The sequence below is a fragment of the Pontibacter lucknowensis genome, from assembly GCF_900156415.1.
GTDB lineage: Bacteria > Bacteroidota > Bacteroidia > Cytophagales > Hymenobacteraceae > Pontibacter > Pontibacter lucknowensis.
This window is the reverse complement of record NZ_FTNM01000001.1, coordinates 979,853-1,037,523: the sequence shown is the minus strand read 5'-3', so window position 1 is coordinate 1,037,523 and position 57,671 is coordinate 979,853. Positions and strand designations below refer to the sequence as shown.

General features: G+C 49.7%; 55 protein-coding genes and 2 tRNA genes (2 of these 57 running past the window's edge). 37 read left to right on the top strand and 20 right to left on the bottom strand.

The features are described 5' to 3' along the window. Positions 1–60, bottom strand: the beginning of a protein-coding gene (locus BW972_RS04665; protein ID WP_076421295.1) for a RidA family protein. 321 nt of this gene lie to the left of the window's left edge; 60 of the gene's 381 nt are visible here — the first part of the coding sequence; the start codon lies at positions 58–60; the stop codon falls past the left edge of the window. Positions 61–109: 49 nt separating this feature from the next. On the opposite strand from BW972_RS04665, the gene BW972_RS04660 reads away from it, so the two are divergent. Continuing rightward, positions 110–793 (top strand): 3-hydroxyacyl-CoA dehydrogenase family protein, encoded by a 684-nt coding sequence (locus BW972_RS04660; protein WP_076421294.1) that lies wholly within the window; start codon positions 110–112, stop codon positions 791–793. A gap of 71 nt (positions 794–864) precedes the next feature. Here BW972_RS04660 and glmS read toward each other — a convergent pair whose 3' ends face one another. The 3 genes from glmS to BW972_RS04645 all read right to left on the bottom strand — a co-directional run bounded on the left by glmS (position 865) and on the right by BW972_RS04645 (position 4,973). Continuing rightward, positions 865–2,700 carry a glutamine--fructose-6-phosphate transaminase (isomerizing) gene (gene glmS, locus BW972_RS04655; RefSeq protein WP_007658396.1) on the bottom strand — a complete coding sequence of 612 codons (1,836 nt, stop codon included), beginning with the start codon at positions 2,698–2,700 and terminating at the stop codon, positions 865–867. A gap of 94 nt (positions 2,701–2,794) precedes the next feature. Continuing rightward, entirely contained in the window at positions 2,795–4,174 is a 1,380-nt protein-coding gene (locus tag BW972_RS04650) for a DUF4270 family protein (protein WP_007658398.1), read from the bottom strand. After that, entirely contained in the window at positions 4,158–4,973 is an 816-nt protein-coding gene (locus BW972_RS04645; protein WP_076421293.1) for a glycogen/starch synthase, read from the bottom strand. Before BW972_RS04645 ends, BW972_RS04650 begins: the two co-directional genes overlap by 17 nt. Positions 4,974–5,110: 137 nt before the next feature. On the opposite strand from BW972_RS04645, the gene panC reads away from it, so the two are divergent. The 7 genes from panC to BW972_RS04610 all read left to right on the top strand — a co-directional run bounded on the left by panC (position 5,111) and on the right by BW972_RS04610 (position 11,041). Beyond that, positions 5,111–5,965, top strand: a complete 855-nt coding sequence (gene panC / locus BW972_RS04640; RefSeq protein ID WP_076421292.1) for a pantoate--beta-alanine ligase — start codon at positions 5,111–5,113, stop codon at positions 5,963–5,965. Between the two features lie 97 nt (positions 5,966–6,062). Beyond that, positions 6,063–6,410 (top strand): aspartate 1-decarboxylase, encoded by a 348-nt coding sequence (gene panD / locus BW972_RS04635; RefSeq protein WP_007655433.1) that lies wholly within the window; start codon positions 6,063–6,065, stop codon positions 6,408–6,410. 9 nt (positions 6,411–6,419) lie between these two features. Beyond that, positions 6,420–7,463: a lysylphosphatidylglycerol synthase transmembrane domain-containing protein gene (locus BW972_RS04630; RefSeq protein ID WP_076421291.1), complete on the top strand. Its 1,044-nt coding sequence runs from the start codon at positions 6,420–6,422 to the stop codon at positions 7,461–7,463. After that, positions 7,447–7,935 carry a D-glycero-beta-D-manno-heptose 1-phosphate adenylyltransferase gene (rfaE2, locus tag BW972_RS04625; RefSeq protein WP_076421290.1) on the top strand — a complete coding sequence of 163 codons (489 nt, stop codon included), beginning with the start codon at positions 7,447–7,449 and terminating at the stop codon, positions 7,933–7,935. Before BW972_RS04630 ends, rfaE2 begins: the two co-directional genes overlap by 17 nt. Before the next feature lie 15 nt (positions 7,936–7,950). Further along, entirely contained in the window at positions 7,951–8,628 is a 678-nt protein-coding gene (locus BW972_RS04620) for a zinc metallopeptidase (RefSeq protein ID WP_007655427.1), read from the top strand. A 191-nt stretch (positions 8,629–8,819) separates the two neighbouring features. Then, complete coding sequence (locus tag BW972_RS04615) at positions 8,820–9,959, top strand: acyl-CoA dehydrogenase (RefSeq protein ID WP_076421289.1); 1,140 nt, start codon at positions 8,820–8,822, stop codon at positions 9,957–9,959. Between the two features lie 158 nt (positions 9,960–10,117). After that, positions 10,118–11,041, top strand: a complete 924-nt coding sequence (locus tag BW972_RS04610) for an AraC family transcriptional regulator (protein WP_076421288.1) — start codon at positions 10,118–10,120, stop codon at positions 11,039–11,041. Here the strand turns inward: BW972_RS04610 and BW972_RS04605 are convergent. Genes BW972_RS04605 through BW972_RS04595 form a run of 3 tightly spaced genes read right to left on the bottom strand, consistent with a single transcriptional unit; the run spans position 11,024 to position 12,772 of the window. Then, positions 11,024–11,788 (bottom strand): phosphoglycerol geranylgeranyltransferase, encoded by a 765-nt coding sequence (locus BW972_RS04605; RefSeq protein WP_007655840.1) that lies wholly within the window; start codon positions 11,786–11,788, stop codon positions 11,024–11,026. The two genes, BW972_RS04610 and BW972_RS04605, sit on opposite strands and share 18 nt — an antisense overlap. Further along, on the bottom strand, positions 11,766–12,401 hold the full coding sequence (locus BW972_RS04600; protein ID WP_007655838.1) for a hypothetical protein: 636 nt from the start codon (positions 12,399–12,401) through the stop codon (positions 11,766–11,768). The genes BW972_RS04605 and BW972_RS04600 overlap by 23 nt, the downstream gene beginning before the upstream one ends. Beyond that, on the bottom strand, positions 12,398–12,772 hold the full coding sequence (locus BW972_RS04595; RefSeq protein ID WP_007653047.1) for a phage holin family protein: 375 nt from the start codon (positions 12,770–12,772) through the stop codon (positions 12,398–12,400). The genes BW972_RS04600 and BW972_RS04595 overlap by 4 nt, the downstream gene beginning before the upstream one ends. A gap of 152 nt (positions 12,773–12,924) precedes the next feature. On the opposite strand from BW972_RS04595, the gene BW972_RS04590 reads away from it, so the two are divergent. Continuing rightward, positions 12,925–14,022, top strand: coding sequence for a tetratricopeptide repeat protein (locus tag BW972_RS04590; RefSeq protein WP_040573485.1), 1,098 nt, complete (start codon positions 12,925–12,927; stop codon positions 14,020–14,022). Here BW972_RS04590 and BW972_RS04585 read toward each other — a convergent pair. Together BW972_RS04585 and BW972_RS04580 are read right to left on the bottom strand one after the other, a co-directional pair. Further along, the gene (locus BW972_RS04585; protein WP_007653042.1) at positions 14,019–14,525 is read right to left on the bottom strand and encodes a TlpA family protein disulfide reductase; all 507 of its coding nucleotides are present in this window, start codon (positions 14,523–14,525) and stop codon (positions 14,019–14,021) included. The genes BW972_RS04590 and BW972_RS04585 overlap by 4 nt on opposite strands. 279 nt (positions 14,526–14,804) lie before the next feature. Then, positions 14,805–14,880 (bottom strand) — tRNA-Phe (locus tag BW972_RS04580). Between the two features lie 168 nt (positions 14,881–15,048). On the opposite strand from BW972_RS04580, the gene BW972_RS04575 reads away from it, so the two are divergent. The 4 genes from BW972_RS04575 to BW972_RS04560 all read left to right on the top strand — a co-directional run bounded on the left by BW972_RS04575 (position 15,049) and on the right by BW972_RS04560 (position 20,015). Beyond that, complete coding sequence (locus tag BW972_RS04575; protein WP_007653040.1) at positions 15,049–16,422, top strand: 4Fe-4S dicluster domain-containing protein; 1,374 nt, start codon at positions 15,049–15,051, stop codon at positions 16,420–16,422. Between the two features lie 156 nt (positions 16,423–16,578). Further along, the gene (locus tag BW972_RS04570) at positions 16,579–17,397 is read left to right on the top strand and encodes a (Fe-S)-binding protein (RefSeq protein WP_040573484.1); all 819 of its coding nucleotides are present in this window, start codon (positions 16,579–16,581) and stop codon (positions 17,395–17,397) included. A gap of 160 nt (positions 17,398–17,557) precedes the next feature. Then, entirely contained in the window at positions 17,558–18,040 is a 483-nt protein-coding gene (locus BW972_RS04565; protein WP_076421287.1) for a hypothetical protein, read from the top strand. 25 nt (positions 18,041–18,065) lie between these two features. Next, the gene (locus tag BW972_RS04560) at positions 18,066–20,015 is read left to right on the top strand and encodes a CHU_0125 family OmpA-like outer membrane integrity protein (RefSeq protein ID WP_076421286.1); all 1,950 of its coding nucleotides are present in this window, start codon (positions 18,066–18,068) and stop codon (positions 20,013–20,015) included. 92 nt (positions 20,016–20,107) lie between these two features. Here BW972_RS04560 and BW972_RS04555 read toward each other — a convergent pair whose 3' ends face one another. Next, the gene (locus tag BW972_RS04555; protein WP_076421285.1) at positions 20,108–20,650 is read right to left on the bottom strand and encodes an outer membrane beta-barrel protein; all 543 of its coding nucleotides are present in this window, start codon (positions 20,648–20,650) and stop codon (positions 20,108–20,110) included. A gap of 69 nt (positions 20,651–20,719) precedes the next feature. After that, on the bottom strand, positions 20,720–21,265 hold the full coding sequence (locus BW972_RS04550; protein WP_076421284.1) for a hypothetical protein: 546 nt from the start codon (positions 21,263–21,265) through the stop codon (positions 20,720–20,722). A gap of 222 nt (positions 21,266–21,487) precedes the next feature. Here BW972_RS04550 and BW972_RS04545 point away from each other — a divergent pair, with 222 nt between their 5' ends. From BW972_RS04545 to BW972_RS04530, 4 genes are all read left to right on the top strand, one after another. Next, positions 21,488–22,657 carry an AIR synthase related protein gene (locus tag BW972_RS04545; RefSeq protein WP_076421283.1) on the top strand — a complete coding sequence of 390 codons (1,170 nt, stop codon included), beginning with the start codon at positions 21,488–21,490 and terminating at the stop codon, positions 22,655–22,657. 175 nt (positions 22,658–22,832) lie between these two features. Then, positions 22,833–23,519, top strand: coding sequence for an outer membrane beta-barrel protein (locus BW972_RS04540; RefSeq protein WP_007653030.1), 687 nt, complete (start codon positions 22,833–22,835; stop codon positions 23,517–23,519). 10 nt (positions 23,520–23,529) lie between these two features. Further along, complete coding sequence (locus BW972_RS04535) at positions 23,530–24,225, top strand: hypothetical protein (protein WP_076421282.1); 696 nt, start codon at positions 23,530–23,532, stop codon at positions 24,223–24,225. Between the two features lie 156 nt (positions 24,226–24,381). Next, positions 24,382–25,116: a proline and serine-rich protein 1 family protein gene (locus BW972_RS04530; RefSeq protein WP_007653025.1), complete on the top strand. Its 735-nt coding sequence runs from the start codon at positions 24,382–24,384 to the stop codon at positions 25,114–25,116. 241 nt (positions 25,117–25,357) lie between these two features. Here BW972_RS04530 and BW972_RS04525 read toward each other — a convergent pair whose 3' ends face one another. Then, positions 25,358–26,350, bottom strand: a complete 993-nt coding sequence (locus BW972_RS04525) for an AraC family transcriptional regulator (RefSeq protein ID WP_007653023.1) — start codon at positions 26,348–26,350, stop codon at positions 25,358–25,360. A 194-nt stretch (positions 26,351–26,544) separates the two neighbouring features. Here BW972_RS04525 and BW972_RS04520 point away from each other — a divergent pair, with 194 nt between their 5' ends. The 3 genes from BW972_RS04520 to BW972_RS04510 all read left to right on the top strand — a co-directional run bounded on the left by BW972_RS04520 (position 26,545) and on the right by BW972_RS04510 (position 32,548). After that, positions 26,545–29,580, top strand: a complete 3,036-nt coding sequence (locus BW972_RS04520) for a SusC/RagA family TonB-linked outer membrane protein (RefSeq protein WP_076421281.1) — start codon at positions 26,545–26,547, stop codon at positions 29,578–29,580. Positions 29,581–29,607: 27 nt separating this feature from the next. Continuing rightward, a complete protein-coding gene (locus tag BW972_RS04515; protein WP_076421280.1) occupies positions 29,608–31,125 on the top strand; it encodes a SusD/RagB family nutrient-binding outer membrane lipoprotein in 1,518 nt (505 codons plus the stop codon). A 76-nt stretch (positions 31,126–31,201) separates the two neighbouring features. Next, positions 31,202–32,548 carry a PepSY-associated TM helix domain-containing protein gene (locus tag BW972_RS04510; RefSeq protein ID WP_076421279.1) on the top strand — a complete coding sequence of 449 codons (1,347 nt, stop codon included), beginning with the start codon at positions 31,202–31,204 and terminating at the stop codon, positions 32,546–32,548. A 172-nt stretch (positions 32,549–32,720) separates the two neighbouring features. Here BW972_RS04510 and BW972_RS04505 read toward each other — a convergent pair whose 3' ends face one another. Further along, positions 32,721–33,218, bottom strand: a complete 498-nt coding sequence (locus BW972_RS04505; RefSeq protein ID WP_076421278.1) for a DUF4293 domain-containing protein — start codon at positions 33,216–33,218, stop codon at positions 32,721–32,723. 64 nt (positions 33,219–33,282) lie between these two features. Here BW972_RS04505 and BW972_RS04500 point away from each other — a divergent pair, with 64 nt between their 5' ends. The 7 genes from BW972_RS04500 (at position 33,283) to BW972_RS04470 (ending at position 40,648) form a co-directional block, all read left to right on the top strand. Next, positions 33,283–34,482 (top strand): acetyl-CoA C-acyltransferase, encoded by a 1,200-nt coding sequence (locus BW972_RS04500; protein ID WP_007653018.1) that lies wholly within the window; start codon positions 33,283–33,285, stop codon positions 34,480–34,482. Between the two features lie 175 nt (positions 34,483–34,657). After that, positions 34,658–35,197: a GAF domain-containing protein gene (locus BW972_RS04495; protein WP_007653017.1), complete on the top strand. Its 540-nt coding sequence runs from the start codon at positions 34,658–34,660 to the stop codon at positions 35,195–35,197. Between the two features lie 73 nt (positions 35,198–35,270). Beyond that, positions 35,271–36,038, top strand: coding sequence for a tRNA pseudouridine(38-40) synthase TruA (gene truA / locus BW972_RS04490; RefSeq protein WP_007653016.1), 768 nt, complete (start codon positions 35,271–35,273; stop codon positions 36,036–36,038). Between the two features lies 1 nt (position 36,039). Then, positions 36,040–37,347, top strand: a complete 1,308-nt coding sequence (locus tag BW972_RS04485; protein WP_040573481.1) for a cystathionine gamma-synthase family protein — start codon at positions 36,040–36,042, stop codon at positions 37,345–37,347. Between the two features lie 317 nt (positions 37,348–37,664). Next, complete coding sequence (locus BW972_RS04480; RefSeq protein ID WP_007653013.1) at positions 37,665–39,434, top strand: ABC transporter ATP-binding protein; 1,770 nt, start codon at positions 37,665–37,667, stop codon at positions 39,432–39,434. Continuing rightward, complete coding sequence (locus tag BW972_RS04475; RefSeq protein ID WP_076421277.1) at positions 39,431–39,952, top strand: GyrI-like domain-containing protein; 522 nt, start codon at positions 39,431–39,433, stop codon at positions 39,950–39,952. The genes BW972_RS04480 and BW972_RS04475 overlap by 4 nt, the downstream gene beginning before the upstream one ends. Before the next feature lie 84 nt (positions 39,953–40,036). Then, positions 40,037–40,648, top strand: coding sequence for a TetR/AcrR family transcriptional regulator (locus BW972_RS04470; protein ID WP_007653009.1), 612 nt, complete (start codon positions 40,037–40,039; stop codon positions 40,646–40,648). Positions 40,649–40,800: 152 nt separating this feature from the next. Here the strand turns inward: BW972_RS04470 and BW972_RS04465 are convergent, their stop codons facing one another. Further along, positions 40,801–41,220, bottom strand: coding sequence for a hypothetical protein (locus BW972_RS04465; protein WP_007653007.1), 420 nt, complete (start codon positions 41,218–41,220; stop codon positions 40,801–40,803). 137 nt (positions 41,221–41,357) lie between these two features. Then, the gene (locus BW972_RS04460) at positions 41,358–43,142 is read right to left on the bottom strand and encodes an ABC transporter ATP-binding protein (protein WP_076421276.1); all 1,785 of its coding nucleotides are present in this window, start codon (positions 43,140–43,142) and stop codon (positions 41,358–41,360) included. 150 nt (positions 43,143–43,292) lie between these two features. Here BW972_RS04460 and BW972_RS04455 point away from each other — a divergent pair, with 150 nt between their 5' ends. The 8 genes from BW972_RS04455 to coaE all read left to right on the top strand — a co-directional run bounded on the left by BW972_RS04455 (position 43,293) and on the right by coaE (position 49,640). Further along, on the top strand, positions 43,293–44,393 hold the full coding sequence (locus tag BW972_RS04455; RefSeq protein WP_076421275.1) for a Glu/Leu/Phe/Val family dehydrogenase: 1,101 nt from the start codon (positions 43,293–43,295) through the stop codon (positions 44,391–44,393). A 200-nt stretch (positions 44,394–44,593) separates the two neighbouring features. Beyond that, positions 44,594–45,766 (top strand): transcription antitermination factor NusB, encoded by a 1,173-nt coding sequence (nusB, locus tag BW972_RS04450; protein ID WP_076421274.1) that lies wholly within the window; start codon positions 44,594–44,596, stop codon positions 45,764–45,766. An 80-nt stretch (positions 45,767–45,846) separates the two neighbouring features. Beyond that, positions 45,847–46,149, top strand: coding sequence for a YtxH domain-containing protein (locus BW972_RS04445; protein ID WP_007655029.1), 303 nt, complete (start codon positions 45,847–45,849; stop codon positions 46,147–46,149). A 2-nt stretch (positions 46,150–46,151) separates the two neighbouring features. Beyond that, the gene (locus tag BW972_RS04440; RefSeq protein ID WP_007655027.1) at positions 46,152–47,150 is read left to right on the top strand and encodes an isocitrate/isopropylmalate dehydrogenase family protein; all 999 of its coding nucleotides are present in this window, start codon (positions 46,152–46,154) and stop codon (positions 47,148–47,150) included. A gap of 25 nt (positions 47,151–47,175) precedes the next feature. After that, on the top strand, positions 47,176–47,715 hold the full coding sequence (locus BW972_RS04435; protein ID WP_007655025.1) for a DUF1573 domain-containing protein: 540 nt from the start codon (positions 47,176–47,178) through the stop codon (positions 47,713–47,715). Between the two features lie 33 nt (positions 47,716–47,748). Beyond that, a complete protein-coding gene (gene yajC, locus BW972_RS04430; protein ID WP_007655023.1) occupies positions 47,749–48,051 on the top strand; it encodes a preprotein translocase subunit YajC in 303 nt (100 codons plus the stop codon). A gap of 12 nt (positions 48,052–48,063) precedes the next feature. After that, the gene (locus BW972_RS04425; RefSeq protein WP_076421273.1) at positions 48,064–49,041 is read left to right on the top strand and encodes a YbbR-like domain-containing protein; all 978 of its coding nucleotides are present in this window, start codon (positions 48,064–48,066) and stop codon (positions 49,039–49,041) included. Positions 49,042–49,046: 5 nt separating this feature from the next. Beyond that, complete coding sequence (gene coaE / locus BW972_RS04420) at positions 49,047–49,640, top strand: dephospho-CoA kinase (protein WP_076421272.1); 594 nt, start codon at positions 49,047–49,049, stop codon at positions 49,638–49,640. Between the two features lie 217 nt (positions 49,641–49,857). Here the strand turns inward: coaE and BW972_RS04415 are convergent. Continuing rightward, positions 49,858–49,932 (bottom strand) — tRNA-Val (locus BW972_RS04415). A 203-nt stretch (positions 49,933–50,135) separates the two neighbouring features. On the opposite strand from BW972_RS04415, the gene BW972_RS04410 reads away from it, so the two are divergent. After that, complete coding sequence (locus tag BW972_RS04410; protein WP_076421271.1) at positions 50,136–52,634, top strand: AsmA-like C-terminal region-containing protein; 2,499 nt, start codon at positions 50,136–50,138, stop codon at positions 52,632–52,634. 394 nt (positions 52,635–53,028) lie between these two features. Here the strand turns inward: BW972_RS04410 and BW972_RS04405 are convergent, their stop codons facing one another. Both BW972_RS04405 and BW972_RS04400 read right to left on the bottom strand, forming a co-directional pair. Next, entirely contained in the window at positions 53,029–54,186 is a 1,158-nt protein-coding gene (locus BW972_RS04405) for a mechanosensitive ion channel family protein (RefSeq protein ID WP_159439844.1), read from the bottom strand. An 11-nt stretch (positions 54,187–54,197) separates the two neighbouring features. Continuing rightward, the gene (locus BW972_RS04400) at positions 54,198–55,424 is read right to left on the bottom strand and encodes a Glu/Leu/Phe/Val dehydrogenase dimerization domain-containing protein (protein ID WP_076421269.1); all 1,227 of its coding nucleotides are present in this window, start codon (positions 55,422–55,424) and stop codon (positions 54,198–54,200) included. A 492-nt stretch (positions 55,425–55,916) separates the two neighbouring features. On the opposite strand from BW972_RS04400, the gene BW972_RS04395 reads away from it, so the two are divergent. Beyond that, complete coding sequence (locus tag BW972_RS04395; protein WP_234986295.1) at positions 55,917–56,171, top strand: ArsR/SmtB family transcription factor; 255 nt, start codon at positions 55,917–55,919, stop codon at positions 56,169–56,171. A gap of 168 nt (positions 56,172–56,339) precedes the next feature. Here the strand turns inward: BW972_RS04395 and BW972_RS04390 are convergent, their stop codons facing one another. Both BW972_RS04390 and hemA read right to left on the bottom strand, forming a co-directional pair. Continuing rightward, positions 56,340–56,666, bottom strand: coding sequence for a hypothetical protein (locus BW972_RS04390; protein WP_076421267.1), 327 nt, complete (start codon positions 56,664–56,666; stop codon positions 56,340–56,342). A gap of 279 nt (positions 56,667–56,945) precedes the next feature. Further along, positions 56,946–57,671 carry the 3' portion of a glutamyl-tRNA reductase gene (gene hemA, locus BW972_RS04385; protein ID WP_076421266.1) on the bottom strand. 549 nt of this gene lie beyond the right edge of the window, so 726 of the gene's 1,275 nt are visible here — the last part of the coding sequence; its start codon lies off the right edge, out of view; it ends in the stop codon at positions 56,946–56,948.

The following is a 57,671-nucleotide window of genomic DNA, read 5'->3' as shown; positions in this document are numbered from 1 at the left end:
CTGGCTGTAAGGGCCGATAGCGGCTGGCGCATTGGCCGACTTGATAATGGTATGGTTCATAGTCCGATTAGTTTTAATGTGTATCTTTACCCATCAAAAGTACAGAAATATGCACATACTTGTTTTGTCTGGCGATGAAATGGCCGCTGAGTTTAAACAGAAATTTCCGGAAGGAGGCAACGGCAATACCTATACCTTTCTGCATAGCCGCCACCTGACCGATGATCAGCTCAAGCCTGGCGATGTTGTTTTTGACTTCCTGCTGCACCAAGAGCCGGAGCGCCTGAGCGATTATGGCCCAGGTCAAATCGTGTTCTGTCAGGCCGTGACGAAGCAGCTAGCTTCGCTGGTGCGTGAATCAGGTTTAGAAAGGATCTGCACCTTATTCGGTTTCAATGGACTGCCAACCCTCCTTAACCGCCCGGTGCTGGAGGTAAGCCTATATGAGCAGGAGGACACTGAGAAACTGAAACAGGTATGCGAACAGCTCGGCACGGAGTATCAGTTAGTAGAAGACCGTGCAGGCATGGCTACACCGCGCATCCTGTGCATGATCATTAACGAAGCCTGCTATACCTTGCAGGAAGGCACTGCCTCTATTCAGGATATCGATTTGGGTATGAAACTGGGTACCAACTATCCGCACGGACCATTTGAATGGGCGAATGCGATAGGTATAGACAATGTATACCAGGTGTTGGAGGCGATGTACGAAGACACCAGAGAAGAGCGCTACAAGATTTGCCCGCTGCTCAAGACAAAGTATCTGAGAGGGGAGAAGTTTAGCCTCTAAGATAGTTCATAATAAAGCAAAAGGGCCAGCAACTGATTAGTCGCTGGCCCTTTTTTATAACTATTAATCGATTACTCCACTGTCACAGACTTCGCCAGATTACGAGGCTGGTCTACGTTACAGCCGCGCATTACCGCAATGTGGTAAGACAGCAACTGCAGCGGAATTACCGACAGCAACGGCACCAGGTGCTCGCTTGTTTCCGGAATTTCAATCACGTGATCCGCCATGGCAGGTATAGTCGTGTCGCCTTCCGTTACAACAGCGATGATCTTGCCTTTACGGGCCTTCACCTCCTGTATGTTCGACACGATCTTCTCGTAAGAGCTGTCCTTAGTAGCAATTACCACCACCGGCATCTGCTCGTCGATCAAGGCGATCGGGCCGTGCTTCATCTCAGCGGCAGGGTAGCCTTCGGCGTGGATGTAAGAGATCTCTTTCAGCTTCAGGGCGCCTTCCAGTGCAACCGGGAAGTTATAGCCACGACCCAGGTATAGGAAGTTCGTAGCGTCCTTGTACTGCTCCGAAATCTTGATGATCTGGTCGTTTAGCTCCAGGGCTTTCTCTACTTTGGCCGGAATGCTCTCCAGCTCCACCATTAACTGGTGCAGTTTGGTTGTTTCCAGCGTGCCACGCTTGCTGCCAATAATCATGGCAATTAGCGAAAGCACCGTTACTTGAGCGGTAAAGGCCTTTGTGGAGGCAACACCGATCTCAGGACCAGCGTGGGTATAAGCACCCGCATCCGTGGCACGGGCGATAGAAGAACCTACCACGTTGCAGATACCAAAAATCGTAGCACCTTTTGACTTGGCCAGCTCCAGTGCGGCCAGTGTGTCAGCTGTTTCACCAGACTGCGAAATCGCCACCACAATATCACGCTCACTGATGATTGGGTTGCGGTAACGGAATTCTGAAGCGTACTCCACTTCCACAGGTATGCGTGCCAGGTCTTCGATCAGGTACTCGGCCACCAGACCGGCATGCCACGACGTACCGCAAGCTACGATCAGGATACGGTCCGCATTCACAAATTTGTTCTCAAACTCACGGATGCCACCCATCATCAGGTGATTACTCTCCGCGATCATACGGCCGCGCATGCTGTCGAGGATAGAGCGAGGTTGCTCAAATATCTCTTTCAGCATGAAGTGTGGGTAGCCGCCTTTCTCGATCGACTCCAGCGCCATTTCTAGGCGTTGAACGTAAGGCGTTTGCACCACGTCCTCTTTGGTACGGATCTCCAACTCACCGTTTTTGATCACTACCAGTTCGTAGTCGTTCACATACACCACGTCGTTGGTATACTCAATGATTGGGGTAGCGTCAGAAGCAAGGAAGTATTCGCCTTCGCCTATACCTACTACCAGCGGACTACCCTTACGGGCAGCGATGAGTTGGTTCTGGTCTTCCTTAGAGAGCACCACAATAGCATAAGCTCCTACCACTTCGTGCAGGGCCAGGCGAACCGCCTCAGCCAGTGAGCAGTTGCTGTTCTGCTTGATGTCTTCAATCAGGTTGATGAATACCTCTGAGTCAGTCTCTGACTGGAAGGTATGGCCTTTTTGGATCAGGAGCTGCTTCAGGGAGGCGTAGTTCTCGATGATGCCGTTGTGGATGATGGCAATGTTCTTGGAGCTAGAGTAGTGAGGGTGTGCATTGACATCGTTTGGTTCACCGTGGGTAGCCCAGCGGGTATGGCCCATGCCGATGTTGCCATGCACATCTTTATCTGCAATAAACTCTTCAAGGTCGCTTACCTTGCCTTTTCTTTTGAAGACGTTCAGGCCTCCGTTCATCAGGGCTATTCCTGCGCTGTCATAGCCTCTGTATTCAAGTCGTTTCAAGCCCTTAAGGACAATAGGGCAAGCATCTCTATGCCCTACGTACGCTACAATTCCGCACATATAGTATTAAGTTTCAGTAAAAAAAATAAAGGTACCTGCAAAGGTACCTTTTTCTTTATAATGTATAAAGTATCTGCTTAATATTTGCGCGATACTATTGTAGCTTCGAATAGTATATCAGTAGCCTTACTGGGTTTGCTTCATTATTTGTCACAATGGCACGGTAAGGACGCGTTTCCGGACGAATAGATACGGTTCCGTCTGACTGCGAAGCAGCCGATACAGCGCCCAGCATCAGTCCATTGTTTTGCTTCAGGCCCATCATCACACCCTGCAGGTAACTGGTCACATTCAGGGTATAATAGTCGACGCCATTTTTGCGGCTACTAGCCACCAAAGCTGGCACTCGGGTATCCAGTGGATTGACACCATCCTGCTGCACCGCACGTACAGTACCTGTTATATCTCGCAAAAACTGGTTGGCATTGTTGGTTTCATACAAAGCCAATTGAGGAGGTCTCGGCAGGTTGTTCTCCGAAGAAGCCGCTTTAACAGGTATGATCAGCTCGGCCCGGTTAATGATCAGGGTGCCTGGGATATCCTTGAATTTTTCCAGGTGAGGGATTGTGATCTTGCTTAGCAGTTGCGTGCCCGCCTGTATATAAGAATCCCCGCCTGTTTCGCTGGCAGGTACAAAGTCACCATTCGACTGCAACTCGGCAACGGCAGTGCCTGTTCGGTCAGATGATATCTGTGTAAAGTAATTGCCTGCGCCCAGCAAAAAGTTATGCTGTCTGGCAGTGCCTTCGGCTGTGGTATAGTGCAGTGTCAGGCTCGTGTTAGTGCTACCCAGTGTCAGACCAACTATACTTGCATTCTCGCCCTCAGGCACTGTTAATGCAAGACCTCTGAAAAAGTTAGAGAAACCGGCCTGGTCTGCTAAACCCGCCTGGCCTGACTGGGCCATAAACTCGTTTGCCAGCTCGCTACTCAGTTTTATCTTCAGCAGTCTCGTCTTCTTTGTCGTCACGTTCTCCGCCCTTTCTGTATCTATGCGCGGCAGAAAAGCTTTCGAACCAACAGGGTTAGAGTCGTAAGCAAAAGGAGTTGTGGTAAAGTAAGAGGTTCTCTCGTCAAAAGCACCTGTCACACGATGCACATTCACCTGCATCGTCTTCAGGGTGTCCGCATACTTAAACGAATAGTCAAGTGTAAGCACCAGCGAGTCTGCTCTGGCACCTGCGCCGAAGTTTAAGCCGGTACCATTGATTGACACCTCCGTGATTGTGCTGGCACGTACCTTACCCAGCACCGGATCTACATACTGGCCTAGCAAAGGCGGCTGTGAACGGAACGAAAGGATCGAGTCGCCCTGAAACACAGTTCCGGTCCGGATGGTAAGGGTGTCAGTGAACTCGGTACCTATCAGGTTTTCGTCCTGTAGTTCGAGTCCGATGTCTTTTGGGTCTTCGCAGGCTGTAAGAGCGGCAAATGAAAAGAAGAATAAGAGTAATCTCCTAACGGCTGAGTTCATTATATAGGTTGAAGTATGAATCACACAGGTTGTCGTCGGCACTGATGGTATTGATGTTCTTGTTTGTCTCAACAAATTCATTGAACAGGGCGCTGATGTTTTCGCCGAAGTTCTCATTTGTCTTGATCACAGAGTCAGCGTACTCCATGCCAACCTTGATAAAGCTGTCCAGGTCCGCTTCCTGCAAAGAGGCCAGCATGCTGTCATCGATATCAAGCATTTTTACTTTCTCGAGCAGGTCGCCGTTAAACTTGTGCTTGTACTCGTGGTTGTAAACCGTAAAGATAGACTTCGAATCCTTAAATATCGGGTCTTTCTTGTAAGTAGTTTTCAGGTACATTGGAATCAGGCCGGTCATCCAGTCGTTGCAATGCACGATATCGGGCTGCCAGCCCAGTTTCTTCACTGTTTCGAGTACACCCTTGCAGAAGAAGATGGCACGCTCGTCGTTGTCCTGGTGGAAGTTATTGTTCTTATCCACAAAAACGGACTTGCGCTGGAAATAGTCTTCGTTATCGATAAAATATACCTGCAGCTTGGCATTTGGGATAGAGGCTACCTTAATAACAAGCGGCTTCTCGTCATCACCCACGGCGATGTTGATGCCTGACAGGCGAACTACCTCATGCAAACGGTTTTTACGCTCGTTTATTATACCGAACTTCGGCACGAAGATGCGGATCTCCATACCTCTCTCCTGCATACTCTGCGGCAGCGTGTTTAAAAATTCTGCTACTTTAGTGGTTTGAAGGAAAGGAAGGATCTCGGTGGCGGCGTACAGGATTCGCAATTTAGACATGAGTATGTAATTAAAAATTTAATAAGCAACAGTAATGGGACGTGCAAAATTAGTATTTTTTATTCTAATTTTCAATTTAATGTTCTATAACCTACTTTTGCCGGCTTTCAGCAATTGCATCATTTATACCTATTAATATGGAAGTTATAGAGCAGGTGTCAGCCCTCAGGGCCATTGTGACGGCGCTGCGTTGCGGCGGCAAGCGCATTGGTTTTGTGCCTACCATGGGCGCCCTGCACGAAGGGCACCTGCAGCTCTTGCGCGCCTCGGCCCGCGAGAATGACGTGACGATCTGTAGTGTGTTTGTGAATCCGACTCAATTCAATAACGCCTCTGATTATAAGCTATACCCCCGCACACTCGAGCAGGACATCAGCCTGCTGCAAAGCGTTGGCTGCGACTACCTGTTTGCTCCGAGTGCGGAGGAGATATATCCACAACAGTCTGTGCTGCAGTTTAGTTTCGGTGAGCTCGAAGCGGTGATGGAGGGCGCGCATCGCCCGGGACACTTCAACGGAGTGGCAACTGTGGTGAGCAAACTTTTCCATATCGTGCAGCCGCACAAGGCTTATTTTGGGCAAAAGGATTTGCAGCAGGTGGCTATAGTGCGTCAGCTGGTGCGGGCCCTGAGCTTTGACCTGGAGCTGGTGTGCTATCCGACCGTGCGCGAAGCCGATGGGTTGGCTATGTCCTCACGCAACAAGCGCCTGAGCGATGCGCAACGGCAGCAGGCACCGCAGCTTTACAAAGCACTGCAATTGGCCGCAGCCGATCTGAAGCAGAAGCCGGTAGCAGCCATCAGGAGCGAGGTAGCACAAAAGCTGCAGCAGGTAGAAGAGCTCGAGCTGGAGTACTTCGAAATAGTGGACAGTCTTACCCTGCAGCCGCTTCAGGACATAAGCGGACAAGAAGAAGTGGCGCTTTGCATAGCTGCTTTTGTGGGCGAGGTGCGCCTGATCGATAACATGCTCGTGAATCTAAAGGAAGGCTGATTTGTTTGGTTATGTAAAGGCTTAAGAAGATGCTGAAACGCTGGTAGTTTATCTGCAGCTAATTGCATAACTTTGCGGCCTATTACAAAAATAAACCATGTATATTGAGGTTTTAAAATCCAAAATTCACCGTTGCCGGGTTACGCAGGCTGAGTTGCACTATGTGGGAAGCATCACCATTGATGAAGACCTGATGGATGCCGCCAACGTGGTGGAGAATGAGAAAGTACAGATCGTCAACATCAACAACGGTGAACGCTTCGAGACTTATGTGATCAAGGGTGAGCGTGGTACCGGCACGGTATGTCTGAACGGTCCGGCTGCACGCAAAGTGCAGGTTGGTGACATCGTGATCGTGATCTCTTACTGCTCCATCAAGTTCGAAGACGCCAAGAACCACCAGCCGACGCTCGTTTTCCCGGATCAGCACAACCGACTGGTGTAACGCCATTGCATGAGAAAACTGCTCTCTTTACTGAAGTACAGCCTGCTTCTGGGGCTTTCTGCATTTCTGATGTGGTATGCCCTCAAAGAGCTTGACTTCGAAAAACTATGGACAGAGTTACAGAATATCAGTTATGGCTGGCTGGTGCTGTCAGTACTGATGGGCATCGCAGCTTACCTGAGCCGGGCATACCGCTGGCACATGCAAATACGGCCGACAGGCTATACCCCCTCTTTTAAAAATACCTACAATGCCATGATGGTGGGCTACCTGGCCAACCTTGTGTTGCCCCGCATGGGAGAGGTGGTGCGCTGCAGCATGCTCCGTCGCAGCAATGGCATCCCTGTCAATACAGCCTTTGGCACAGTCATCGCGGAGCGCATCATCGACATGGTCATGCTGCTCCTGTTTCTGGGGCTCACCTTTATGCTGGAGGTAAACCGCCTCCGCGATTTTCTTTTCAGTCTTTTTACAGATAAGTACGCCAGCCTAGAGCAAAGCTTCGGGTCGCTATACCTGCTGGTTGTACTGTTGATGGTAGTTGGCGCTGTGTTTTTGGTGCTGGGGTTGCTATACCTGAACAAGCTGCGTCAGAACACCTTTTTCAAAAGAGCGGTGACCTTCGTGCGCGGGATGCTGCAGGGCGTATTCAGCATTACTAAAATTGAAAACCAGGCCGCCTTCTGGGGGCATACCCTGTTTGTATGGGCCATGTACTATGGCATGAGCCTTGTGGTGTTCTATGCTATACCTGCCACATCCGGCCTGACGCCAGTAGCTGGCCTGTCGGTGCTCGTGATCGGTACTTTAGGTATGGCGGCGCCGGTGCAGGGCGGGGTAGGGGTATACCACCTGCTAGTGCAGACTGTGCTACTGCTCTACGGTATACCCAAAGAAGCAGGTATGGCCTACGCCCTGGTAGCTCATACTTCGCAAACGCTTTTGGTAGTTGCCATGGGAGTGCTTAGTTTTATAGCAGGAATGTTGCATAAGCCTGCCGCAGTGGAAGAGCACACGCAGGCAAACCCACCTATACATGAATTCGAAAGATAAAATCCTATCCTTACCTGACCTGCAGGAGCTTGTGCAGGCATGGCGCAGTGAGGGGCAGCAGATCGTTTTTACCAACGGCTGCTTTGATATCCTGCACCTCGGCCACGTAGACTACCTCGAAAAAGCACGACAACTTGGCGATAAATTGGTGCTAGGCCTTAACACAGATGCGTCAATAAGCCGTATAAAAGGTCCAAGCCGCCCACTTCAGGACGAAATGTCACGTGCGCGCGTCATGGCATCCCTTTTGTTTGTGGATGCCGTAGTATTCTTCGATGAAAATACACCGCTCGAACTGATCAAGGCTTTGCAGCCGGATATACTGGTGAAGGGCGACGATTATACCATCGAAAATATTGTGGGGCAGGATGTCGTTACAGCACGTGGAGGCGAGGTGAAAACCGTGCCGCTCGTGAAAGGCTACTCCACCACTAACATTGTTAGAAAAATAGAAAACCAACAAAATTCATAAAGTTAAAACAGACCAATGGGAATATATGTGATAGTTATTCTCTTCATGGGCCTCAGCATGTGGGTAAGCTGGAGACTGAAGAGTAAGTTTAAGAAGTACTCCGAAATTCCGTTGCAATCTGGCTATACCGGCCGTGAGATTGCCGAGATGATGCTGGCCGATAACGGCATACACGATGTGAAAGTGATTTCGGTGGCTGGCCGCTTGACGGACCACTACAACCCGGCTGACAAGACCGTGAACCTGAGTGAGTACGTGTACGAGGCACGCAGTGCGGCAGCCGCCGCGGTAGCAGCGCACGAATGCGGCCATGCCGTGCAGCACGCCAGAGCGTATAGCTTCCTGAAGTTCCGCTCGGCCATGGTGCCGGCGCTGAGCATCGCCTCACGCTACATGCAGTGGATTATCCTGATCGGTATTTTCATGCTGCAGACTACTCCTGTGCCGTTGGCGATTGGTGTGGCGCTGTTTGGCCTGACCACCATTTTCAGTTTTGTAACACTGCCTGTTGAGTTTGATGCGAGTAAGAGGGCGCTGGCCTGGATCAGCTCCAACAATATTGTAACGCAGCAGGAGCTGGCCATGTCAAAAGACGCGTTGAAGTGGGCTGCTATGACTTATGTAGTCGCAGCACTGGGCTCGTTGGCTACACTGCTCTACTATGTGTCACTGCTTATGGGCCGTCGGGACTAAGCCGATCATGATGCAAATCTAAATCAGTTAAAGCGCCATCCGTTCTTTCAGAGCGGATGGCGTTTCTGTTTTATTGCACTGAATTTATCTACTGCCTAACAAATATTAGTTAGGAGGGTTATACAAATATTACCAAATTTCATAGTTTTGTACTATAATCCATTAATTACAGTCCTTTTATATATAAAAGCATGAATTTTCAATTAACTGAAGAACATTTGGCAGTGCAGGCTGCCGCCCGTGAGTTTGCACAAACAGAGTTACTGCCCGGTGTAATTGAGCGCGATGAGCACCAGAAGTTTCCGGCTGAGCAGATTAAAAAAATGGGAGAGCTTGGCTTCCTGGGTATGATGGTAGATCCGAAGTACAACGGTGGTGGTATGGATACCATCTCTTATGTGTTGGCCATGGAAGAGATCTCTAAAGTAGACGCTTCTGCTTCTGTAGTAATGTCGGTGAACAACTCACTTGTATGCTGGGGCCTTGAGAAATACGGCTCTGAGGAGCAAAAGCAGAAATACCTGACCAAGCTTGCTACTGGCGAGATCATCGGCGCGTTCTGCCTTTCTGAGCCGGAGGCTGGTTCTGATGCTACGTCACAGCGCACCACCGCCGAAGACAAAGGCGACTATTACCTGCTGAATGGCACTAAAAACTGGATCACAAACGGTAGCACAGCCTCCGTATACCTGGTGATTGCCCAGACAGATCCAGAGAAGAAGCACCGCGGTATCAACGCATTTATTGTAGAGCGTGGCATGGAAGGTTTCCAGATTGGCCCGAAAGAGAACAAGCTGGGTATCCGTGGCTCTGATACACACTCTTTGATGTTCACTGACGTAAAAGTACCTAAGGAGAACCGCATCGGTGAAGATGGCTTCGGCTTCAAGTTCGCGATGTCTACACTGGCAGGTGGCCGTATAGGTATAGCTGCACAGGCGTTAGGTATAGCCTCTGGCGCATACGAGCTGGCGGTGAAGTACTCTAAGGAGCGTAAGGCATTTGGTGTGGAGATTGCGAAGCACCAGGCAATCCAGTTCAAGCTGGCTGACATGGCTACGAACATCGAAGCTGCCCGCATGCTTTGTCTGAAGGCCGCTTACCACAAAGACACGCACCAGGATTACGGCATGTCCGGTGCAATGGCGAAGCTTTTCGCTTCTAAAGTGGCCATGGACACAACAGTAGAAGCAGTGCAAGTACACGGCGGTTACGGTTTCGTGAAAGAGTACCATGTAGAGCGTTTGATGCGCGATGCCAAAATCACACAAATCTACGAAGGCACTTCTGAGATTCAGAAAATAGTAATTTCAAGAGAATTGTTAAAGTAATTTGGCACTTAAACCTTTGTTATTGTGTTATTTAGGCTAAGGATAGGGTTTATTGAATTAAAATTAAATATTTAAAATATTTTGAATTTTATAAAGATTAGCCTAGCTTTAGGACAAAATAAAAGGGTTTATAGTATAAAAGTTAGTTGGTAACACACATGGAAGATTACAATAAGATTATTGAGTCGCTTGGGGTGCGGTTCATTAAAGCGAAAAATCTGGTGTTGCAGCAGCCGTTCTCGGTACGCAACTACTACGACGTAGGCAACAACCTGATTCTGCTTCATAAAGGTACAATTTTCTTTGGTGAGGAGGAACAGATGGTAGAAGAGGGCGAACTGCTCTTTATACCGGGTGGACGTAGCACAAAGGTAACCTATGGTTCCGGCGATGGCAGATCCATCACAAACGATGACCTGATCACCAACAGAGAGAAGTTCTTTAAGAGCAACAACGACCTCGACCTGATCGGCGACGCGGAAGAGAGCCACAGCTATGTGAGCTTCGAAGCGAAAGTGTTCGATTCAGTTAACTTCTTTGCATCACTTGACCTGCCTGCCTTCCTGATCTCAGGGAACAACAAGCTGGCTAACCTGGTGATCAAGGTAGTGGAAGAAAGCATGCAGGATTTGCCAGGCAAGGAGCGTCTGATCAGCATCTACACCGAGAACATCGTGGTAGAGATCGTGCGTCACATCCTGCGCAACAAAATGTTTGTGGAGCAGCTGGCTACGAACAGCACCTACTTCAAAGACCCTCGCCTCATTGACCTGTTCAATTACATCAAAGAGAACCTGGGCGGCGACTTGTCTAACAAAGTGCTTTCTAACGTGGCCAACGTATCGGAGGATTATGTAGGCCAGTATTTCAAGATGCTGACAGGCATTAACCCTCAGGATTATATCGAATACCAGCGCATGGAGCGTGCTGTGTTCCTGCTTCGCACTACGAAGAAGAGCATCCGCGAAATCGGTAAGGATGTGGGCTACAAAGATACAGCTTACTTCTGCCGTCGCTTCAAGATGATGTTTGGTATACCTGCCGGTAAGATGCGTCGTCGCGAATCAGCGATGAACATCTAAGGCAAGATTATAAGAAGCAATAGTGTGAGAAACCTCGGCCAGAAAGCCGGGGTTTTTTTCTATGTGGTTACCTACCACAATGACGTCGGCGCCAGCCTCCAGTGCTGCTCTTGCCTTGGCCGCCGTATTGATGCCTCCTCCCACTATGATGGGAACCTCCACCGACTGTCGTACCGCCTTGATCATGTCTGCGCTGATGGGCTGCATAGCGCCGCTGCCTCCGTCGAGGTAGATGTAGCGCAGGCCCAGCAGCTCGCCGGCCATGGCAGTGCAGGCGGCAATCGCGGGCTTGTCATAAGGTATAGGCGTGGTGCCACTCATGTAAGACGCAGTGGTTTGGCGGCCGGTGTCTACGAGCATGTAGCCGGTAGGGTATACCTGCAGTTCACTGGCTTTGAGAATAGGAGCCGAAAGCACATGCTGGCCGATCAGGAAGTCAGGATTGCGGCCAGAGATAAGGGACAGTAGCAAAATGCCGTCAGCTTGCTTGTCAATGTGCAGGCTGTTGCTTGGGAAGAGAATGACAGGTATAGTGCTGTTCTCTTTGATAAGTTTGATGATGGCGGCCTGGTTATCAGTGGTGATGAGGCTGCCGCCGACAAAGAAAAAATCTACCTGGTGGGTTTCACTAAGAGAGAGCAGGTTCAGGCAGGAAGCTTCGTCCAGGTTATCGGGGTCGATCAGGAGGGCGAAGTGCTTTCTGCCTGGCTCATGCTGCTGTCTGTTACAAAGGTTGTTGAATGGCATCCTCTTCTGGAATGGTATAAGCAATCGTTTCTACTTCAGTCACCTCAATGGGTGCTGCTGCAATATCGTTATTTTTAGAAACAGTGCTTAAGTATTCCTCTACCTTTTTAGTAAGGTATACAAGGAGTAAGGCCATGAGCTGCTGACTGATTACCTGCATCAGTTCAGAGTTTACAAAGCTTTTAGATACGCCGGTTTGTTGCTGCGGGGTATGTGGCATGCGTTCTGATGACAAGGTATAGTCGTCCTCTTGCTCATGTACAAAGGAATTGTACCCTGCCATATTCGCATTTCTTGCGGTGTAGCTATCCTCCTGGTCGTGCGCATACTTGTTGAAGCCAAGCGCATCCGTCTCCTTGCTCTTGGACTTTGAACTCTTTAGAGCCTTTTTGTTCTTCAGTTTTTTAATTTTTTTTTTACCGCCGCTGAACATGCTCTTCAGCAGGAGCCCTGCTACCAGCACACCGCCTGCAATGGCGACTTTTTTGCCCATCTGCTGGCCCTGTGTCTTTATCTGATCCACATCACCCATGAGCGCGTTTTTGTATTCTTCTTTTTGACGCTCCAGAAGTTCACGCTCGTTATCGAACAGGGGGTTGTTAGTTTCGCTCATACTTGTTTCTCTCTTTTGTCTGTTTTGTATATCGTATTATCAAAGGCTTTGTCAGCCATGCCTTGAAACACTTTCTTGTCGAGACCAACAAGCAGCACCACCAGCACAATCACATAGAATAGTGCGATAATGCCGAAGCCCCAGAAAGAGCTGTCAAGGAGGTGGTTGAGCAGAAGGCCCAGAAAGATGCTAACAAAAAGGAAGCTCATCAGGCCAAAAAAGGCCAACAAGGCACCATGTACCGCACTTACAAAAGCAGCTTTTAGCTTTTCCTGTATTTCCAGACGTATAATGTCTATGCGGGTATCAATATACCCCATTAAGTTATCAATGAGGTTATTACTTTTCTCTCTTGTGCCGTTGTCATTCATAGTGCCCAGCTTTTTTAGTGCTTTTTCTGTATACGCTATTAGATTAAAAAATTTGCGGAAGATATAACCAGTTAAAGTTGTAGTACGGAATTTGCTGTATCTTGTCCGTGTTTACTTAACTTAAGTATCACTTTTTTGTTACATTAGTCTCTTTGGAGCATAACCTATATAGCACATTAGGCGTGAGTCCTACGGCCTCGGCGCAGGAGATCAAGCTGGCTTACAAGCGGCTGGCATTGAAGTATCATCCTGACCGTAACCCGGGCGACGCACGAGCGGAGGAATTGTTCAAGGTCGTTAACGCGGCTTATCAGACCCTGTCCGATCCCCAAAAGCGCGTGCGCTATGATTTGCGTCTGCAGTACCTGCGCGAACAGCGACAGGCCATACGGCAGCATCAGCCGCACCATAATCCCCGCTACCGGCAAACCCGGCCACCGGCCCCGGTTTCAGAGCGTCACTACCAAAATATACCTCGCCGCGAAGGTCGCCGCTTTGTGCGCAAGGACCTGTACATCACACTCGGTTTTTTCGCTTTCATGTTCGTGTTCAGCGTGCTGCTGAAGTCTACCATGGACTACATCACAGGCGAAGACAGGTATAAGACCGCACTCAGCTACATTGAACACGGCAAGTACAGTAGCGCACATAGCCTGCTCACGGATGCAATCTATTTCCGCCCAAAGCATTCAGACGCCTACCTGACAAGAGCAAGCATCTCGATGAATGTGTATGAGAATTACCGCTCGGCTGTGGAGGATCTGAATCAGGTGATCGCATTGCAGGACAGTCCTTCTGGAGAAGTGTTTATGTTGCGGGGCAAGTGCCTGGCCAAGCTGGAGAAGTACCAGGAGGCCGAAAGGGATTTTGGTATAGCGCTCACGCTTGACAGCACATTACACACCGCGCAGTTAGACAGGGGAGAAGTGCGCTTGTTTTACCTGCAGAAGTTTGAGCCCGCCATAGCCGACTTTACCAGCTTTCTGCGACATACATCCAAAGGTGAGTCCTGGGCAAATGCGTTGACCTTCCGGGGCTTCGGGTATTACAAAACAGGCGAATATGCCGCCTCGGAGGCAGACTACCGCCAGGTGCTGCAGGCTGATAATGCCAATGGGCGGGTGTATTACCTGCTTGGCCGCACTGAGCTCGAGCAGGCACAGCCTGATTCTGCCTGTGCTCACTTTAGAGAAGCTTACCGCCTGGGTTACTCGGCGGCGGTACTGGAACTGCGGGCTAACTGTCGCTAAAAGTATTTGAGCAAGCGCTTCTGCATCCTTTCACTGTCCCAGGCCTGACCACCCAGATAAATCTCTTTTACTTCGCCGCTCGGGTTCAGCACATAAGTAGTAGGGTATACTGTCAGTTGCTGGTTAGCAAGTGGGGTATTGGCTTTGAGGTAAGTGAAGCTATAGGGCTGGCGGCTTCTGAATTTCAGGATTTTCTCCAACTCCTCGTCCGATATCGTTACGACGGCTATCTTGTCAGGGTGTAACTGTTGCAGGCGATCCATGGCGGGCATCTCTTCGATGCAGGGCTTGCACCAGGTAGCCCACACATTCAGCACAACCACTCTTCCTTTATACTTGTCGATGGAGATAGGCTCGCCCTGCAGGCTTGTAAGCTGAAGTGCCTGCCAGTTCACACGCTGCGGTACCGTTTGATTGAGCATGTAAAAGGCAAACACTGCAATAACACCCGCTACGGCAAAACCAACGGCATAAGCAGTCCAGAATATTTTTCGTCGGGTCATATGCTAAAACTGTATGTTTTGGATGAAAAACATATAGATAAGAGCCAATGCAAGCACAGTACCGATACCGGCAGCCATGCCCGCAAAAATGGCGCTCCAGAAAATTCTTTTCATGATGGCAATAAGTGTTGTAACAGCTAAGGTACTAAAATGCGGGAAGAATTACAGCCCGAAAACAATTTAGACAACCAGCGGCTTATTATAAAGTATAGTAGGGCAGCAGAAAGGAGAAGGGTATAAAAACAAAAAACCCTTACCGGTTAGGGTAAGGGTTTAAGCTGGTGGTGATGATTGGAATCGAACCAACGACACATGGATTTTCAGTCCATTGCTCTACCAACTGAGCTACATCACCAGCTCCATTGTGACCCCCTCTTCCGAAAGGGTATGCAAAAGTAGTAACCAAAATCGAAGACGCAAACTTTCAGGCAAAAATATTTTAAAAAAGTGGCCTTGTATACGTTTATTCTCACTATTCTGCTATCTTTATCTACGAATTGGTATGTATAACGAATAATTCACCGTGATTCAACTCGAGAACATTATCTTCCTGATTGTAGCAGGCCTGGGCATTGGCCTGTTTGTGTGGCAGATCCGCAAGATTCGCAAGAACATTCTGATGGGCCGTGACGTCGATCTGACGGATAACCCATCGGAGCGCATCAACAAAACTTTGCTGGTTGCCTTCGGACAGCAGAAGATGTTCAAGCGCATGCTACCGGCCGTGCTGCATCTGTTCGTGTATGTAGGCTTTCTGGTGATCAACATCGAGGTGATCGAGATCCTGATCGATGGGGTATTTGCCACGCACCGCGTACTGGCTTTCCTTGGACCGGTTTACAGCGCCTTGATGTTCATTAATGAAATACTGGCTGCGCTGGTAATCATCGCCTGCGTGATCTTCCTCTGGAGGCGTAACGTGACGAAGGTGCCGCGCCTGGCAAGTGGCGTAGAAATGCGCGCCTGGCCAAAGCTGGATGCGAACTTTATCCTGATTACCGAGATCGTGCTGATGTTTGCCTTGTTTGCCTTCAACATCGCTGGTTTGAAGCTGGTACAGATGGAAGGCGGCGAAGTGGCAGGCAGCTACCCGGTCAGCCAGATGTTCGTAAATATCTTTGGCGACAACCCGACCAGCCTGCACATCATAGAGCGTGTAGGCTGGTGGTTCCACATCATCGGTATTCTGGCCTTTATGAACTACCTGCCGAGTTCGAAGCACTTCCACATCATCATGGCTTTCCCGAACGTGTATTACTCGAAGCTTCTGCCAAAAGGTAAGTTCACGACGAACCCGGCTATTACGCACGAGATCAAAGCCATGCTGGATCCAAGCTACCAGCCGCCGGCGCCGGAAATGGACGCAGAAGGTAATCCGATCGTGCAGCGCTTCGGTGCGAAGGATGTGGAAGACCTGACCTGGAAACAGCTGATGGACTCCTATACCTGTACGGAGTGCGGCCGCTGTACCTCTGTGTGCCCGGCTAATATTACAGGCAAGCTGCTTTCGCCACGCAAGATCGTGATGGATACCCGCGACCGCATGGAGGAGAAAGGCGAGCATCCGGCCATCTTCGCCCCGAACCACTACAAAGAATTGGGGGTTGAACGTGTTGAAACTACAGACGAGAAAACCTTGCTGCGTGGCTACATCACACCAGAGGAACTCTGGGCTTGTACTACCTGCAACGCCTGCGTGGAGTCCTGCCCGGTGAACATCGACCAGCTGTCTACGATCATGGACCTGCGCCGCTACCTGGTGCTGGAGGAGTCGGCTGCGCCCGCTTCTGTTAACGCCATGTTCACCAACATCGAAAACAACGGTGCCCCATGGGCCTTCTCACCGTCCGACCGCTTCAACTGGGCCGAGGACATATATGTACCTTCGAAGAATTAAATTGCTGATTGCTTATTGTTAATTGCTTATATGTTGACTGTTATGATTGATTGTGACGCTTGACTTGGGAAAAGCTCAAGGCCTTTGATAAGGTATAGCAAAACCTGTGGAAGTGTAAAATCAACAATCATCAATCAACAATTCATAACCTACCAGATGGAAGAGAATAAAAGATTAGTTAAAGTGCCAACTATGGCAGAAATGGCAGCGAATGGTGAAGAACCGGAAGTGCTGTTCTGGGTTGGCTGTGCCGGTTCGTTCGACGACCGTTACAAGCGTGTAACCCGTTCCTTTGTGCAGATTTTGGAGCACGTAGGCGTAAAATATGCCGTATTAGGTACAGAAGAAAGCTGTACAGGCGAACCAGCCAAACGTGCCGGTAATGAGTTCCTGTTCCAGATGCAGGCTATTACCAACATCGAGGTGCTCAACGCTTACAATGTGAAGAAGATCGTAACGGCCTGCCCGCACTGCTTCAACACGCTGAAAAACGAATACCCAGACCTAGGCGGTAACTACGAGGTGATCCACCATTCCACGTTCCTGCAGCAGCTCATTAACGAAGGCAAAGTGAAGGTACAGGGTGGCGAGGCTTTCAAAGGCAAGCGCATCACGTTCCATGACTCCTGCTACCTGGGCCGCGCCAACGACATTTACGAAGCACCGCGCGACGTACTGGCCGCACTGGATGCTGACCTGGTAGAGATGAAGCGCAGCCGCGCCAACGGACTTTGCTGTGGTGCCGGCGGTGCCCAGATGTTCAAAGAGCCGGAGCCAGGTAACAAAGACATCAACATTGAACGTACGGAAGAGGCCCTGGCTACACTGGGTAGCGGCAGTGGCGTAATCGCGACAGCCTGCCCGTTCTGCATGGTGATGATGAGCGACGGTGTGAAGAACAAGGAACAGGAAGAAAGCGTAAAAGTTTTTGACATCGCCGAGCTGATCGCTCAAGCTGAAGGTCTTAGTAAGTAATACCTGATTGTTGATTGTTAATTGATGATTGTTTGATCGGGAATGGATTCAGCTATACCTGCTTTTATAAGTGAGGACAGATGCAGCTTTTCAGGTACGACATCATCAATGAGCAAAGCTTCAAAAACAACAATCAACAATTAACAATCAATAAGAAAAAATGTACATTCCTTTTGACCAATTGCCACCGCAGGCTCGGCTCTGGATCTACCAGGCTGACAGGGCTTTGACAGAGGCTGAGCAGGAAGAAATAAAACCAATGCTGGAGCGTTTTGCTACTGACTGGAGCAGTCATGGCAAGGGGCTGCAGGCGTCGGCTAGCTTGTTGCACAACCGCTTTTTGGTGCTGGCCAACAACGAGACCGTTACCTCTGCCAGTGGTTGCTCTATAGACAAGTCGGTGGCTTTTGTGAGGGAACTGGAGCAGCGCTTAGGGGTTTCGTTTTTCGACCGTACCCGATTAGCTTTTTTGAAAGACGGAGAAGTGCAGGTGGTGGGTATGAACGAATTAAAAAATAAAGTGGCCGCTGGCGAAATAGACGGGCAGACCTTATATTTTGATACATTGGTAAATAATTATGGAGAGTTGCAGGATGCCTGGCCTCGACCGGCGCAGCAGAGTTGGCTTTCCAGGTATTTTTAGATCCGCTAATTCAAAACCTACCCCCATGCAGCAGACGCTATCGACCAAGTCAGTGGCCCATTACCTGAAGTTTACAGCAGCTGTTTTGTTGCTGGCAGTGGTGCTTAGCTCCTGTGGGGCGGGCATGTACCTCAGCAAGGCCGACAAGCGCTTCGGAGAAGAGCAGTATGAGCGGGCCATCGAATACTACAAGCAGGCACTTAAGGGGGCAAACAACACCGGCGAGATCAATTACCGCATTGCGGAATCCTATCGCTTGTCTAACCGACTAGCAGAGGCCGAGACTTATTACAAAGCCGCACTCGATAACAACTACCGCAAAGAGGAGGGATTCTTCTACTACGGCATGGCCCTAAAGGCCAATGGCAAGTACGAAGCCGCCTTGGGTCAGATGCAGGATTACGCCCGCATTGGTAGCAAGCAGGAACTTAAGACGCTGGCTTTGCGCGAAGTAGAGACTTTAAGCCAGCTGAGCGGCATCCTGAAAAAGAACACGGGCTTCGAGATCTACAACCTGGAGGCGCTGAATACCGAAGGCTCCGACTTTGCTCCTTTTGTGCGCGGCAACGAACTGATCTTCTCGTCTACACGCGGACCGGGCAAGACCTACCTGGGCAACGGCGAAGGTTTCCTGAACCTGTATGCCACCACGTTGGATGCCGACTCGGCCAACCTGGGAGCTGCCGTGCGCAAACTGGAAGGTATAAACACTGATGACCTGCACGAGGCGCTGGCAACCTTTGCTGACGAAGGCAACACGATGGTATTTGCCCGAGGCAACGAAGGTACTAAGAAAGGCCGCCGCAACGTGGATTTGTTCATCTCTTTTTACCGCTCCAACGCTTGGACAGAGCCAAAGCTGCTGAACATCAGCGATCCGCGGGCCTGGGATTCTTCTCCGGCTTTCTCTCCTGACGGCAGAACACTTTACTTCTCCTCTGACCGCCGCGGTGGCTTGGGTGGCAACGACATCTACAAAACGACTATAGACGACAACGGACGTTTCTCGGCACCCGAAAACCTCGGACCGGATATCAACACGCCAGGTAACGAAAGCTATGTGCATGTGGCACCTGATGGCACTCTATACATTGCATCCGACGGTTTGCCAGGCTTGGGCGGGCTCGATGTCTTTAAGATTGAAGAAGGCAAGCCCGTGAACATGGGGGTGCCGGTTAACTCCAGCGGCGACGATTTCGGTATTTTCTTCCAGGATGCTTTCAAAGGGTATATCTCCTCTAACCGCGAAGGCGGCAAGGGAGGCGACGATATCTACGCGATTGCCCGATCGGCACGCAAGCTGGTGAATTTCTTCGTGGACGGTACGGTGTACCAGCGTCGCGACAAAGACAAGCAGCAAACCGTAGTGCCTAACATACCGGTGGTGCTGCAGGATAACCGTGGACAGAAAATAGCCGAAACTACCGCTGATGAAGAAGGCAAATTCACCTTTGCGCTCGACAGTGCTTCTACTTATTCACTGCTATCCGAAAAAGCTGGTTTCTTTGCTGCGCGCCAGCGAGTGAGCACTGTGGGCAAAATGCCACCACAAAATCAGTTGCCAAACGAAGTAAACGAGGTGCGCCTCACCGCTGACCTGCTCCTGACCGAGATCGTGAAAGAGAAAGCGATTGTGCTCGAGAACATCTTCTACGACTTCGACAAAGCCGACATCAGGCCAGACGCAGCCGAAGAACTCGACAAGCTGGTGCAGATACTGGTGGATAATCCGCAGATTTCCATTGAGCTAAGCTCGCATACCGACTCCCGTGGCGTTGATGTGTATAACCAAGACCTGTCACAGCGACGTGCGCAGTCAGCCGTAAATTACATCATCTCAAAAGGTATAGACAAGTCGCGCATTACGGCCAGAGGCTACGGCGAGAGTCGCCCGGTGGTGCGCAATGCCAAGACCGAGGAAGAGCACCAGCGCAACCGCCGCACCGAGTTCAAGGTGGTTCGCATTCAGGAGTAACAGGTATAGCGCTATACCTTTAAGCATAAAAAAATCGGCGGCTATAGTCTTGCACTGTAGCCGCCGATGCTGTTTTAGACCTGGGGTATACCTTAGCGGAAAGTATACTTAAGGCCGACCCCGATGTTGCTGATCTGACTCCTGTTGTTGTAATGTGGTGCATTCACTCCGGTAGTAAAAAGTGGTGTGCGGTAATCTACCGAAAGGGCCAACGGCAGCTTTTTAAATTGGTACTCTACACCAACCGTTCCAAATGCTACGGGGCTGGTATAGGTTTTTCCATCCATGGGGTATCGTATGCTTGTATGACGCAGTACGCCAACTCCCACGCCTGCATAGGGTCTAAAGCGTTCTGAGAAAGACAACTTTGGTTGCCAAACATAGCTAAGGGAAGCCAGGAAGTCACTTGAGTTAGAAGGTATCATGACATAAGCTTCCAAGGCCGATTGTTCGGTCACAAAGTATTTCGCTGTTATGCCAAGGTCTGTGTAACCTGAGCCTGCTACAGTATAGCGAAGTCCGACAGCTGCCTTATACGGTGCTGAGGCTTGTGGCTTTGCATCGGACATATCCTGCGCCTGAGTAGCCAGGATGGTGCAAGCACCGAATAGAGTAAGCAATGTTTTCCTGATCATAAATAAAGGGTTAATTTTCTGAGCTGTTAAATCTAAAAGTTAAGGATACAGATAGGCATAGGGCTGTACCTAGCGGAAGGTATATTTCAGCCCTATACCTGCATTACTGGATCTGATGAGGTCGACATAGCGAGGCGTTGCACGGCCATAGCGCATAAAGGTCGATCGGTAGTCGAGCGAAATGGCTAAAGGGATTTTCTTTAAAGAATATTCAAATCCGAAAGAAGCAATGCCTACGGGGTTAGTATAAGAGGCAGGCCCGTCAAAGTGGGCAGGCGACGGGTTATTGGTTTTGAGCAAACCAACGCCTACACCTGCATAAGGCCGTACGCGGTCTGAAGTAGCGAGTTTAGGCTGCCAGATATAGCTGAGTGAGGCCAGAAAGTAGCGAGACTCAGGATTCAGATCGGAATAAGCTTCCCAGGCAGACTGTTTTCCAATAAAATATTTGGCCGTGATGCCTAAATCAGCTCCTTGCGGTCCGGTTGCGTAACGCATACCAACTGCAAGTTTGTAAGGCGCCGACACCTGCGGCTTTACCTGCAACGAGTCCTGTGCCTGTGCTGCACCAGCAAGGCACAGGCTGAAGCATAAAATCAACAGTTTCTTCTTCATGAGCTTTAAGTTTGTTTATATAGAGGAGCCAATATATTCTGAGATGGTTGCAAGGTATAGGCGCTGTTTTTTCTCCTGGGTGATAGCCAATACCTATTGCGTGTAGATTAGAAGGGAGCTTCGCACCCCAGTATTTTGCCGCTTCTGCCTTTTTAAAGACTTGTTTTTGCCGTATATACAAAGGCCTTTCTTAAATTTGTAGAGCTAGTAAGACCAAGCACTATGGAAAATAGATACCTCCGCCGTGGCGTGTCCGCCTCAAAGGAAGACGTACACAACGCCATCAAGAACATCGACAAAGGGCTTTTCCCGAAAGCATTCTGCAAGATCATCCCTGATATCCTCACCGGTGACCCGGAGTACTGTGCTATCATGCACGCCGACGGGGCAGGTACGAAGTCGTCGCTGGCCTACATGTACTGGAAAGAGACTGGTGACCTGAGCGTATGGAAAGGTATAGCGCAAGACGCTGTAGTGATGAACACCGACGATCTGCTGTGCGTGGGCGCTACGGATAACATCCTGCTCTCTTCTACCATCGGCCGCAATAAGAATCTTATACCTGGCGAGGTGATCGGCGCCATCATCAACGGTACCGAAGAAGTACTGCAGATGCTTCGCGACAACGGCATCGGCATTTACAGCACTGGTGGTGAGACAGCCGACGTAGGCGACCTGGTGCGCACCATCATTGTGGACAGCACCGTAACCGCCCGCATGCGACGCGACGAAGTGATTTCTAACGATACCATACAAGCTGGTGACGTGATTGTGGGTTTTGCCTCGCATGGACAAGCCACCTACGAAACTGAGTACAACGGCGGTATGGGCAGCAACGGCCTCACCTCTGCACGCCACGATGTGTTCCATTCTTACCTTTCGGCCTCTTACCCGGAGAGCTACGACCCCGAACTACCAAAAGACCTGGTGTACTCCGGCAACTACCGCCTGACCGATGTGGAGCCGGAAACAGGTATGGAAGTGGGCAAACTGGTGCTTTCGCCAACCCGTACCTATGCGCCTATCGTGAAGGCCATTCTGGAGCAGCACCGTCCGCACATACATGGCATGGTGCACTGCAGCGGCGGTGCCCAGACCAAAGTGCTGCACTTCACTGAAAAGGTACATATCATCAAAGACAACCTTTTCCCGGTGCCGCCGCTGTTCCGCATCATACAGGAGCAGAGCCACACCGACTGGAAAGAGATGTACAAGGTCTTCAACATGGGCCACCGCCTTGAGATCTACCTGCCGGAGCAGTATGCCCAAAGCCTGATCGACATCTCGAAGTCCTTCAACGTGGACGCGCAAATCATCGGTCGTGTAGAAGCCAGCGAACGCAACGAACTGACAATTAAGAGTGATAAGGGGGAGTTTTACTACGAAGGGTAAAAGCCCGGATTAGTTTTAAAGGAAAACCACAGGTATAGCGCCTGTGGTTATTTTGTTTTTAGAGGGTTGAAACGTTCGACGTATCTTCTGATATTTTATAATAAAATTTTAGATGGTTATAATTCGTTCAAAATATAGTTATATATTAAGGATGCAATTCTTGTGCTATACCTATATGAAAACATACTTAACCCTACTATTGCCTTTGTCGTGTTGTTTTTCAGCTTTCGCGCAGCAAGAACCTTCGTACATTGAGAAAGGAAAATTCACGATAGGGCTTAACCTGCAGACAGTCTCCTACCACATCTATTACAAAGAAGGCAAAACGCAAGGATCTGTCCGGTCAGGTTATTTCACCCCCATTTCTATAAATAGTGGATACCAACTTTCTGACAGAGCAAGCCTAAGGTTTGGTATCGGATTAGGTGGCGATAGGGATAAGCTGACGGAGCAAATACAGGATGTCGAGTACAAGCATAACTCCAAAACTGTTGCCCTGGTAAGCTCGCTTTCCTTGTACCATACCTTTCTTAACCTTTACAAGAAACTGCCGATCTATGGTACTGTCTCGGTTGTGCCGGCCTATGGCTTCACCAGTCTGCAGACGACTCATAACGGAGCAAATGGCACCGATTCGCATACTGCTAAAGAAGGTGGTCTTAATGTGTTCGCCATGGCGGGAGCGGGCTTTAACTACCAGATCAGCAACAGGCTATACGGGAATATGTCTTACTTCTTTTACAAGAAGAACCTGTCTGGCATGAACTCCTCACATTATGATTGGGACCAAGGGTATGGCTTGAGGAGTATTACCAAGTCATTTGAGATGGGTGTAAACTATAAGCTTGGTATGGAAAGATAATTAACTCCTGATGAAAACACACTTCACTTTATTAGCGGTCTACCTGATCCTTTACTTCCCGGCCGTAGCCAGTGAAGGGGACACAGCCAATGTGCGCGAAAGCAAATTGTACGCAGGCATAGGTTTAACCACCATCACCTACCACATTTATTACAAGAATCCTACAGTACAGTATGGTTCGACCGGCTACTTCACGCCTGTTTTTCTGAATGTGGGTTATAAGGCGAGCAGTACGGTAAGGCTGCAAAGTGGTATAGCTTATGGAGGCAGTAAAAGTGAGATGTATTGGTCGCTTAATCATCGTGACGACGATACCTTGCAGATTCGAGAAAATACACGTACCCGTGTGCTGGCGGTGCCTGTTACCATACAGGTAGATTTATTTAGGCGCCACACCCGCATACCTTTCTATGGTACAGTTTCCACTCTTACGGCTTATGGGCAGACAGATGGGAGTGTAACTGAGATCCTGCATGGTGTGCCAACGACAGAACACATGCAGGACACAGGTGTAAACATTTTCCTAATGGCGGGGCTAGGTGTTAACTACAAGATCAGCAAACGCTTCAGTGGTTACACAGAGCTGTTCCTATTTAAAAGAAACCTGATTGGCGACAACTCCTTTGATTATGACTGGGACGCTTATTCTCCCTGGGGCCGCCGGCTTTTCAAATCATTTGCTTTTGGGGTAAACTATCAGTTGTAGCTGAGGCAGGTTCCTAATAAAAACCACAGGTATAGCACTATTATACCTATACCTGTAATCAAAGCATCCCCCGCAGACAAACCCTACCCCACTTTAGTTCCACAAACTGGCACAATAATTGGCTTGGCTGAAGTATGAGCTAAAACCTATACTGCCATGAAAAAGCTTCTACTTCCGCTTCTGTTTGTGCTGTTGGCGCTGCCGGCTTTCGCACAACCCACTGTCGTGACTTTTACCACCCACCGGGGCGAGCCTTTCCAGATGGCGCTGGATGGACGCCTGATCAACCGCTCGGCCTCTAACTTTGTGCGCATCACGCACCTGCGGCCCGGAAACCATTATGTGGAGTTTCGGATCAGAGGCCGCCATGGCATTTACAGGACAGGTATAAATGTGCTGGCCCGTGCTGGCTTCGAAACGAATTATGCCGTGCGGGTATCCGGTAGAAAGGTGAGTCTGCGCGTGATCAGCGAAATACCTTTGGGTCCGCCGCCAGTGGTAGTAGTGCCGCCGCCGCGCTACCCCGACAGGTATGAGCCCGTGCCCCCACGTTACGAGCCCGCACCACCACGCTACGAAGAGCCTGCCAACGCCTGCCGCAACCTCTTAGATCGATACGACGTGGACCGCCTCATTGACGCCATGAAAGGCCGTGACTTCGAGAGCACCCGCCTCACCATCGCCCGCGAGGCCGTGCGTAACGGCAGCATCCTGTCAGAGGACCTGCGCAATGTGCTGTTAGCTTTTGAGTTTGAGAGCACCCGTCTGGAGTTTGCTAAGTTCGCCTATGATAATGTGTGCGACAAAGAGCGTTTCTACTATATCTACGACATCTTCAAGTTCGATCACCACGTGCGGGAACTGGAGGAGTATACCAGCCGGAGAAGGTGAAGCAAGTTTAGGAGTTAGCGATTTTAAGAGTTAGAGAGTTTAAAGTTTATGCGTGTTGTGAGAGCAGTGTGGGCAATGCCTGCGCTGCTCTTTTTCTGTTAAGGTACAGCTAGGGCAAAACAAGTGACACACTTACTGAATGTATAGCAGAGATTCTTAACTTGAGGACAAACGAAAACGCGAGTTTGCGAGCGAAGCTTTCAGAGGGGTTTTCATAATGGCAGGTATAGCCAAAGCCAGATTAGCTTTTGAGCTGCTGTGGCAGATAACCGAAGTGCTTCTTGAAAGCCGATGTGAAGTGCGCAGCATATTTATACCCCAGCATAGTCGCAATATCCCCAATCTTAAGATCGCCTTGCAAGATCAGCTGCTTCGCCTGCTCCATTCTATAGTCATTCAGGTAACCGAATACAGTAGTGCCAAACACCTGCTTGAAGTGCTTTTTGAGGTAATACTCGTTAGTGCCCACCAAGTGCGCCAGCTCTACCAGCGAGTGTGGGTTCTCCAGGTTCTGTAGCAGGATGTCGCGGGCATGGTACATCTTTTCTACATCCGCGTCCTTCATTTTCAATTGTACCGGAGTAGTGCCCACCTGATCACACTGCTCCAATTGCAGCATCAGGAGTTCTACAACTTTCGCTTCTAAAAACATGCGTTTATAGTGGCCAGCATAAGGGCAGTTGATCAATTCATAAAGCAGTGTTCTTACTCTGGGAGTAATAGAGAGATTGGTCTGGCAGAGTTTTCCGGGGCTGAGGGCTGTGAGGCATTCGCGCAGCTGAAGTGCGGCAGGTGAACTGTCTTTGAGGTAACGCAGCAGGAATACTTTGGAGAGGTTAATAATAATGACCTCTAGCTCCTCTTCCGGTGCTATCTTTTTCTGCACAGACCTGTCACCGAAGTAAAGCAGGTTGTGCTGCTGATGATCAAAGCGGGCAAAGATCCTGTTGTCGTTCAGGGAAGTAACGGCACAGCGGCAGCGCAGCGAAAAGTGCATCTGTACAAAGTCCTGGCAGTTTTGATAGGTGAGTACCTTTATACCTTTCAGCTCGCATTGGGTGTAGCCGAAATAGATATCCTCAAAGTAAAATTCACGAAGCTGGCCGTTCCCTTCGCAACAGCTTCTATTAGAGAAAGCCTGCTCCTTTTCTATCAGAGTATCATCGGCACCACTAAATAGGGCATGATAGTAAGCCGCGTGCTCAGGTCCGGAAGTGCTTAAATCTTGCTCCATAATTTTCCCTTATATGATATAAGAATTCCCCCACTTGTAAGCGAAAGTGCTCGGGAGGTTATACTTTTGCGCAAGTTAAGTTTATTTAGACTATTTCTAAATAGTAAAAAACAAAATATTACGGCTGAACCGGAGGAAAGGAAGAGATCTTTCGCAGAGCCTGTATCAAAACGTTAACCTCAGCACAATAAGACATGTTAAAAAAATTACTGCTATGTATGCTCTTGCTAGTGACCACCATGGGAGCCAATGCCCAGGAGCTTCAGGTACTCGGGCAGGTAGTAGAACAAACCACAGGCACTGCGCTGCCAGGCGTGACAGTACGCGTGAAAGACACAAACCAAGCTACGACGACGAATAGCGATGGCGAGTTTAAACTGAAGGCCGCTGAAGGGCAGGTGCTTGTGTTCTCATACATTGGCTTTGCTTCCCGCGAATTGCCTGTAAATGGAGACGCGGGTTCTATGCAGGTACAGCTGCAGTCTGGTAACACCCAGTTATCAGAAGTGGTAGTAACAGGCGCATTAGGAATAAAGCGACCTGCCCGTGAACTGGGTACGGCCAGTGCGCAAGTCAACACAGCCGAGCTGAACCAGGGCAAAGTGGTGAACCCAATTCTTGGCTTGGCCAGTAAGGTGTCGGGCTTGCGCATCAACATGTTTGACAGCAAGGTGGACCCGGATGTGCAGGTAAACCTACGCGGTATACGCTCCCACACGGGCAATAACGCACCGCTTTATGTTGTAGACGGTGTACCTATACCTGATATCAACCGCCTGAATCCGAATGATATCGAGAGCATCAACGTGCTGAAGGGTGCAAACGCAGCAGCTGTTTACGGTTCTGATGGGGTGAATGGTGTATTGATGATCACCACCAAGAAGGGGCGGGCGGGCAGGCAACGCATAAATTTCTCCAATACCACCACTTTTGAGAAGATCTCCCGCCTGCCGGAGCAGCAGACAGAGTTCGGGCAAGGGCTGAACGGCATATACGACCCGCTGCAGTACCAGTCATGGGGACCTCGTTTTGACGGAGTGGTGCGGCCAGTGGGGCCCGCGCTGCCAGACGGTAGCCAGTGGGAACTGCCCTACAGCGCTAACCCCGACGGCAGAAAGGCTTTTTTCAATACCGGCATTACCACTCAAAACGACCTGTCCTTCTCAGGTGGCGACGACAAATCAACTTACTATTTCTCGCTGCAGGATGTACTGGTTAAAGGCATCATTGAAGGAGACAAGAATAGACGCTCAGGCGCCCGTTTCAACGGCTCCCGTTCCTTTGGCAAGCTGAGCACCAGCTACAACGTAAACTATGTGTTCAACAAAAGCGACGTGACACAGAGTGAGCCGTGGTCTACGGTATACCGTCTGCCGGCCAGCCTTCCTTTTGCCGACCTGAAGGACTGGGAAAACAACCTGTTCGTGAATCCGAACTACTGGTTCAGCACCAACCAGCCTAATCCGTTCTTTAATGCCGCCAACCAGCGCACAGTGAATGAGCAACAGACCCTGACCGGTAACATAGAGCTCAACTACGAAATTGCTCCCTGGATCAACGCCATCTACCGTTTGGGCCTTTATAACCGCAACAACGACATCCGCACCACAGTGGGCAAGTTTACTTACACCACCCCGGGCCGCACAAACATACCGGGCAGCGTGAACGACGCTTCCCAGGCGTTCAGAAGAATCAATAGCGATTTCATTCTTGACATGCACAAAGACTTCGGCAAGTTCAGTACCCGCTTGCTGTTGGGCAACAACGTGCGCACCGACGATAGCAAAGCCGTTAATCTGAGCGCCTCGGCGCTGGTAGTGCCTGGCCTGTTTAACCAGGACAATCGATTAGGGCAGCTTGGTGGCAAGTCCAGCATCAGCCAGAGAAGACAAGTGGCAGGCTTTGGGGAGTTTACGGCTGGCTACAATAACTACCTGTTCCTGACCTTGACTGGTCGCCAGGAAGCCGTGTCGGTGCTGAGCCCTGAAAACCGCAGTTATTTTTACCCGGGTGTGAGTTCGTCATTTGTGTTCAGCGATGCGATCGCTCCGCTTCGAAACAACAGTACGCTATCCTACGGCAAGGTATACGCCTCTTATAACAAGACCGGCAACGTAGTAGTAAACCCTTACCAGCTGCAGAACGTGTACAGCCAAACCAACGGCTTCCCATACGCAAACCTGCCGGGCTTCAGCCTGGGCACCTCTGATGCCAACCCGAACCTGAAGCCGGAATTTGTGACTTCCTTTGAAGTAGGTACGCAGCTGAGCTTTTTCCAGAACCGTCTCAACCTGGAGGCAGCCTATGTAGATGCCAGGACCACAGACGGTACCATTCTGGCTGATATCTCTGCCGGATCGGGCTTTACTTCGGCCTGGGTGAATGCCTTCAAAGCGAGCAACAAGATCATCGAACTGAACCTGAATGGGGATGTGATCCAGCGGGGTGAACTCGTATGGAATGTGGGCGCTAACCTGACGCACATCCAGAGCAAGGTGGAGGAGATTTACGGCGGCATTGACCAGCTGTTCCACTTCCGCCAGAACTACCTGATCGTGGGCAAGCCTTACAACAGCTACCTCTTCACAGACTACAAGCGCGACCCGCAAGGCAGGATCATTGTAGACCCGAGCACTGGCAACCCGGTAAGTGGCTCAGAGCTATACTATGGCGGTACCGGTACGCCGCCTTACCAGATCGGCCTCAACACCACCCTGCAATACAAAGGTCTGCAGCTGGGGGCGCAGTTTGACTGGCGCATGGGCGCCGTGGTATACACCGAGGCAGCAGCCCGCATGATCTCAGACGGTACCAGTCCGTTGACAACGCAGTATGGCCGTGAGCCCTTCGTGATCCCGAATTCTGTGATTGAGACTTCTCCGGGCGTGTTCACTCCAAACACCGAGATCCAGACCACAGGAGATCGCAACTACTGGGCGAACCACTATGCTACGGTGCAGTCGAACTATGCTGTGAGTGCGGATTTCTTCAAAATGCGAGAGTTGAGCCTGAGCTATACCTTGCCAAGCGGCTGGCTCGATGGGCAGAATCTGGTAAAAGAAGCGACCATCGGTTTTGTAGGACGCAACCTGTTCTCGGTTTGGGCAAAAGACAACATATACAATGATCCGGAATTTGTGTACGCTGGCGGAAGCAGCGAGGGCTACATGAGCTGGAGACATCTTCCTCCTGCCAGATCATTCGGTTTCAATGTAAATGTGACATTCTAAATAACATCATTCTTTATACTTAGAGATATGAAAAAAATATTATCCTTCCTCCTGATCGCCTTAGCAGGTACTGCATTTACCGCCTGCGACAGCTTCCTGGATACGAACGTGAACCCGAACGCACCGGTCGATGTGCCGGTAGAGCAGAAACTACCTAATGCGCTTGTGAAGACCGTGAACCTGGAGACAGGTGCCCTGAACCAGTTGGGCGCGGTGTGGGTAGGCTACTGGGCTAAAGCCACGGATGGCCCAGTCAATACATCGCTGTTCAGACTGGAAGAGACCTATGGTGTAGAGGCCATGTCGTTTGACCGTGACGGCCGTCCGATCTGGGAAGACAGCTATACCACGCTGGTGAACTACAAAGACATCGAAAACAGTGCCGCGGCCACCGGCGACCTGGCCTATGTAGGTATAGCGAAGATTATGCAGGGCTGGCACTTCATGCGCCTGGTAGACCTGTATAATAACGTGCCTTTCTCGGACGCACTGCAGGGCAGCACCAACGTAACGCCTAAATACGAAGACGGGCAGCAGGTATACGAGGGCGCCATCAACCTGATCACAGCAGGTATACAGGATATAAAAGCAGCAACGGCTTTGTCTAAAAAGCCGGTAACCGATGACGTGATCTTCAAAGGCAACCTGACACTCTGGGTGAAGTTTGCCAACACCATCAAGCTAAGAGCCCTGCTGCGTCAGTCTGAGGCCGGTAGAGAAGGCTATATTAACAGCGAGCTGGCCAGAATAAAGCAGGAGGGGAGCGGCTTCCTGGGAGCTGGCGAAAGTGCAATGGTGAACCCGGGCTACCAGATCACGGCAGGTATGCAGAACCCTTTCTGGGACGCTTACTACCGAAACCAGGCCGGAGCGCTTACCACCGGTTATAATACCCTGCGCCCTACGGCTTACCTGGTGCAGCAGTACAAAGAGCGCAACGACCCGCGTCTGCCGAAACTCTATCGCAGCGTAGCAGGCGATTATGTAGGCGTGCCATTGGGAGCCACCAGCGCTGACTATACCATGGCGAAGACTTCGGCTCTGCTTGGTCCAAACGAAAACGGCAACCAGCCGGCAGGTTTGCTAAAGAGCGCCCAGCAGCCATCGGTGCTGCTGTCTTCCTTTGAGAGCTTGTTCCTGCAGGCTGAAGCGGCCGAGAGAGGCTGGCTAACCGGTGCGCAGATGCTTTATGAAGAGGCCATCAAAGAGTCTTTCAGGTATATGCAGGTGCCTGCCACCGAATTTACTGCTTACAATGCGCAGCCATCTGTTAACTTTGCTTTAGCGCCTGATAAAATAGAGCGCATCATAGAACAGAAGTGGTTGGCGCTGAACAGCATCAGCAGCATCGAAGCCTGGAACGACTTCAGGAGACTGAACTACCTGAGCAGGTTGCCGCAGTCGCTGCAGAGCCCTTCGGCCGACCTGGATTTCAGGCCGCGACGACTGACATACCGTCAGTCGGAGGTATACACGAACAGTGACGAAGTGGCCAAACAAGGCGCGATTGACCCTTTCCGCTCGAGAGTATTTTGGAATAAGTAAAATAGATAGTAATATAATCAGTTCCCATGCCTCCTTCGCTCAAGAAGCGGAGGAGGTTTTTAGCTAATCTCTCATCATGAAAAAAAATCAGCAAAAATCAACCTGGCAGAAAGTGCGCAGCCTGTTTAATGACCTCCACCTGTGGATGGGTATAGCAAGCGGTATTATTCTATTTGTAGTCTGCCTGAGCGGCACGATCTATACCTTCAGCACCGAAATACAGGAGATGCTGGAGCCCGAAAAATTTACCGTGCAGGTCGAGAAAGGCGCAACACCCCTGGCAGCTGAGACGATCATGGCAAAAGTAGCAGCCGAAACAGGCGGTCAGGTAAGTGCCATCACCATACCTGCCGATGCCAGTCGCAGCTATACCTTGAATGTGAAGAAAGCCGAGCAGAAAGAAGGCGAGGGACGAGGCGGAGATGGTAAAAAACGTGGCGGTGAAGGCAAAGGTGCTGAAAAAGGCGGTGGCGAAAAAGCTGCTGAAGGCAAGAAGGGACCAGAAGGCGCTGTGGCAAAAGGCGGTCCTGCCGGCGGTGGTCCCGGTGGTGGCCGCGACCGTGGCACCAACTACTTGGTAAATCCATACACCGGCGCAGTACTGGGCACTACTGACGGACCTGCCTCAGAGTTTTTCATGTCGATGTTCCGCCTGCACCGCTGGTTGTTGCTTGACACCGAAGTTGGTCGTCCGATCGTAGGCTGGGCAACGGTTATCTTCACCCTGATCATCATCAGTGGTCTTGTAATCTGGTTCCCGCAGAAAGTGAAGAACTGGAGACAGGGCCTCAAGATCAAGTGGAGTGGCAACTGGAAGCGCATCAACCACGACCTGCACAACTCGCTTGGTTTCTACTCTTCGTTCCTGCTGCTGATCATGTCGCTCACAGGCCTTACCTGGTCCTTTGAGTGGTATAAGGAGGGCTTCTTTAAAGTGCTGGGCGTTACGCCACAGAAAGACCGCAAAGAAGAGCCGCTCTTTTCAAAAGTGCCAGCTGACCTATCGCAGACCGCTACACTAACCATTGCAGACTATGTAAAGTCAGCCGATCAGGTGCTGCCTTACGAGGGCGACTATCGCATTTCGCTGTCAACGGACTCGGCCGCTACTGTTTCCATCAACAAAAACAAAGTAGGTTTCTTCGCTCCGGCGGCATCAGACAGATTGCAGCTTGACCAGTACAGCGGTGAGGTGCTGAAGGCGGATATCTTTGCTGACAAAGCTTTTAACGAAAAGATCACTTCGTCCATCAAGCCGCTGCACGTGGGCAATGTGTACGGCACCTTCTCGAAGATACTATACTTTATCGCTTGCCTTGTCGCTACCAGTTTACCGGTAACCGGCACGATCATCTGGATCAACAAACTGCGCAAGAAGTCGAAGAAGGGCTCTATACCTGTGGCGAAAAGAGCTACTGCTTGATGACGTTAGCTTTGGAACAAATTCTCTGTCATTTCGAATGCAGTGAGAAATCTGCTACCTCTGACAAGGATGCACCAGGTTTCTCACTGCATTCGAAATGACATGCGTGACACTAAAACAAAAAAGGCTTCTCCGATCAGGGGAAGCCTTTTTTATTACGGGTTACTATACCTTAGCGCAGTCTGTCAACAGAGCGAACCAGGTCTTCGTCTTTCTTAATAAAGCGGTTAGCCAGGGCATTGAGCAGCAGCGCGAGTACCGGCATGTAGAAGCCCGCCTCATATGCACCCTCGTTGCCGGAAACCATAACATTCCCTACGTAGTTGGCATAGTAGAACGACGTACCGAACAGCGCCACCAATACCAATGTATTGATCAGACCGAACTTCATCTGGGTGATGCGGCTCTTGTACTGGAAGATCTCATAAAGCGCCACAGCTGCGGCAATGATGGCTAATATCCCAATGGCAATCGTGCTGGTGCCTGTTTGCGCACCGGCTTGCACGGCCTCACCCTGCTCGTTTATAGTCTGGAAAGACAGGTTCCAGGCAGTCAGTACAACTTCTTCACCAGACACGGCATCAACTTTGGACCAGAGCGGCAAAAACAACAAAGACACCATCGCGATCACGATCAGGGCCAGAAATACGGTTTGAATTCTTTGTATCATAAAGGGGTTAATTTAACTTGCAAAGAGATGCAAAATTAGACAAAGACCTGTAAAACAAAAATTGATGAGCACAGCTTATATAATTGATATAGTCAGAACACCCGTTGGCAAGTTTACCGGAGCACTCAGTAGCGTGCGCCCCGATGACATGGCTGCCTTTATTCTGAAGGAATTAATGGCCCGCAATCCGCAGGTAGACCCGAGCCTGATTGAGGACGTGGTACTGGGGGCTGCCAACCAAGCTGGTGAAGACAACCGCAACGTGGCCCGCATGGCGCTTCTGTTAGCCGGACTACCGCACGAGATTGGCGGCGTAACGGTTAACCGACTGTGTGCTTCAGGTTTGCAATCTATTATCGATGCAGGTCGGGCCATTACCTGCGGCGACGGTGATGTATACCTGGCTGGCGGCGTGGAGAGCATGACGCGTGCGCCTTTCGTGATGGCCAAAGCTGAAACTGCTTTTGCCCGAACTCCTGAGATTTATGACACTACGATTGGCTGGCGCTTTGTGAACAACACGCTTTCGTCGATGCACTATCCGCATACCATGGGCGAAACGGCCGAAAATGTGGCCGAGCGCTACGGTGTTTCACGTGAAGCACAGGATGAGTTTGCCCATAGTTCGCAGCTTAAGTACAAGGCCGCAGCTGAAGCCGGCAAGTTCAAAGACGAGATCATACCTATACCTGTACCGCAGCGCAAAGGCGACCCGATTATCTTCGACACCGACGAGCACCCACGCCTTTCTTCTGTTGAAAAACTAGGCACACTGGGCGCGGCTTTCAAGAAAGGCGGCACCGTAACGGCAGGAAATGCCTCTGGTATAAATGACGGCGCAGCAGCCTCCATTATCGTGAGTGAGGAAATCGTGAAGCGCTTCAACTTAAAACCAATGGCACGCATTTTGTCGGCGGCCGTGGCAGGCGTGGAGCCGGCGTACATGGGCATGGGCCCTGTGCCGGCTACTCTGAAAGCTCTGAAACGTGCAGGTCTCACCATCAATGACATCGGCTTAGCCGAGATAAACGAGGCTTTTGCGGCACAGGCTATACCTTGCGTGCAGGAGCTCGGCATCAATCCGGACATCGTGAACGTGAACGGCGGCTCCATCGCCATCGGTCACCCGCTTGGGGCCAGTGGTACTCGTATCTCGGCTACTTTGCTGCACGAGATGAAGCGCCGCGACAACGTGCGCTATGGTTTGGCCACGATGTGTGTGGGCGTAGGCCAGGGCGCGGCTATCATTTACGAAAAGCTTTAAAAAAACAATATACCTGATAGCCTTGCTAATCTATTGGTGCTTAGTAAGGTATAGCAAATTAACAATTGTGTAAGCCGATAGCCCGCATATTAAGCAAAGCAGCTGGAACGGTTAACCACTATTAAAGGTTGTAATCTACACGCATGACGTGCGATTAGACACTGACCGAAAAATTATGAAAAACACCTTTATTGGGGTGAACCTGATTCCTCAAAATGATGAGGAGAGATTACAGAAGCTGCAAGAGTTTGATATATTGAATACACCTCCAGAGGGTGCTTTCAATCACATAGCGGCGATGGCTGCCCGCATGTTTAATGTACCCATTGCCCTCGTTGCGTTGGTTGACTCAGAGCGCGTATGGTTTAAAGCCAATGTAGGTATGGAAGGCGTCGAGAATGTGAGTCGGGGCATCAGCTTATGTTCACTTGCCATTCTAAACGATGGTCCTACTGTATTTCCGGATGCCGTAAATGAACCTTGCTTGTTGGCAAATCCCTTGGTAACAGGCAATTTCGGTCTTCGCTTTTATGCGGGAGCTCCGTTGAGGACAGCCGAGGGGTATAATCTGGGTACGCTTTGCATCGTGGATAAACAGCCGCGCGAGTTTTCGGAAGCCGACCAGAAAGTGCTTAGTCAGCTGGCGGCCATTGTGATGGATGAAATAGAACTGCGCTACCTCCGTAAAAAGGTAGTGGAAGACCCTGTAGCTTAATTTAATTTATTCCGAACATTTTAAACCCGCAGACCTCCAAAGGCCTGCGGGTTTATTTTTTTATCTTTGTCGTATGCGCTACTTCTTAGAAATCGCCTACGACGGCACCCGTTTTCATGGCTGGCAGACTCAGCCCAACGCCCTTTCGGTGCAGGAGGTGCTCGAAGATTGCCTGAGCAAAGTACTGCGGCAGCCTATCAGTACGACAGGCAGTGGCCGCACCGACACAGGCGTGCATGCGAGTCAGCAGTTCGCGCACTTTGATGTGGCGCAGGAGCTGAACCCTGAGCACATGGTCTACCGCTTCAATCGCCTGTTGCCCGATGATATTGTAGCGAAGAACCTATACCTGGTCACCGACGAGGCCCATGCCCGCTTCGACGCTTTTGAACGGACTTATCACTATCACATCACCTTAGCCAAGAACCCATTTACACGATACTACGCCACCTACCTGCCGCGTTCTGTGGATGTGGAGCAGATGAATGAAGCGGCCACTGTTTTGCTTCGTTACGAGGATTTTACGACCTTTAGCAAAGTGAAAGGCGATACTAAGCACTACCGCTGCAACATTTACGAGGCCGTGTGGCGCCAGCAAGGCGACGAGCTTGTCTTCACGATCCGGGCCAACCGCTTCTTGCGGGGCATGGTGCGGCTGGTGGTAGGCACGTTGCTGGATGTAGGTCGCGGCAAGCTTACAGTGACGGATTTTGAGCGTATCGTGGCTGGTCAGGACCGCAGCAAGGCCAGCGGGGCAGCACCCTCAGAGGGGCTATACCTGGCCAAGGTGACGTATCCGGAGCATATATTCAAGACATCACCCAAAACAAACCCTTTATAGCATGCAATTACCAGAAGACCAAAACGGTCCCCATCTAAACGGCAAGCACCTGCGCCCCGAAAGTTTAATGATGAGCTACGGGTACAACCCAGAGTGGTCAGAAATGGCCGTGAAGGCGCCGATTTATCAGACGTCTACTTTCGTTTTCAAGAACGCGGAGGAGGGCAAGGCATTTTTTGAACTAGCATATGGCCTGCGTGAGAAGCACGCCGAAGAGCAGCTTGGCCTGATCTACAGCCGCCTCAACAACCCCGACCTTGAAATACTCGAAAACCGCCTCCGCTTCTGGGACGGCGCTGAAGAAGCTGCCGTGTTCGCCAGCGGCATGGCCGCCATCAGCACCACGCTTTTAGCCCTGCTCAAGCCGGGCGACCTGATTTTGCACAGCGAGCCTATATACGGCGGTTCTGATTACTACATCAAAAACATTCTGCCGAAGTTCGGCGTGAAAAGTATGGGTTTCCGTGCTAACACTCCGATTGAAGAGGTAGAGCAAATGCTGGAGGAGTCAGGTATGGCCGACAAACTGGCGATGGTTTACATTGAAACACCAGCCAACCCAACCAACCACCTGGTCGATATTGAGGCATGTGCTGCTATGGCCAAGAAGCACTCAACTGCCGACAAGAAAGTGGTCGTTGCCGTGGACAACACATTCCTGGGCCCGGTGTTCTCGCATCCGCTTAAGCACGGCGCCGACCTCGTGTTATACTCTGCCACCAAATACATCGGCGGCCACTCCGACCTGATCGCGGGTGCCTGCGCCGGCCCTGCCGACCTGATGAAGCAAGTAAAAGGCATGCGTACGTTCATGGGTTCCATGGCTAGCCCGTGGACCGGCTGGATGCTGATGCGAAGCCTCGAGACGCTGAAAATCCGCATGGAGTGCCAGGCTCGTGGCGCCGAAGTAGTAGCTTCATACCTGCAAGAGCACCCGAAAGTAGATAAGATTTACTTCCTGGGCTACCTGAAGGACAATCCGCAGCAACAGGCCATTTATGACAAGCAGTGCAAAGCGGCGGGTTCCATGATTTCGTTCGACATCAAAGGCGGCGAGAAAGAAGCTTTCACGTTCCTGAACAACCTGAAGCTGATCAAGTTGGCTGTGAGCCTCGGCGGTACTGAGTCGCTGGCTGAGCACCCTGCTTCCATGACGCACTCTGATATCTGTCTGGCCGACCGCGCCGTAATGGGTATTGGCGAGGGCATGATTCGTATCTCAGTAGGTGTGGAGCACCCGGAGGATATTATCTCTGACATTGCGCAGGCGCTCGAGAAAGTAGCAATACCTGTGGAAGCGGAGGTATAGGTATAAGCCCCCACCCAAGCCCTCCCCTGAAAACAGGGGAGGGCTTTTTTATGCCTTTTAGGTCATTGTTGTTTTGACAATGGTGCCTGATAAATCCCGAAAATCCTGATGCAAAAACCATTAACTTTGCAGGCGGTTAGCATGTAGTACTCGTAGGGATATAGCTGGAGAACAGGGGAGCGTTGTTTGGTGTACCGGGCTGATATGTGATTTATTCCATAGCTTCCGTGCGACAAGGAGAGGTTAGGGGTGGTAGGATACGGTATTTGAGAAAATCCCAAAAATCCTCCTCAAATAACAGAAACAGAAAAACAAACTTGGAAGATAAACCACAAAATACAGGCAAGGTATTCGATGCGGACGTCATAAAGCGGCTCTTCACCTTTGTGAAGCCCTACCTGAAGACGTTCTACTTCATCGTGTTCCTGACCTTCGCTTCGGCCATATTGGCTGCGGTGCGTCCTTTCCTGATCCAGTATACCGTCGACAACGAGATTCTGCAGAACGACTGGGAGGGCCTGAACAAGATGTTTGTGATTTTGGCCGTGCTCTTAGTAGGGCACGCTATTGTGCAGTACCTCCATACCTATTTCGCGGGTTGGCTGGGGCAGCATGTCGTGCGCGACATCCGGGTACAACTCTACCGCCACATCCTTAACCTGCGACTTAAGTTCTTCGACCGCACACCCATTGGTACGCTCGTAACCCGCAACGTGTCCGACGTGGAAACGCTCTCTGATGTTTTCAGTGAAGGCCTGGCAGCCATGATTGGCGATATCCTGCAGCTGGTCTTCATTCTCGGTTTCATGTTCTACATCGATTGGGAGTTGGCATTAGTCAGTTTGTCCACGTTCCCGATTATGCTCGTGAGTACCTATATTTTCAAGGAGAAGATAAAAGACACCTTTCAGGATGTGCGGACGGCCGTAGCGCGGCTCAACTCTTTTGTACAGGAGCACATCACGGGTATGAGCATCGTGCAGATCTTCAACAACGAGAAGCGCGAGATGGAGAAGTTCAAGGAGATCAACAAGGAGCATACCCGTGCCAACGTACGCTCTGTGCTTTACTACTCGGTTTACTTCCCGGTGGCGGAGATTATTGGTGCGGCAGGTCTTGGTTTGCTGGTGTGGTACGGTGCCCACGGCGTGATTGACAATGATGTGTCGCTGGGTACGCTGATGGCCTTTATTCTCTACATACAGATGTTCTTCCGGCCGATTCGCATGATTGCTGACCGCTTCAATACCCTGCAGCTTGGCGTGGTAAGTACCGAGCGTCTCATGCGCCTGCTCGACAGCAAAGAGATGATTCCGGATAATGGCAGCTACGCACCGGAGAAGATCAAGGGTAACGTGAATTTCAAGGACGTTTGGTTTGCCTACAAGGACGAGGACTGGGTACTGCGTAATATCTCATTGGATGTGAAAGCGGGCGAATCAGTAGCTTTTGTAGGTGCTACGGGTGCGGGAAAGACGTCGGTTATCAACTTGCTCAACCGCTTCTACGAGATCAACAGTGGCCAGATTCTGATTGACGGGCACGATATCAAAGAATATAATTTGGATGTCTTGCGCCATCACATAGGCGTGGTGCTGCAGGATGTATTCCTGTTCTCAGGCACCATCGCCGACAATATCAGCCTGGGTAACAAAGCTATCACCGAAGAGCAGATGTGGCACGCCGCCGATCTGGTGGGCGCCCGTAAGTTCATTGAGCGACTGCCGGGTGGGCTGCACTATCAGGTAATGGAACGTGGGGCTACCTTATCAGTAGGCCAGCGCCAACTCATTTCCTTTGTACGGGCCATGGTCTATAATCCGGAGATTATCATTCTGGACGAAGCCACTTCCAGCGTCGACTCTGAAACTGAAGAACTGATTCAGTACGCCATCGACCAGCTCATGCATGGGCGTACGTCCATCGTCATCGCTCACCGCCTGTCTACTATCCAAAAGGCGGACAAGATAATCGTGATGGACCGGGGCGAGATAAAAGAAATGGGGAACCACGAGGAACTGCTGCGCCACGAGGGTTACTATGCCCAACTCTACCACATGCAGTATAAAAACATGATCGATCTATGAACAAGAAATTCTTGTTAGTAATGGCGGTGCTAGCCGTTATTGTGGGGGCTTTTTACGCCTATTTAGGAGGTTTCAGCTCAGCACAAGTGACCGAAGTTAGCTCGGAGCAGCTCTACATGGCAGGCCGTTCTTTCAAAGGCTCAGTAAACGACAATGCCATCAATGACGCTTTCAGGAGAGCTGCCGAGGTACTTGACAAAAAAGAGCTGGAAGGTATGCTGGGCAACATCTACTACAACAACCCGGAAGGTCGGGCTGATAGTGTGGATGCGTTTATTGGAGTGGTTATACCTGACAGCTCGGTACAGTTGCCAGCTGATTACGAACTGCGGGTAGTACCGGGTGGCCGCCGTGCCCTGCGCGGTGAAGTAAACGCCCATTACATGCTTTCACCTAACAAACTCTACGAAGCCATTTTTAACTACGCCGAAGAGAAGAGTCTGGAACTGGAGACCTTCTACGTAGAGTGGTTTCCGGAGGACCACCAAGGTATAGTGGAGGTCCCTGTAAAGGAGTAGCTTGCAAGTATAGATTATCTCTATATCTTTGGTGATAGGGGAGTGGCTATGCCTTTCCCCGTGGAACGATAGCAGCAAAACAAATTGGGCAAAAAGGCAGAGGCAAAAAAGGAGCTGATACTAGAGGCAGCCAAGTCAGTGTTTGGCAGGCTGGGATACAGCAAAGCCACGCTGGACGATATTGCCCATGCCATCGGGCTCAAGAAACCGACACTCTATTACTACTACAAGAGCAAGGAAGTCCTTTTCATCGAGGCTTTTTCGCAGGAGTGGAAGGATAGTCTGTACCGTATCAAGAAAATAGCCGAACAGGAAAAAGATCCGCGTGAACGCCTGTTACGCTACATCCGCTCCTCGTTGCGTTATTATCAGGAGATCGTAACACAACACACCATCTCCATTAAGGTGCTCATCGAGACCCGCACCATGTTTCAGGAGCTTTTCAGGGAATCACGGGCCAAAGAGTCAAACTTTTACGCCACGGTCATCAAAGAAGGTATAGCCAGCGGTACTTTCATAGAATGCGAAGCCGATCGGGTGGCTTATTCTATCATGGTGGTCAAAGACCTGATTCAGTTTGAAGAATTCCAGCGGGCTCAGTTTCACAACCTGCCCTCCATTGATTTTGAGAAGATAGAGCGGGAAGTGCTGTACACTGTCAATCTGATTCTGGAAGGTATACGGGTGAAGGTATAAGAGTCAGGAGATAAAAGCTATTAAAGTAATAATGCCCCAACTTAAGCAAGCATCTTAGGTTGGGGCATTGTTGTAGCAGCCCTGTCAGGGCTTAAAAGTTCCGTGAGAAGGAGTGGTGGGTTTGGGTAGCCGGCTTCCCCGAAATGTGGGGGCTACTCCTGCGGGTGATTGGCTTTGTATTCTTCCAACTTGGCCTTCAATGCGTCCACATCGGCGTGATGACCTTTGGCTACTTCAGCTGCATCGAGTTCGATGAGCATGTTTTGCATTTGTTTCAGGTAGGCAGCTTTGTCTTTTTTGAGGCACCCTTTGTGATTGTCTTTGCAGGCGCCATTCTCGTCCATGGGCTTGAACATACTGCCCTCACCATAAATAAGCCACTGCGTGTTCAGGTCATGAAAGTTCTTTACAATGCCCACTAGTTCATCGAGCATGTAGTTTTTGCCACAAAGGATGTTCGAAAGCACCTCTTCGCTGCTGCCCGTCATCTCGAGAAGCTGTGGCATTTCGAGTTCTTTGATGCTGGTGTAAAAACGGAACCTTTTACCGATTTGCTGTATGTCAATAGCCATAGATAGAGATTTATGAGGTCATATAAACTTGCTATACGTACCTATAACAGTTTCTGTATCAAAAAATTCCCCAAGTTATTGACGATTGTGCGGTAAGGCATTGGTTTTCAGTTGCAAACCGAGCTGATAGTCTAAAGCTACTGAGAGTCCTCCGCTTGTAGTTGGCGCTCATACAACACCTTATACAAGCCCTGTTGCTGTATCAATTCTTCGTGTGTACCGTGCTGCACAATCTCCCCGTCTTCCAGTACCAGAATCTTATCCGCGAGCTTTACGGATGATACCCGATGCGAAATGATAATCGAAGTACGGTTAGCCATGATACGACGCAGGCTGTTAAGGATGGCGTTTTCCGTTTTGGTGTCCACAGCCGAAAGCGAGTCGTCGAGGATTAGGATACTTGGCTCCCGCACCAGCGCACGTGCTATCGAGACACGCTGCTTCTGACCGCCCGAAAGGGTAATTCCCCGTTCACCCAGTTTCGTGTCAAACTGCTCCGGGAAGCGCATGATGTTTTCGTACACATCGGCGTCCTTAGCCGACTGCACCATCTGCTCCTCCGTGATGCTCGGCAAACCGAAGCCGATGTTGTTGCGGATGGAGTCGGAGAAGAGGAACACGTCCTGCGGCACGTAGCCGATCTGGCTGCGCAGGCTCTCCAGGTTGTAATCGCGCACATCGATGCCGTCGATCAGGATGCGGCCGCCCGTTACGTCGTACATGCGCGGCAGGAGGTTGGCGATCGTGCTTTTGCCCGAGCCGGTGTTGCCGATTACGGCGAGGGTTTCGCCATGCTTGATGTCAAACGACACGTTTTTCAGGGCATGTATACCGGTATCAGGGTATACAAAGTCAACGTTCTCAAAAACGATATCGCCCTCGATCGGCTTCCGGATATTCTCGCGCGACACAATATCATTTTTCGTATTCAGAAACTCATTAATACGAGCCTGCGATGCGGCGGCTCGCTGCACCAGGCTGGCCGTCCAGCCCAAGGAGGTAACAGGCCAGGTGAGCATGTTCACGTATATGATAAACTCGGCAATGTTACCTGTCGTGATACTGCCGTTCATCACTTCCTGACCACCGATGTATACCGTAATGATCGTGCTCAGGCCCACCAGAAACAGCACCAGCGGGAAGAAGAGAGAGTTTACAAAGTTGAGTTCCAGCGACTTGTCTTTGTAGTTGTTGCTGGCTTTGGTGAAGTTGTTATGCGAGTCGTCCTCCCGCACAAAGGACTTGAGCACCCGTATACCTGAAAAAGCCTCCTGCACGAATGTCGTTATGCCTGAGAGGCTGCGCTGTATCTCGTCAGACTTGCGCTCGATGATGTTGTTGACGTAATAAATGCTGATGGCCAGAACAGGCAACGGAATCAAGGTATAGAGCGTGAGCTTCACGTTCACCGACAGCATGTACGGGATCACCATCAGAAAAAGAATCACGAGGTTAATGCCGTACATAATCGCCGGCCCGAGGTACATGCGTACCCGGCTCACATCCTCAGAGATGCGCGACATCAGGTCGCCGGTGTTGTTTTTGCGGTAGAAGCTCAGCGGCAGGCTCTGGTAGTGCTCATAAATCTCATTTTTGAGGTCGTTCTCGATCAGGCGACTCATCACAATGATCGTCTGCCGCACAAAAAACAGAAAAAGTCCCCTTAGCAAAGCCATCACCAGAATGACTACCCCATACACCAGTATGCTGCTGGCAAAGGTGTCGTAAACTGTTTCCTGCTGCGCCATACCCTCAAAAAGGTTGTGCAGGTTGATACCCTCCTTGATCAGGTTGAAGGCGTGACGCACCACCTGGGCAGGCAGAATCTGGAAAAAGTTGGATATGATGATGAATACCAGGCCCCACAGGAGACGGTATTTATACTTGAGGAGATATTTATTGAGATAACGGAGTGATTTCACAGCAAGAAGATGAAGCTCAGAGGCTTTTACGTAGACTTAGAAGGTACAAATTGAATTAATCAAAAAAAGAATTAATTTTGCAGCACGAAAAACGGGGTATCTGTTGCCTCGCTTCTACAAAGATAGAATAACCCTTAATCAAATTCATAAATGGTCGAACTAAAAGAAGTTGAACTGAAGAAAGACAAGTCGGTCTTCGGTCAGATATCAGAGTATAACCATGAGAAAGTAGTTTTCTGCCATGACAAGGAGACTGGACTGAAAGCCATCATCGGTATCCACAACACAGTACTTGGCCCTGCCCTGGGTGGTACCCGTATGTGGTCATATGCTTCTGAAGCTGAAGCGCTTGATGATGTGCTGCGTCTTTCGAGAGGTATGACTTACAAAGCCGCTATCTCTGGCCTGAACCTGGGTGGTGGTAAAGCCGTGATCATCGGCGACGCCAAAAAAGACAAAAACGAGGCCCTGCTTCGTCGTTTCGGCCGTTTCGTTAAGAACCTGAACGGTGCCTATATCACTGCTGAGGACGTGGGGATGACCACAAAAGACATGGAGTACATCCGTATGGAAACGGAACACGTGTCTGGTCTGCCTGAGTCAATGGGCGGTGGCGGTGACCCGTCTCCGGTAACAGCTTATGGTACTTACATGGGTATGAAAGCCGCTGCCAAGAAGGCTTACGGCTCCGACTCACTGAGTGGCAAAAAGATCTCTGTACAGGGTGTTGGTCACGTAGGTGGCTACCTGGTAGAGCTGCTGGCCAAAGAAAATGCTCAGATCTTCATCACCGACATCTACGAAGACCGTCTGCGTGAGATTTCTGCAAAATACAATGCGAAAGTGGTGGGTATGGACGAGATCTACGATCTTGACGTGGACATCTACTCACCATGCGCACTGGGTGGTACGATCAATGACAATACCCTGGGCCGACTGAAGAGCAAGGTAATTGCGGGCTGCGCCAACAACCAGCTGCGCGACGAGGCGGTGCACGGACCTGCGCTGGTAGAGAAAGGCATCGTATACGCACCAGACTTCCTGATCAACGCGGGTGGTCTGATCAACGTGTACTCTGAGCTGCAGGGCTACAACCGTGAGAGCGCCTATGCTCAGACAGAGCGTATCTACGGCTATACCCTGGATATCTTTGAACTGGCTGAGAAGGAAGGCATCTATACCCAGCTGGCTGCCACTAAAATGGCTGAGAAGCGTATCAACAGCATCAGCAAAGTAAGATCTACTTTCTAAGGTTCTTCCATTGAAAAGATGATAAAACAGAAGTGCTGCATTAACCTGTGGCACTTTTGTTTTACACTTACCCTGTTTTTGACGCATCGGCTTACCTTTGCGTATAAGATTACCATAGCAATAACCCGCTATACCTAGTGCTTCGGCATTAATTAAGAGTACTAATACATTTCAACCAACACGTTCTTTAAAATACCATTATGCTCAACCGCAGAACACTTCGAATCAAGGCTATGCAAGCCATCTATGCCTACAAACAGGCCGAAGGTTCGGATTACCAGCTGGCACTTGACCAGATAGCAGACGACTTCGCTCCAGACCTGAACTCGATGGAAGTGCAGGACCGTAAGCTGCTTGAAGGCCGCAAACAGATTGCTCAGCTGCTCTTCAAAGAGTGGCATGAAACCGGCCAGTTTGAAACAGAAGAGACCGACAAGGAAATAATCGACGCGGTAAACAGAGCGGTAGTCTACTACCAGAACACCCTCAAAAAGGACTATAAGCATTACAGCAACCAGATGATGGGCGCTGTGGAGCGCATTTACGACCACTACCTGGGCACATTGCAAATATTGCAACTGCTGAACGAGTTGGTAGAAGATGAAGAAGAAAAGAAAGAGAAGCGCTTCACAGAGGCTAAAGGTCCGGACGTAAAGCGTTTTTTGAATAATCGCGTGGCACAGCGCATCCTCAGCAACAAGTCTTATCAGGAAAACATTATCCGCCGCAACATCAGCTGGGGTTCTGACATCAGCGAAATCCGGTCGGTTTATAAAAATATCCTCAAGCAGGATGAGGTCTTTCTGAACTACCTCGCACTACCTGAACCTACCCTTGAAGAGGACCTGGAGGTGGTGAAACATATTTTCAAAAACATTATTTTTAAAGAAAAAAACTTACAATCTTTGTTTGAAGAGCAGGATTTGAACTGGGTGGAGAATAAATCCATCGTGAAAAGCCTGGTCAACAAGACTGTCAAGATGTTTGGCGAAGAGACCGAAGAGGAGCCCGTGCTACTGGATCTTTCGGCTAACTGGGAAGACGATAAAGCCTTCTTTGAAGAGCTCTACCACCAGACACTGCAGGATGACGAAAAGTACGAGGCCATGATAGCCGAAAGCGTGAAGAACTGGGATGTGGAGCGTGTGGCCCTGCTTGACAAGATCATCCTGAAAATGGCGCTTTGCGAAATGCACATCTTCCGAAGCATACCCGTGAAAGTGACCATCAACGAATACATTGAGATTTCGAAGCTGTACAGCACACCTAAGAGCAAGCAGTTTGTGAACGGTGTACTGGACAAGATGGCGCAGGAACTGACCTCGAAAGGAGATATTCGTAAGTCAGGCCGCGGTTTGATCGACAACAAATAAGGTATAGTGCGTCTTTAAGCCCCGATATACCGTAATAGGGGAAAACGACATACCTAATATATAAGTATAGAGATAATCCTATGAGCAAAACGAGCAATATACTGTTTTTCGTTTCCGGAGCCGCTGTGGGAGCTGCAGCTGGCATCCTGTTTGCCCCTGAAAAAGGGAGAGAGACACGCAGCTGGCTAAGCTACCGCCTTGAAAAGTATCGCGACACCCTTTCAGACCTGCTGGAAGAATTGGTGGAGGATCGTAACCTGGTGCCTACTACTGCCAAGTCAGAAGGACAGCGTGTGATACAGGATGCCAAAGACAAAGCCGAGAAGTTACTGGGCGATGTCGACTCACTTATCAACGAGATTAACAGCAGGAAAGAAATATAAACATGAGAGAGATTACACTGATTCCCGGCGACGGGATTGGACCAGAGATCACAGAAGCCGTTAAAGCCATTTTCAGCGCTGCAAACGTACCTGTAACCTGGGAAGAGGAAAATGCAGGACAGACCACCTTCGACTCGATCGGTGAGCTGATTCCATCTACACTGATTGCTTCGCTTAAGAAGAATAAAGTGGCTTTGAAAGGCCCTATCACAACGCCAGTAGGCAAAGGTTTTAAGAGCATCAACGTGCAGCTGCGCCAGATGTTCGACCTGTACTCCAACGTGCGCCCTGCCAAGACTACACCTGGCGTAAATACCCGCTTCGAGAACGTGAACCTGGTACTGTTCCGCGAGAACACCGAAGGCCTGTACTCTGGGCTGGAGATGTTTGACGAGCGCCTGCAGATCTCTGACTCTGTGGCCCGCCTGACACGTGTGGGTTGCCGTAAGATCATCCGTGCTGCGTTTGAGTATGCCAACAAGCACAACTGCAAAAAGGTAACGGCTGTACACAAGGCCAACATCCTGAAGAGCGCGGGTGCCCTGTTCCTGAGCGAAGCTAGTGAAATTGCAAAAGAATATCCGCACATCCAGTACGACGACAAGATCATCGACAACATGTGTATGCAGCTGGTGATCAAGCCGGAGCAGTTTGACGTGATTGTGACCACAAACCTATTCGGTGATATACTGTCTGACCTGTGCGCGGGCTTGGTAGGTGGCCTGGGCGTAGTATCCGGCGCGAATATCGGCAACGACATGGCTATTTTTGAGGCTGTACACGGATCTGCTCCTGATATTGCAGGCCAGGGTAAGGCAAACCCAACTGCCCTGTTGCGCTCTGCCATCATGATGCTGCATCACATCGACCTGAAAGAAGAGGCAAACCGCATTGAGACGGCCCTTGACGCTACGCTTGCTAACCGCGAGCAGTGCACAGGCGACTTAGGTGGTAATGCCAGCACCATGGAATTTGCACAGCACATCATTTCGAAACTATAATCAACTCAAAAGCTGTTTAACTGATATGAAAAAGAATTTCTTATTTGCCCTAGCACTTGGCGCTGCCATGACAGTGACCAGCTGCGATCAGAACAACACAACAGAAGCAGAGGCAACAGCCGCTGAGACAACTGCTACAGCCGAACAGCCACAGCAGATCGACAACCCGAACGTGGTGCCGACCAGCCAAACGACCAGCACTGAAAATGCAGCTGTTATGACGTTTGAGGAGTCTGAGTACGACTTCGGTACGATCAAGCAGGGAGAGGTGGTAGAGCATACCTTTACATTCACTAACACAGGCAAAACGCCATTGGTGATTGAGAGTGCGTCTGCCTCTTGCGGCTGTACTGCACCTGACTGGACTAAAGATCCTGTAGCTCCGGGTCAGAAGGGTGAAGTGAAAGTGCGTTTCGACAGTAACAACAAGGCTGGCCAGCAGGCCCCTACCGTTACGATCCGTGCCAACACGGAGCCTAACATTGTTCGCATTGCGATGAAAGGCAATGTGGCTACATCAAGCATTCCGACTGCAGGCGCTGACGGCCCTGTAAGACTCAACTAATAATCACTCTTAAACAGAGCGTACAACCTTTTTATGCAAACGATATTCCTCCAAGCCGCACCAGATGGTGGCATGCTGCCACAACTCCTGATGTTCGGCGCTATTATCCTTGTTTTCTATTTTTTCATGATCCGTCCGCAGCAGAAGAAAGCGAAGGACCAGAAAAAATTTCGTGAAGAGCTGACAAAAGGCATGCAGGTCGTGACAATAGGCGGACTGCATGGTCGTTTAACAGCAGTAAACGATGACACCGTAGAGATAGAAGTAGACAAAGGCGTACGCCTGGTGTTTGAAAAATCTGCTATCTCACTGGAAGCCACTGCAAAAGTGAAATAAGGATAAGAAACCTTGTCGTTTGAGAAAGCCCGAAATATCATTTTATGGTTTGTAAGGCCGTTTAAGCCCCAAACAGAGCACTACTGGCGAATTGTAGTGCTCTGTTTTGTGGCGGCCTCTACTTTCTGGCTACTCAATGCCCTCAACAAAAGCTACTCTACCCAAACCACCTACCCGGTGCGTTTTGTATTCAATGATCAGCGCCTGGTACCGATCAACCCGCTGCCTGAGGAGGTAGCAGTTAATGTTACCGGCCGGGGGTGGAAACTCCTCCGCAAAGCACTTCGGGTAGAGGTACAGCCTGCCGAGATCTACATCCGTAACTTGCCCCGCAACAATTATCTGCTTGGCTCTGCCCTGCGTCCCGCTCTGGTGAATGCCATGGATGGTCTGCAGCTTAACTTTGTTGTAACTGATACCCTTTTCTTTAACTTCAATGAGAAGGTGACGCGCCGTATCGCACTGCAGCTCGATCCTACGCAGAAAGTAACAGGTGAACGCCATGCGATGCTGCGCCCTGTTCGCATTGATCCTGACACTATCACCTTCCGAGGGCCGTCTTCCATGGTCGACAGTTTGCCGAGCCCTTTCGTGTTGCGACTGCCTATCACCAATATGACTGAGTCGGCCAAGATCGTCGTGCCCATCGAATATGATAATAAGTCGCTGGTAAAGTCCGATATAACAGAAGCCACAGTGTCAGTCAGGATAAGGCCCCTGCAGCAGCGGGAACTCCAGGTAACCCCAGAGATGGTGAATGTGCCTTTAAATACAGATGTGACCTTACGACCGCAGGTGGTGTTGATTCGTTATCTTGCCCTAGAAGACTCAGGAGCTGTTATCAATTCAGAAGCATTCAAAGCCATTGTAGACTTTTCAAGGTATAACCGGCAGGACTCTACGGTGGTGCCTGAACTGGTGCAGAAGCCCGCCGGAGCCCGCAACATCACGCTCTGGCCTGAGCGCATCAAAGCCGTTTTACAGAAGTAGTTTTTATGCTCAAGATAGGTATAACCGGAGGGATAGGGGTAGGCAAAACAATAGTGTGCCGCCTGTTCCAAGTATTAGGTATACCTGTGTATGACGCTGACACCCGCGCCAAGTGGGTGATGCAACATGATCCTGCGCTAAAGCTTGAATTGCAAGAGGCTTTTGGGAGGGAAACTTATACTTCAGAGGGCCAACTGAACCGCGCTTATCTGGCATCGGTGGTGTTCAATAACCAGGATCGGCTTGAGAAGCTAAATGCCTTAGTGCATCCGCATGTAGGTGCCGACTTTGAGCGCTGGGCTGTGGCGAATGCTGGTGCTCCCTATCTGATCAAGGAAGCCGCGCTGATGTTCGAATCGGAATCGTGGCGGCAGATGGATGAAATCATTGTTGTGACTTCACCGTTGGAGGTGCGTCTCAAGCGCCTGCTCAAACGTGATGCGCACCGCACGGAAGCTGATATAAAGGCAATCATCAGCAAACAGCTAAGCGAAGAAGAGAAAATCGCCCGTGCGCAGCACATTGTCTATAACGATGATCAGCAGTTGATCATTCCGCAGGTGCTCAGCCTGCACCAGCAGTTTTTAGATAAAGTATAAGCAACAATTTGAAGCAATACAGGTATAGGCCAGCCGATAACAGGTGTGGCCTTTTTTGATTTAGCTACTTCGTGCTAAGTGTTTGGCATACCAATACACCAGGATGGGCGTTAAGGTATAGAAGGTGGTTTGATGAGGGATAGGTATAGCCTTGAATATCAAGCTAAACAGAAAAGCATAGACATAAAAAAAGGACAACTTTACAGTTGTCCTTTTGTGGGGCGTACTGGATTCGAACCAGTGACCCCCTGCTTGTAAGGCAGGTGCTCTGAACCAGCTGAGCTAACACCCCGTTTTATCGTTTCGTTGACCTGTTGTCCCCGTTTGATGATGCAAATATGGGGCGTTTTTTTGGAACTGCAAAACATTTGGAAAAAAAATCTTAAAATTTTTTTTCGTGCCCTCGGGCCTATTGTGCACGTGTGAATACTGCAGTACCTTTAGCTTTTGTAAGATGCTTAAAATCTGAACTTTCTCTTGGGACGAAATCGTGTTGTGAAAAAAGTGCTATTTTATATCGCCCTGGCAGCAGTGGCGATTACAGGCATTTCGGCGGGCTTGGTGTATGCGTATCAGGATAAAATAATCGCCTTGTTTGTGGCCGAAGCCAACAAGCACATCACAACAAAGGTAGACGTCGGTAAGATTTCGCTCTCCCTCTTCGATAAGTTTCCACAGGTGGCCGTGGCGCTTGATCAGGTAAACGTGCATGAAGGTATAGCAGAGAGTGACTCGTCGCTGGCTCGGGCCGAGAAACTGTATTTCACCTTCAGTGTGTTTGATATCATCCGGGGTAAATATGATGTGAAGCAGCTATACCTGGAGAACGGCTCTATTCATGTGCGTGTACTGAAAAACGGGCAGGCCAACTACCACATCATTGCAACTGATTCCAGCGACTCTTCCGGCGATTTCGCCTTTAATCTGGAAAAGATCAATCTGAGCCAGGTCGCCGTACGCTATACCGACCTGCAGTTAAATCACTACATTGAAGCCGATGCATCGCAATTGGTTGCAGCTATGGCCATCACAAATGACGAGGTAGCGCTGGAAACGAAAGGTAATGCCACTATAAGCACGATCCGGATAGGAGAGAGTGAGTACTTTAAAGAAAAGGCTGTTGCACTGCACACAGCCCTTACCATTAATCGGGTAGCGCATACTATTGCCTTAAAGCCATCAGTAGTGCAGGTGGAAGGCGCCGCCTACGAAGTCGGCGGACAGATCGCCTATGGCGGTACGACAGAACTGGATTTGCAGCTGCAGGGTAAGGACACTAATATACAGTCGCTGCTCTCGCTGTTGCCCCAGCAGATCACGCGTGAGTATAGCCAGTACCGCAGCGAGGGCGATGTCTTCTTTAAAGGTACCGTGCAAGGCAAAGTGTCAGCCAAGCATAACCCGGAAGTGGCTTTTGAGTTTGGCGCCCGGAACGCATCTTTCTTTCATCCTGACACAAAGCAGAAGATTGAGGGCCTGCACCTGGACGGATACTTTACAAATGGTAGCGGAAAAAGCTCCGCAACATCGTTGCTGGAGCTAAAAAACCTGAAAGGCGTGCTGAATAAGCGGCCTTTTGAGGGGAGTCTGACCTATCGTAACTTTAATAACCCTTACCTGGCCTTCAGTGCCAAAGGTATGTTGGATGTGGGCTATGTAGTCAGTCTGCTGCAGCTCGATGAAGTAAAAAGCGGTAGTGGCCTGGCCGATGTGCGCATCGCCTTTGCAGGTAACCTAAAGGAGTTTAAGGCAAGACCAGGCAACAGCACCCTGAACACAAGCGGAGATATTACGCTGCACAACGTAATGCTGAACCTCAAGGAAATGCCGATGCCACTGAAGAGCCTGAATGGCAACTTCATTTTCAAGAAGAATGATGTGGCGGTATCGGACTTTAGGGGCCAATTGGGAGATTCTGACTTCGTGTTGAATGGTATGTTTCGCAATGTCATGGCCTGGTTGCTGCTTGACAGACAGCGCCTGCTCGTGGAGGCAGATTTCAGTAGCCAGTACCTGGATTTTGACCAACTGCTTAGCGAAGAACTGAATACCCCAGCCGATGCCAGGCAAACCAGTAGCGGCGCCTATAAGTTTAACATTTCACCAGATATCGCCTTCGACCTGAGCGCCACTATCCGGCAGTCGAAGTTCAGGCGCTTCAGAGGAGAGCACATCAAAGGAGAGGTAAAGCTGCGTAACCAGATCGTGTCGAGTCCCAATATCTCGTTCAATGCCATTGGCGGGAACTTTGCCGTGCGCGGCAACCTGGATGCCCGCAACCGTGACCACATCAAGGTGAGCACAGCCACCAAGCTAAGTAATATGAGTGTTGATAGCTTGTTCTATGTTTTCGAGAACTTTGGGCAAAGCTTTATTTCCGATAAGCACCTGCGAGGTAAACTAACGGCCAACATTGTGTCGGACGTGTATTTTGATAGTCAACTAAATGCCAAGACGGACCTGATGCAGGCCGAAATTGCCGCTACCGTGCGCGATGGACAGCTGATTAACTTTGCTCCGATGCAAAAGATGTCGGCATTTGTGAAGCGATCAGAGCTGGCTAATATGAAGTTTGCAGAGCTGAGCAATAACTTCTGGATACAGCAGCGCACCATCTTCATTCCCGAGATGGACATTCGTTCCAACTTGTCAGCAATACCTTCAGTGTCCATCTCGGGAACCCATACCTTTGATCAGGACATGGACTACCGCATCAAGCTGCCGTTGTCCAAGGGGAGCCGCCCTGACCGTGACAGTGTATATGGGGTGGTGGCAGATGATCCGGATGCAGGGAATAGTTCGCTTTTCCTGACCTTACGCGGCAAGGAGAGCGACTTTAAGCTAGCGTATGACAACGAGCGGGTGCGTGAGAAAATCAAAACAGACCTAAAGCAAGAAGGGCAGGAGCTCAAGGACCTGCTGCGCGGCAAAAAGCCGGTGAAGCAGGAAAAGAAAGTGGAGTTGCAGGAAGGAGAGTATTTCGACTTTGACTAAGGCTACAGTAAAGCTGTTATACCCGGTCAGTATTTGTGCGGACTAGGTTAACTTAAATAGAAATAGGTGGGATGTTATAGTAAGTACAAATGCAGTATTGTAAAAATTATATTTTACTTACATCCTTTGTTAATGGTCGTTTACCTTGTTAAAGTGGTTATTTGTTAAAAAAATACTGTTAATTGTATAACCTGACTGGCATTCGGTCGTTAGATAAAACAAAATTACAATAATGATTTGCGTTGATTTTTTGGAGTAGATGTAAAATTACTGTGAGCTCCCTTGGTAAGATCCAATAATGGTGGAGGGGATGCTGCAGTTTGAAAATATAAGGGTGAAAAAAAAGCCGGAGTTTCTCCGGCTTTTTTATTTAAAGATGTGCAAGTATTTCTACTTAGTGCAAATCAGAGGGAGGGAAATGAGCTGTTTCAGGTGCCTGCGGAGTATCCCGCTTTTTTTCCTTGTAAACATGTAATGTCTGCGTAGGGAAAGCAAAGTCAGCACCGTGCTTTTCTACTACTTCCACGATCTTGTAAGCAACTTCTTCTTTGATATTGATGAACTCGTTCCAATCCAGAGCTTCCACAAAGTAGAGCACCATAACGTCTTTAGAGCTCGCTCCAAGGTTCTGAAAGCGGATGCGGCCATCCTGGTTTGTCTGTGGGTGGCTGTCGATGTACTCCTGCAGTTCGCTGGTGATGGCCTTGATCTGAGCTGATGTCGTATAGTAAGTCAGATTCACGTCAAACTGTACTCTGCGAAAAGTGCGCAGGCTCAGGTTGTTGAGCGGTTTGTCGATCATGCTCTTGTTGGGTACGGTCACGAAGGTCTTCTCCAGTGTGCGTATGCGCGTGCTTCGAAAGCCGATTTTTTCAATCACACCTGTTACGCCGCCTACTTCCACCAGGTCGCCTACTACAAAAGGGTGGTCCAGGAAGATTGTGAAAGAGGCGAGCAGGTTTTCCAGGCTCTCTTTAGCAGCGAAGGCAATGGCCAGGCCGCCTACGCCCAAACTGGCTACAATGGCCGCTACGTTCACTCCGAAAACCGAACCCAGCACCACCAGAAAGGCAAATATATAGATGATGACTTTGGTAAAGTCCTTAAAGAACGGCAGGAGCTGATCGTCGAGCTTGGAAGCGGTGCGACTGGCTCTGCGCTGGAATACAAGCCCAAAGAAATCGATGAAGCGTGTAATAACCCAGGTAATGGCTGCAATGATGAAGATTTGATAGATGCGAAATAGGGCTATCTGCAGCATAGGGCCGCCGATGTATTCTATCCCGGATGGAAACTTCAGCACGTTAACAGCCAGAAAAAGAAAGACCAGAAACACCACCATCTCCAGCGGCTGTATAAGAAAGCGCTTCAGACTAGCCTGGCCCTCCTCGTCTGCAAAGCGCTTCACCACCCTGAAAATGATGCCGGTGATCAGCCTCGACAGCAGGGTTTTAAAGATATAACCGATCAGCAGGATAGTGGCGAACCAAAGATAGGCCGCTACTGTGTTACCTAAAAACTCATAGGAAAGATACGCTCTTATATCACCCATACTCATCATGTTTATAGCAGTTGGCTGAGCGCTATTTCAAAAGAGGTTTTGGCGATCTCGGTTTTTGCCTGGTTCTTGGTATGAGTTCTCTCTAATGCCTCCCGTATGACACTGGAAATGTCATGGAAAATGGCATCATCGGTGATTTCCACTTCATTCTCCATCAGGTAAGCAAACACACGTGCCATGCCGCAGTTTGCGATAAAGTCAGGTATAACGGATATGTTGCGATCGGCAAACTCGCCGGTAGGGCCAAAGAAAATCTCCGGATCCTGAAATGGTACGTTGGCGCCGCAGGAGATTACCTCCAGGCCGCTGGCGATCATTTGCTCAAGTTGTCCGCGCGTAACAAGACGCGATGCAGCGGCAGGTATAAAGATCTCAGCAGGAAGAGACCAGATGCGGTTGTTCATCTCCTCAAAAGGGATCAAGTCCTCAGTATAGAGTGCATTGCCCTGCCGGCCCAGGAATAGTTCTCTGATTTCTTCAAGAGTGAACCCTTCTTCATTGATCAGACCACCCGCCCGATCGATAATGCCAACAATTTTAACGCCCTTGCCTGCCAGGTAGAAGGCAGCGGCCGCCCCTACATTGCCCCAGCCCTGTATGATGGCACGCTTACCCTCAAACGAACCACCCCATATGGTATAGTAATGACAAACAGCCTCGGCCACGCCATACCCTGTAATCATATCAGCCACGGTATATTTGCGGGCAGCAGCCGGAGTGTAAGCCGGGTCTTCAATCACTTTGATCACACCTTGACGGAGCTGACCGATCTTGTTTATCTTCTGAGGCTCGGTTGCATTGAAGTGTCCGTTCACAACACCTTCCTGCGGGTGCCACAAACCATAGTCTTCTGTAATTGGAATCACCTCGTGTATCTCGTCTACATTAAGGTCGCCACCTGTTCCGTAATAGCTCTTCAGAAGCGGAATAACGGCCTTGTACCAGCGCTCCAGCACACCTCGCTTGCGCGGGTCGGCCGGGTCGAAGTTGATTCCCGACTTGGCTCCTCCGATAGCAGGACCGGATACGGTGAACTTCACCTCCATGGTTTTGGCTAATGACTCTACCTCGCGCTTGTCCAGACCTTTGCGCATACGGGTGCCACCACCTGCCGCACCACCGCGCAGCGAGTTGATCACAACCCAGCCTTCGGCTTCGGTTTCAGCGTCTTTCCACTCAAATACTATCTCAGGGCGTTTATTCTCAAATTTTTCGAGAAGCTCTTTCATGGGTTTGTTTGTAGTTAAGGGTTTACAGACCGCAAAGGTACAAAAATACATCGGAGCGTATAGACCCGCGAAATCCTAATGCTCCCCAGAGGTTAGGATTGTACTGTGCTGGGAATGTGCGTTGCGACACTAAATTTTTGGTAAAAGGGAGTCAGGTTGTACAATTCACGGAGGGAGTCAATCGGGCAAGGGCCATATAGTAATCTATTAACATTAAGTATTTTATATATCCAATTTTAATTTTTATACGTACATCTACTCAATTCAGCATTCAGGATGTGTCTGACAAGGAGTGTGTTGTGTTATGGGAGCCTTCAGAAGAAAATTTTAAAAATCCTTTGAAGCTACATCAGCCAAATGTCGCTGTTGCCGTATATATCTTAATATGAATTGTATTGTTTAAATGTATGTAGAAACTGTTAGGTATAATTATTAATTATGAAAAGTTTGTTGTCTAGAATTGAATCTAAAAAAATAGATAAGGCGGCCGCCATGCTGAAAGTACTGGCGCACCCGAAAAGACTGGCGATAGTGGACTTGCTAGGCAAGGAAGATAAAATGACTGTTACGGAAATTTATAAGTATCTGGACCTGCCACAAGCTATTGCTTCCCAGCACTTGATTACGCTGAAAGATAAAGGTGTGCTCTCTTCTTTTAAGGTAGGCACCAAGATTTACTATTCCCTTGCCATACCAAAGCTAATCGACGTGATCGATTGCCTGGAAGAATGTTGCATTGATATTTAGTGATTCGCTCTGGTGCTTTGGCACCGAATATTGCATCAGTAGAAAAGCCAAAGGTCTCCGTTCCCTTCGTTTAAAGAAGCTGGCGGGGACCTTTGGCTTTTCTATTGACTAAATAAAACAGACAGTTAACAAAGTTTTGCGGTGAAGCAAATACTCCTGTCTGGGGGCTTATAACAGGATTTTGTCGCCTGATTCTTTTTGCTTTTTAACCTTTACCTTTTTGGTGGCAGGGGCAGGCTTGTCTTTTTTCATAGCCTTCTCAACTTCACGCTTCAGTATCTCGTGACCTTCGTGCGTAGTGGCAGCAGAGAGAGCTACGGCATCAGTTCGACGCACAACACGGGAAGAGGTAGCAACTACATGTGGCTTTGAGGTCGCAATCCATTTGGCATCTGCGTCTGCATAAGCGTCAGCGGGCTTATCAGCTACCATTCTATAGTCCGACTTTTGTATGGGAGCTATACCGTCGTTGGCAATATCACGCTCAGTCAGCATAAACGAATGGCTTGTGCAAGAGCTAAATAGCAGAACAACAGTAATAAAGGATAGGATGGTTGAGATGTTTTTCATTTTTACTGCACTAAGGGGAATGAGTTAAATTTAGTTTGCTGCTGTTCTCTTAGCTTGGATCGGTTTTTTCTGTGGTTTAAGTAAATATCTTATTTGAATATTTATATGTACAAAGATATGTATAAATAATTATATAACGCAAGTGGAAACATAAAAAAAGCTGACTTTTTCGAGTCAGCTTTCTATTAATGATGTTCAACAATGTCAATGTGAGTCTGCGGGTTGCTTTTCCAGATCAAACAAATCGTTAAGCAAGTCAATCAATGTTTCAGCTTCACCACGTTTGCAGGCAGCCTTCAGTTGTAGTACGGGCAGTTTTATCACTTTCTGCATCATCGATTTGGTAATGCTGTCAACCAGCTTCGCTTCCTTCGGGCCGAGCTTTTTCATGTAGCGGGCCATTTCCTCCTGGCGAATCGTCTCGAGCGCATTTTTCAGCTTGTTAATGGTAGGTGATACCATCATCTCTTTCGACCAGTCGTTAAATTGCTCTTTTGACTCCTCTATAATAGCGCGTACCTGTGGCACAGAGTTGATGCGCTGCTGGAGTGCGGCAGATGCTTTATTCTGTATAGTATCGATGTTATAAACCAATACACCTGGCACGGCTTCTACTTCGGCCTCAACACTACGCGGTACAGATAAGTCTATGAAGAACTTGAACGTGAGCACGTTCAGGCGCTGGATCATTTCTTTAGTGAAGAAAGGCGTTTCGCGGGCTACGGAAGAGATAATCACATCTGCTTCTTTCAAGCCTTGTACGATATCTTCAAATGGGAGCACAGCCATCCCGCATTCGTCGGCTAAAGTCTGTGCCTTAGCCATCGTGCGGTTCGTGATGGTGACATGCTGGTAACCTTTGTCTTTGAGGTGACGACACACATCAGCACCGATCTCGCCCACACCAACTACCAGTATCTTTGGCTCAGC

Coding starts and splice junctions, on each gene's coding strand:
- BW972_RS04660 (WP_076421294.1), top strand. CDS start 110: ATGCACATACTTGTTTTGTCTGGCGATGAAATGGCCGCTGAGTTTAAA.
- glmS (WP_007658396.1), bottom strand. CDS start 2,700: ATGTGCGGAATTGTAGCGTACGTAGGGCATAGAGATGCTTGCCCTATT.
- BW972_RS04650 (WP_007658398.1), bottom strand. CDS start 4,174: ATGAACTCAGCCGTTAGGAGATTACTCTTATTCTTCTTTTCATTTGCC.
- BW972_RS04645 (WP_076421293.1), bottom strand. CDS start 4,973: ATGTCTAAATTGCGAATCCTGTACGCCGCCACCGAGATCCTTCCTTTC.
- panC (WP_076421292.1), top strand. CDS start 5,111: ATGGAAGTTATAGAGCAGGTGTCAGCCCTCAGGGCCATTGTGACGGCG.
- panD (WP_007655433.1), top strand. CDS start 6,063: ATGTATATTGAGGTTTTAAAATCCAAAATTCACCGTTGCCGGGTTACG.
- BW972_RS04630 (WP_076421291.1), top strand. CDS start 6,420: ATGAGAAAACTGCTCTCTTTACTGAAGTACAGCCTGCTTCTGGGGCTT.
- rfaE2 (WP_076421290.1), top strand. CDS start 7,447: ATGAATTCGAAAGATAAAATCCTATCCTTACCTGACCTGCAGGAGCTT.
- BW972_RS04620 (WP_007655427.1), top strand. CDS start 7,951: ATGGGAATATATGTGATAGTTATTCTCTTCATGGGCCTCAGCATGTGG.
- BW972_RS04615 (WP_076421289.1), top strand. CDS start 8,820: ATGAATTTTCAATTAACTGAAGAACATTTGGCAGTGCAGGCTGCCGCC.
- BW972_RS04610 (WP_076421288.1), top strand. CDS start 10,118: ATGGAAGATTACAATAAGATTATTGAGTCGCTTGGGGTGCGGTTCATT.
- BW972_RS04605 (WP_007655840.1), bottom strand. CDS start 11,788: ATGCCATTCAACAACCTTTGTAACAGACAGCAGCATGAGCCAGGCAGA.
- BW972_RS04600 (WP_007655838.1), bottom strand. CDS start 12,401: ATGAGCGAAACTAACAACCCCCTGTTCGATAACGAGCGTGAACTTCTG.
- BW972_RS04595 (WP_007653047.1), bottom strand. CDS start 12,772: ATGAATGACAACGGCACAAGAGAGAAAAGTAATAACCTCATTGATAAC.
- BW972_RS04585 (WP_007653042.1), bottom strand. CDS start 14,525: ATGACCCGACGAAAAATATTCTGGACTGCTTATGCCGTTGGTTTTGCC.
- BW972_RS04570 (WP_040573484.1), top strand. CDS start 16,579: ATGGAAGAGAATAAAAGATTAGTTAAAGTGCCAACTATGGCAGAAATG.
- BW972_RS04565 (WP_076421287.1), top strand. CDS start 17,558: ATGTACATTCCTTTTGACCAATTGCCACCGCAGGCTCGGCTCTGGATC.
- BW972_RS04560 (WP_076421286.1), top strand. CDS start 18,066: ATGCAGCAGACGCTATCGACCAAGTCAGTGGCCCATTACCTGAAGTTT.
- BW972_RS04555 (WP_076421285.1), bottom strand. CDS start 20,650: ATGATCAGGAAAACATTGCTTACTCTATTCGGTGCTTGCACCATCCTG.
- BW972_RS04550 (WP_076421284.1), bottom strand. CDS start 21,265: ATGAAGAAGAAACTGTTGATTTTATGCTTCAGCCTGTGCCTTGCTGGT.
- BW972_RS04545 (WP_076421283.1), top strand. CDS start 21,488: ATGGAAAATAGATACCTCCGCCGTGGCGTGTCCGCCTCAAAGGAAGAC.
- BW972_RS04540 (WP_007653030.1), top strand. CDS start 22,833: ATGAAAACATACTTAACCCTACTATTGCCTTTGTCGTGTTGTTTTTCA.
- BW972_RS04535 (WP_076421282.1), top strand. CDS start 23,530: ATGAAAACACACTTCACTTTATTAGCGGTCTACCTGATCCTTTACTTC.
- BW972_RS04530 (WP_007653025.1), top strand. CDS start 24,382: ATGAAAAAGCTTCTACTTCCGCTTCTGTTTGTGCTGTTGGCGCTGCCG.
- BW972_RS04525 (WP_007653023.1), bottom strand. CDS start 26,350: ATGGAGCAAGATTTAAGCACTTCCGGACCTGAGCACGCGGCTTACTAT.
- BW972_RS04520 (WP_076421281.1), top strand. CDS start 26,545: ATGTTAAAAAAATTACTGCTATGTATGCTCTTGCTAGTGACCACCATG.
- BW972_RS04515 (WP_076421280.1), top strand. CDS start 29,608: ATGAAAAAAATATTATCCTTCCTCCTGATCGCCTTAGCAGGTACTGCA.
- BW972_RS04510 (WP_076421279.1), top strand. CDS start 31,202: ATGAAAAAAAATCAGCAAAAATCAACCTGGCAGAAAGTGCGCAGCCTG.
- BW972_RS04505 (WP_076421278.1), bottom strand. CDS start 33,218: ATGATACAAAGAATTCAAACCGTATTTCTGGCCCTGATCGTGATCGCG.
- BW972_RS04500 (WP_007653018.1), top strand. CDS start 33,283: ATGAGCACAGCTTATATAATTGATATAGTCAGAACACCCGTTGGCAAG.
- BW972_RS04495 (WP_007653017.1), top strand. CDS start 34,658: ATGAAAAACACCTTTATTGGGGTGAACCTGATTCCTCAAAATGATGAG.
- truA (WP_007653016.1), top strand. CDS start 35,271: ATGCGCTACTTCTTAGAAATCGCCTACGACGGCACCCGTTTTCATGGC.
- BW972_RS04485 (WP_040573481.1), top strand. CDS start 36,040: ATGCAATTACCAGAAGACCAAAACGGTCCCCATCTAAACGGCAAGCAC.
- BW972_RS04475 (WP_076421277.1), top strand. CDS start 39,431: ATGAACAAGAAATTCTTGTTAGTAATGGCGGTGCTAGCCGTTATTGTG.
- BW972_RS04465 (WP_007653007.1), bottom strand. CDS start 41,220: ATGGCTATTGACATACAGCAAATCGGTAAAAGGTTCCGTTTTTACACC.
- BW972_RS04455 (WP_076421275.1), top strand. CDS start 43,293: ATGGTCGAACTAAAAGAAGTTGAACTGAAGAAAGACAAGTCGGTCTTC.
- nusB (WP_076421274.1), top strand. CDS start 44,594: ATGCTCAACCGCAGAACACTTCGAATCAAGGCTATGCAAGCCATCTAT.
- BW972_RS04445 (WP_007655029.1), top strand. CDS start 45,847: ATGAGCAAAACGAGCAATATACTGTTTTTCGTTTCCGGAGCCGCTGTG.
- BW972_RS04440 (WP_007655027.1), top strand. CDS start 46,152: ATGAGAGAGATTACACTGATTCCCGGCGACGGGATTGGACCAGAGATC.
- BW972_RS04435 (WP_007655025.1), top strand. CDS start 47,176: ATGAAAAAGAATTTCTTATTTGCCCTAGCACTTGGCGCTGCCATGACA.
- yajC (WP_007655023.1), top strand. CDS start 47,749: ATGCAAACGATATTCCTCCAAGCCGCACCAGATGGTGGCATGCTGCCA.
- coaE (WP_076421272.1), top strand. CDS start 49,047: ATGCTCAAGATAGGTATAACCGGAGGGATAGGGGTAGGCAAAACAATA.
- BW972_RS04405 (WP_159439844.1), bottom strand. CDS start 54,186: ATGGGTGATATAAGAGCGTATCTTTCCTATGAGTTTTTAGGTAACACA.
- BW972_RS04400 (WP_076421269.1), bottom strand. CDS start 55,424: ATGAAAGAGCTTCTCGAAAAATTTGAGAATAAACGCCCTGAGATAGTA.
- BW972_RS04395 (WP_234986295.1), top strand. CDS start 55,917: ATGCTGAAAGTACTGGCGCACCCGAAAAGACTGGCGATAGTGGACTTG.
- BW972_RS04390 (WP_076421267.1), bottom strand. CDS start 56,666: ATGCTGACTGAGCGTGATATTGCCAACGACGGTATAGCTCCCATACAA.